A 54,172-nucleotide genomic window follows, 5' to 3' on the forward strand; every position below is an offset into this window, starting at 1 on the left:
ACGAACATTCCCGAAGGCTACGCGGCTGAGTTCACAACTCTGACCCTGATGCCAGTAACAAGATAGGGGCAATCCCAAGCGTACCGTGGAGTTGACCCGATTTCGTGGACAGATAATCCTTTGAGAAGGAGAGGTTCACGATGTCGATACGTCCCCCGCATCCCCCGGAATTCCGTAGCCGGATGATCGATCTGGTTCGCTCGGGGCGCAGCCCTAAGGATCTGGCCACCCTCCGGTCAGACGATCCGCAACTGGGTGCAGCAAGCAGATCGCGACGATGGTCTCCGCCATGATGAACTGAACTCCCAGGAATGGGACGAGCTTCGAAGATTGCGCCGCGAAAACAAGCAGCTGCGCGAAGAGCGTGAGATCTTGTCAAAAGCCGCAGCCTGGTTCGCCAAGGAGGCCGACTCGACTACGCGGAAGCGTTCAGGTTCGTGGCAGTGGTTCTGAATGTTTTCAGCCGCAGAGTTGTTGGCTTGGCCATGGCCAGCCATATATGAGAACGGACTTGGTGCTTGCGGCTCTCACCATGGCGGTGAAACGACGTAATCTTTTCGGGAGTCGTTGCCGTATATTGAATATGTATCAATATATAGAAACTATCTAAAATTGATTTTATAATGCAATGTGCGAAATTTTCTTTGCATCGTTTGAGTGCTAACTGCTCTGGCAAAACTCGTATCAGTCAAGGCAGGAGGCCAGACTGGCCGTGTTTGATTTCATCGAAGGCTGGTACAATACCCATCGACGACATTCTGCTCTCGACTACATGTCGCCGTTGGCTTACGAAAGGATGCATGCTCTCGCTTCATAAGCGTTCAAGCTGAAAAGTCTCCACAAAATCGGGAGAACTCCACTGCACCTGATTGGCACGGCCGGTCAGGGAACGTCGCGCACGTTTTTGCGCCAATGCTTTTTGATCCAGGCGTCCTTTGAGCCGCCGGGAAAGCCTTGCATAATCGATTTCAATTCCTTGGCCGTAAGCGCGTCACGGTATTGCTCGAACCGGACGTTTTCAAGGGTTTCCAACGCCTCCTTGCGACGACGCATGGCAGTGACGGCGGCTTCGGCCTCGGCCTCCTCCCTGGAGACGTATTCCGGATGCGCCCGCAACACGCCCCAGCGGGCCAGGGCGGTAAAAATATACGCGGGCACGCTCCGCACCGGCTCGCCTGTTTGCAGGTCCACAAGCTTTCCCTTCGTTTCAAGCTCCCATTCGGCCCGGTCAAGGCTTAAGGCCAGCAGATCCCGCTCGAGTGTCTTGCCAAGTTTTTCCCGCGCGGCCGAAGCCTGGCCGACCTGCTCCCGGCGCAACCCCGCAGCAAAAACCCGTGGCCACATGAGCTCCAGAAACGCCTCGTCCCAGCCTTCCAGGGCCTGGATAGAAAGATTTTCTTTCTTATCTATCTCAAGAGGCATTGAGAGTCTGGCTGACTGGCTGTGCGGCGCATTGACAGACTGGCTTTGAGATGTGCTTAAAGACAGGTCTTGTGCTGGGTTTTGAGATTGGTTTTTTGTTAGGATTAATAATTGGCTTACTGACTGGTCGCATGTCTGGTCTTGTTGGTATTGCTCGATGACCGGCTGGTTGAACACCACGCGCACGCCTTGCAAGTTACCGTCCCGGGCCTTGCGGAAGGTCAAAAAGCCCAGGGCGTCCAGGCGCCGCATAATCGTGCGTATGGAAGCTTCCCGCATATCGAGGACGGCGGCGATGTCGCGGAATTTAACGATGTAGGGTTTGGTTTGCAGAAGCAGATCCAGGACGCGGCGCTGGTTGTCGTTGAGCCGGTCAGCAACCTTGGCGCGGCCTAATGTCTGGCCTTTTGAAAGGTCTCTGTCATGGCTTACAGTGTGGCCTTGTGTATGGTCTTTAGTTTGGCTTTTTGAGGGGCTTTGTGTCTGTCTGATAGACTGGCTGGCCTTTTGATTGGCTTTTGGTGTGGCTGACAGACTGGCTGGCTGTGTATATGTGTGGCTGACAGGCGTCGTGTCCGGGGGGCTGAATGGCTGACTGGTCGACTGTGTGGCTGGCTGACTGGCTAACTCCGGTATACGGCGGGCCGAAGCCTCGGGGATTGTCGGCGATTGCGGCGCGTCCGGAGGCGAAGACGACGTTTTGCCTGTCAAAAAGGCGATGGCGTTTTCCGGAAACGCCGTCAGGGAAGGAAAGGCGTCGAAAGCCTCCTGCGGTGGAATCGTGGCAAAGGGGTCTTCGGACAGGCTAGGCTTGTTTTTCGACACGAGCGATCACCTCGCGGGCCAGGGCATGGTAGTCCAGGGCGCCGGATTTGGTGGCGTCAAACTCGAAAATGGACTTGCGGTGCGAATGCGCACGATCGATATCGATGTTGACCCGGATTTCCGTTTCAAACACCGGGATGCCCTTGGCATCGAAAAATGCCCGGATCCGGCCCTTGTTTTTTTTGTGGGTCACGGCCCGGCCGTCGAACTTGGTCAGCACCACGCCCAAAAGCAGCAGTTTCTTATTTTGCTGCTTGGCCTGAGAAAGCACCTGGACAAAGGTGGAAAAGCCGTCCAGGGCGTACTGGTCCCCCACCGGGCACGGGACGAGCACGTAGTCCGAGATGAGCAGCGCATTTCGCAGCATGGGGCCGATATTGGGCGGCGTGTCTATAAGCACGTAATCGTAGCGGCCGATATCCTTGTCGTTTTGCAACAGCCGTGAAAATCCCAGCACCGAATCGATGCCGGCATAGGAACGGACTTCCCATTCCATACAGCGAATGGAATTGGGAACGATTTCCATGTGTTCCGTTTTCGTGGCGCAGGCATTGGGGCTGAATGCCCCTTCGGGGTCCTCGAGGGCCTTGACCAGGCTCGAATTTTCACGCAACCCAAAATCCGGCAAAAGTGTGGAAGTGGTGTTGGATTGCGGGTCCCCGTCCACCACGAGCACGCTCGCGCCTTCACGGGCCAACCCTGCGGAAAGATTGATACAGGTCGTTGTTTTTCCGACCCCCCCCTTATTGTTGCCTACGGTAATAATGATAGGTTCTGCCATTTTCACCCCCCCCTAAATTTCCCTATCGGGCATATTTCCACCGAGGGAAATCCTTGTCAACGCAATCCATTACCTATTTTCTCGGGGCGCGGTTTCTCTCGTAGCGGGAAAAAGCGGACATCCGCCAGCCAGAAACTGTCCATCGAGGTATTTGGCCTGGAAGGAACGAGTTCGTGCTTTCGTGTCGGCAAGCAGAAATCGTCCGTCGCAGGAGGAAAGCGCCTTTCCCTCAATCGTTGCGAAGGAATTTTTTCAAATCCTTCATGACGAGGAAAAGCCGATACGGATCGGTCGGGCTGGAATCAAAGGCGAAATGTTCATAGAAGGCTTTGGCCTGGTCATCCTTGGCGACGACGAACAGGGCGCGGATACCGGCAATGTCCGCGGCCTGCGCCGTGCGAAGTAGGGCATCCTTGAGGAGGCCTTTTCCGATCCCGAGCCCCTGCTCGCGGCGATCGACGGCAAGCCGCGCCAAAACCATGACCGGCACGAGGTGGCGGGCAAGCCCCTTCCCGACTCTTGCCGGTACGGTTCGGTGCGCAGCACCGCCTACGGCAAGGCTGTAGTAGCCAACGACGACATCACCACGCGTGGCGACGTAGGTTTGCGCGCTGTTGGCTTGCTGGCCGGCGAGAGCGAATTTTTTCAGAAAACGGTTAAGTTCCTCGTGTCCACAATCAAAGGGCCCCGTGTCATGCGCGGTGCACAACTTTTCGACCGGAGAGAGCGGGGCCGTGATACGACTGCTCACTCGAACACACTCGTTTCGCACAACAGCGCTTCAAGGCGGGGCTTTGGTTTCGTCGGCGCATCGAGCGCCGCCTGAAAAGCCGCCCATGCCGCATCATCAAGCTGGAGAAGCCTCTGCTCGGCCAATACCGCGGCAGCTTCGGTCAAGGCGACATCAAGCATAAATTCGGTCACCGTCTTGCTCTTGGCGGCGGCGGCTTCTTGTAAAACGCGCTTCACGCTTGTTGTGGTGCGGATGTCTATCCGCTCTGATTTTGCTTCCGTTCCCAGGTTCATGGTGTTTCTTCCTTCCGTGGCGCAAATTGGAATTGTCCTATCATCCGGATATTGTCCGGACAATATAAAATTGAGGCTTGTCGGCGAGGAGTCAAGAGGACTTCCGGTGTCCAAGGCGGGTCAAACGGGCGTTGTTTCTGCCGGCTCTTCTCGTTAACTTCTCATAAAAAGTTAACGAGCTATATATCGTATGAAAGCGTATAAATTTATGGTGTTAGGCGTATTTTGAGGTCAGGCGCTTGAAAAAACCTTTCTTTCTCATTAACTCATACCCAAATAAGACATAAAAGTTAAAAAGCGGTGGGAGGGGAAAATGGCCGGAAACGGAAACAGGAATCATCCCCAGCGGGGCAGCTCCATCGCCGTGGAGCCGATCAAGAGCTTGCGGGCAATCGCCACCATCAAGAAATTGCTGGCGGATAGTCCGCGCAACTACGCGCTTTTTGTGGTCGGGATCAACACGGCGCTTCGCGGCTGCGACCTGCTGTCGCTGACGGCCGGCGAGGTGCGCGCCATCCTGGCCGATCCGGACGGCGCGGCCAAACGTGAACGCAAAACCGGGAAGAAGCGGCGGTTGACCGCCAACGGCGCGGTGCGCAAGGCGCTGCTCGGACTTTTGGCCACGCGGGACTTCGCGGACGAGGATCAGGTCTTCCAGGGCCAGCGCGGGCCGATCACCAAGCAGTACCTGTGGGCCCTGGTCAAGGGCTGGTGCGGGGCCATCAACCTGCCCGGACATTACGGCGCGCACACCTTGCGCAAGACCTGGGGCTATCACCAGCGCGTGACTTACGGCGTGGATATCCCCACGCTGATGGCGATTTTCGGCCACGCCACCCAGCGCCAAACCCTGGCATACCTGTGCATCCAACCCGAAGAAATCCGATCGGTCTACGCCAACGAGCTGTAGCTGCGGCGACAACGTCGCCAGCGGGGCGCTTCGTCTTTGAGTAGCCGGCGTGCGGTGCGGGCCATGCCGCCAGGCGCGCAGACCAGCAGCTCACGTCCGGGACTTGCGCCAGGCCGCCTTGAGCCAGGCATCCTTCGGGCCGCCGGGATAGCCGTGCATAGCCTGGGCCAGTTTCTCCGGGGAAAGCGCATCACGCCAGGTCTCGAACTGTGCCTGCTCGGCCTTGCGCCAGGCCACGGCCACGGCCCTAGCTTCCTCTTCGGCATCCCGGGCCGCCTGTTCCTCGGGCGAAACATACCCTTTTGGACGACGGTAATAGCCGGTGCGGGCCAGGGAACGGAAAACCCAGGCACATGGGTCGAGCACAGGCTGGCCCTCTTTGTCGCGCATGGCTCCCTGGGCCAGCTCCCATTCGGCATGATCAAGGCTTCCCACCACCTTGTCGACGGGTTTGCCAAGCTCGGCCAATGACGCGGTGATCTGTTCGAATTGTTCCCGGTCAAAACCTGCCCGGTGCAGATTGGGCCAAGTCATCGCGATACGCTCTGAAGAGATAGATAGATTTTCTATCTTTCTATCTTCCTTATTTATGGTCGGATCACCTGTCGGCTCAGGCGCCTTCACTGGCGCCATGGTTGGGACATCCTTCGGCTCATGCGTTGGATCAGGTGTCAGGTCAAGTGTCGGGTCATGCTGCTTAAATGCTTGGCAACGGGAGTGGACCAGAAACAGGCGCAGTCCCTGGCACACGCCGTGGCGGTAGGTCTCCTTGCGGAAAAAGCCCAGTTCGGCGAACTCGGCAAAATACCTTTTTACTGAAATTTCGGTGAGTTGAAGTGCTCTCGCCACGGAATGACGGTTGAGGATATAATCATCCCCGTCCGGTTCGTTGTCGATGATAAAATGGAGGAAGCGCCGCTTGTTCTCGGCCAGGCTTCGAATGATCTGTTTCATCCCGAGCGTATCAGCCGGAGACCTAGTAGGGACACCTCTCGGCTCAACGGTCGGATCATATTTAGGGGTTGGATCAAGAGTTGGTGCATGCGTCAGCTCATGATCCGACAGGGGTCCCAACTCCTGTCCCGACAGCGGTCGGGTCACCGGTCCCGACAGGGGTGCCGACACCTGATCCGACACTTGAGCCGGCAAATGATCCGACAGATGAACTGAAGTATGATCCGACTCATCTGGGCACGCCTGGGCCGGAGCAGCCTCCGGCTCCGGGCGCTTGGTGGGGAAAACGCTGATCTTGTCGGCCATGCGCGCGGCCTCGGCAAGACTGAGCCGGCCATCCGCCGACTTCTTGAGCGTATCGAAGATAGAGCGTCTGTGTTTGGGTTTGACGTCGGGCATGGCTTCCCCTGGGGCGCTCATTCAGGGCTTTCGAGGATAAGCCGGAGTTCGGCGGCCAATTCCCGGTAGGCTTTGGCGCCGTAGGTGGCGGAGTGACTGCCGAAGACGGTGGCCTTGGTGTATTCGGCCTGTTCGAAGACTGTGCTGCGCGGGATGTGGGTTTCAAACATCTTACCGCGGAAATTGTCCTCCAGCTCGGAAACGATGAGCCGCCCCATGGCGGTCCGGCGGTCGATGTTGTTGACCAGAAGGCGCAGGAAACGCAGATCCGGGTTGCCGTCCTCCTGGATCTTCTCGATGACGGTCAACACGCGCAACAGGCCCTCGATGCTGTAGGCGGAACCGGCGGAGATGGGCACGATGCAAAAGTCCGCGGCAAACAGGGAGGACAGGGAGAAAAAGCCAAGGTTCGGCGGCGTGTCGATGAGGATATATTGGTAGGTCTTTTTGGAGTAGTCGCGGAGTTTCGACCGCAGGATGGAATAATTGTCCGGCAGATTCTGGGACAGGTCGTACTCCAGCACCGCCGTGTCCGAGATGTTGGGCAGAATGTCCACTTTCTTGATTTTTGATTCCACGATGGCTTTTTGGGCCACCAGATCCCGGGAGGTCAGTATGTCGTAAAGGGAATTTTGAAAGGTGATGCCGTTGCCTGTCAGCAGGCTCGTGGAATTACACTGGGAATCCGTGTCCACGACCAGGGCACGGCCACCTTTGAGGGTCAGGGCATGCGCTAGGTTGCAGGTCAGCGTCGTTTTGCCGACGCCCCCTTTGTTGTTGGCGATGGTGATGATAGTACCCACGGCGTCCCCTGTGTTTATCTAAATTTCAGTTTGTTTTTTTCTTAAAAAAAACCATAAAGTCAATATGTTTCTTTTGCGTTTACAAAGAAACAAGTTGTTTTTTAAGAAAAATATTGGGTAAAATGGGCAGGGCAGGGCAGGGGGGCAAAGGCGGTCGTGACCAGCTCTGGGCCTTCGGATTATCTGAAACCTGAGATGATGACCTTGTTCGCTTTTACAACGAGCGGGGACCCATACGATTTTTGACGGTCACCGCATCATGGACATATATTGGGATGGGGACTCGGCCTCCAAGACGGCATGATAGCAACATAATTATAGCCTAACCGCTGTTGCTAACTTGGCATGGCCAGTGAGTTTTCTGGTGTTCTGTGTTGTAACAACAGAAATAGCAGGCCGAAAGGGGCGTTAACAAGACGCTTCAATGATTGAGGCTGATTGTCTGTTTCTTAAACTTTAACTGATATCCAGAGCGTCGCGTTCCATCATCTATCTATTGCAAATGTTTCCAGTAAAGCACGCTTTACTCTGTTTCCTGGGGCAACACCACAGTTTTGCTACGCTGACAATATACACTGAAGGTACAGAGATATGAATCCCACTCCCTTTTCCCTGCCTGACATGGATCGCATCCTGAACGCCCTGTCGCCGTTTACGGAAACGCAGCGTGCCGCTTTATTGCCGGAGGCTGTGGAATTTACGCCAATGGGGACGGATTTTGATGAGCCTCCTGCGCGCATCCCGGCACAAGTCCGCCTGGAACCCATGATACGCCATTTGCTCAAGGGGGACCGGGAAGGCGCGTTGGGGGCGTCAAAGGCCCTGTGCCAGCAGCATCCGGGCCGGGTATTTTATATGTTGGAGTACGGTGTTCAACTGGCCAGCATGGGCCGGGTCGAAGAAGCCTTAACGGTCTTTAATAAAATTCTGAAGATTAATCCCAAGCATTTTCAGGCTATTCGCTATATCGCCTTTTTGAAATTCATCCAGGAAAAGGGAGGGGAGGCCTTGGAGTTGTACGGCCAAGCCCTGGCGCTGCAACCGGGTGATTTATTTTCCAATCTCAATAGTGCGATGGCGCGCAGGTTGCTGGTCCCCAAAAGCCGGTTCAAACCGCAACCTATGCCGCATACAGCCATTTGTACCAGTCTGCCGCCTCACAATTTCGCCTTGTCCCAACTGGCGGTACGTTCCTGGCTCGAACGCGGGTTTATTGTGTATTCAGTCAATACCCAGGCTGAAATCGACATCTTGGCGCCTCACTTTCCAGGTGTCCGATTTTACTGCTGTGAACGCACGGCCAAGGAAAAGTTTGGCAAAGACTTTCAATATCTGGATACGGTGATGGCCTGCCTGGCCCAAAGCGGGGCGGAGGTGTGCGGCATTGTCAATGCGGATATCATCTTGCGTGGTGAGCCCGAGGATTGGGCCCAGATCGCCCACAGCGCCAGGGCGTCGTTCACTTACGGTTCGCGAGTCAACATGCGCACGCTGGAGGACCAGCACGGCTGGGTCTACGAGGCCGGGGCGGACTTTTTTTTCTTTCCGCCAGCGTTTACCGCCCAGTTGCCCACCTCTGAATACGCCTTGGGGCTCCCCTGGTGGGACTGCTTTTTACCGTGCTGGGCCATGGCCTCGGGGTGGCCGATAACCTATGTGTATTCGCCCGTGGCCATGCACCTTTATCATGATATGAAGTGGGATTTCGATCTGTATTATGACTTTGGCCTTTACACCATGCGTCGTTTTTTTGCGCCGCTGTTGGGTTCGATCGTGGCGGAAAATCCCGGCCGTAATCTGTTTTTGCGTCGCCTGATCGCTACGGTGTCATTTGCAGCGAAACGCAGCTCCCGCGGAGTTGCTCGTCCCCTGGTGTGCGCCAGTCCCACTTTCGCTCGAGCCCATGCGCCCATTGATCCTGCTCAGTGGTTACACCTGGAATACGAGACACTTGTCGTTTTTTAAGCGGCCGGTGGAGTGTTGTTTCTTGGGCTGCTTTGAGGACCTGCCGAGGGGCTTGCGCTTTTTCCGGGCCATTGAGTTGGGTCTCGGGCGCATTTTCCGCAACATGCGCTCATGTTTTCATTGTCCCGCCCTGAAGCGCCTGACGGATACCTGTCAGCAGGGAGCGCGCGCCGGTATGGTCGGGGTGACGGGCGAGAAAGGGGCGTAGCGCGGCGAGAGCCTGGGGCGTGTTTCCGGCGTTGGCTAGGGCCAACACTTCGAGCCAGGCCAAGGTGGTATCTTCCGGATACATACTCAGGAAGCCATGCGCCAGGGCTGCGGCCTCGCCTGGGCGCGCCTGTTCGAGAAGTGTGGCGACGTCTGCGCAAAGCAGGGCCGGGTTTGCTATGCGCTGGTCGTAAAAGTAGGTTTGCGTAAAGGTGTCCGCCGCCGCATCCGCCGCCACGGCTGAAGGGTGGCGCAACGGCTCGACATCCTGGACGGGCAGACGGGCGAGCCAGCCGGCGCTACCTGTGTGGGTGGCGTTTAGATCAAAGCCGATATTCGCCACCATATTGGCGTTGGGCAATATCGTCAGACCGCTGCTCCCGAACGCGGCCATGGTCCATGCATAGTCCCAGGTGTCGATTTCCCCGTTGGCGGCGCGCGTAAAGGATTCCAACCACAAGTCCCGGGTGGCTGGGTTTGTAAAAAGCCGTTCCAACACGCCCGAACGCTGAAAGCGCTGTACGGCGCGTAACGAGGGGTCGAAAAGTCTCCAGGCCCGCCGCCAGGTCGCCCATCCCCAAATGTGGTTAAAGATGGAAAAATAGTAGGAGCCTTCCCCGCGGCGGGCTCCCAGTTGGAAATTGCTGCCCGAAATTTGGATTACCCGTGCGTCCTGGCGATAATGCGCGAGCAGGGACTGGCAGAAATCAAAAAACCCCGCCACAGGCAGAACGTCGTCCTCCAGAATAATTCCTTCGTCGACCTGTTGAAAAAACCAAGTAATAGAGGAGCTGACTGCCACGCGACAACCAAGATTGCGCGCCCGCAGCAACGTTTTCACCTCGCAGTCCCAGTCAACGGCCAAAGCGATTTCTCGCGCGGTGCGACACGTTTCGGCGTCTGTCGGGACATGGGATCTTGGGCCGTCCGCCGCGACAAAAAGTTGTCGGGGACGTGCCTGGCGGATGGTTTCGAACACCCGGGCCGTGGTCTCCGGACGATTGAAAATCAGGAAGAGCACGGGGACATCCAGATGGGAACAACAATTTCCTGGTATCATGAACGAATCGTCCTGGCAGAGGAACAGGCGACCGTAAGGTACGGGAAGCTGCTACGGTGTTGGGGCATTGCGCCGGGTCCTTTGTTGCGGTCCGGACAGCAGGGATAACCCGCTGCAAAATATATGCGACCGGGCGAAATCTTTCAGCGCATTCGTACGGCAAGGGCCACACCATGGCCGAGTTCAGTAAATTCGAATCCGGTCATATCCGGGCGGGACGTGACCGCCTTGCGCCAGATCTGAAGTCTGTCAGGGCGATCCGGCGAGACGACATCTCCGAAAATGAGTACGCCTCCGATCCGAATGTGTCGCAGCGCCTCGATCAGATGGGTCGTGGCGTGTTGCGGAGCGGTATCGCCGTCTATGATGGCCATGTCAAAACTTTGGCTACGATTGCTTGAAAAATAAGCGGCTACGTCCTTCGGAGAGTTGGCCTCGGCGAGGGCATAGTTTCCTGTGTGCCCCAGGCGTGTCAGAAGGGCCTGGGTGGATTCCCGGCGTGCGGCCGTCTTCTCGGGACCACCGACATCCAGGACCGTCAGCCGAACTCCAGGGCGGCAGGCCACCACCATGGCAAGGATGTCACCTCGATCCGTTCCGATTTCCAGACAAGTTTCGATCGCCAGGACGCCGGCCAGGACGTGGCAGGCTGTGCGGATATCCGCGTAGCGCCAGTTCGCGCCAAAGCGTTTCAAGCCTCTGGATAAGAAGCCGCGCCAAAAAAGAATTTGTTCGTCTTGGTCCAGCAGTTTGAGGACTCCCAGGGTGCCGGCGTAGGCCTCTGGAGTGAAGAGATATGCGGCCAAGGTGGAGGCTCCAGCCAACGGCGGCGCATAGAGCGATTTTCCTTTGATCTGGAAGCAATTGCCGGGCGTGACATCGGCCGTGGCTGGCGGCGTGTGGTGAGCCTGTTCCAAGGTGTTTGCCACAAGGCGGACGATTTCCAGGCCGAAGCGCAGACGCCGATCATCCGTGGCGGCCAAGGCCTGTTGTTCGGTTGCCGTTCCGGCAGTGGCTGTAAATTCCGGAGCGCCTTGAAGCACTGCGGCGAGATGCTGGGGATCGCCGGTGTGGAAGGGAAGACCTCCCGGGATGGCCTGCTCCAAATGCACGGGGATATCCGAATAGATCACGGTTTTGCCCAACAGACGACAATCCTCGATAACCGTGCTCCAGCCTTCGAACCGTGAGGGTTGGACAACCGCCGCCGCGCCACGCAGCAGCTGCACCTGATCGGCACGGTCGATAAGCCCCAGAATCTTCACCTGATCGGCAAGCCCTTTTTCTTCCAATAGACGGACCAGGGATGGAAAATAGTCCGGGTTGCGATAGTCGTCCTTGGAGCCCGTGCAGACGAGTCTCCAGATGATACCCCGCTCACGCAGTAAGGCCAACGCCTCGAACAGCGTGCGGTGGTCCTTGTGTGCCCAAAACTGGTTACAGCACATCAGATAGGGGCTCTCGATACCGAAGCGAGCCGTGACGGCCTCGGGATCGCCCTCGAGCCAGCCCGGCTCGGGCGAGGTGGCAAAGCGCAGTACGTGGGTAGGGCAGGTGACCGGGAAAAAGCGATAGAAATCATCCTGGGCAGCCTGGCTGCTCAGCACCACCATATCCCGCCCCTGGGCCAGTCGTGCGAACGTGTTGTTGCGTTGGACAATTTCGGACCGGGAAAACATCTCCGGCAGGTAGCAATGCTGGAAATCGGGGATCCAGTAAGCCTTGGCTCCTGGTGTTGCCGCGTCATCCTCGATGGGGAAAGGGTAGAGCACGTCAATGTCGTCCAGGCGAACCCCCGGAGCGTACAGGCGGATATCGTCGGCCAGGGGCAGGATGGCCTGGTATTGGTCCAAGGCCGAAATTTGGTGCGGCAATACGAAGTAGACCAGACGAAGTTTTTTTGATGGCGGCAAGGCTTTTACGGCCAGGGCCAGGTTTTTGAGATAATTCGGTCCCCCCGTCCAGCCCTCATTTCCCCATTGGATGATGATGCCCAGGGTGTCTTTTGGGGTCTGCATGGAAGGAACCTCCAGGACGCAAATTGCGAGTAGATATTATTTGCAAATTTCACACCCGAAGCCGGCGCAAAGGCAGGCAGATAAGGCATGAAAATTGCTTTTTTTTTAACTACGGGCGGATTTTCCGACCGCAGGATATCTTACAAGGGACCCGCGTGGCCCGCCAAGACTATATTCTATGCCTGTAAAAACCGTACTGATCACCGGCGTCAATGGTTTCATCGGCAGCCACATGGCCAGACGGCTCGGCCGGGACTACCAGGTGGTAGGGCTCGGCGCCAGTTCCGTGGATACCCGGGGGCTTTGTCAGCATTATGTTCAGATGATGCTTCCCCATCCGGATTTCATCCAGGTTCTCGCCCAATATCAACCCGAGTGCTGCCTGCATTTCGCGGGTTCTGCCTCGGTGGGAACCTCGTTTGCGCATCCAGGAGTCGATTTTCAGTCCGGGCCGGCCGCAGTGTTCCAGATTCTCGATGCCTTGCGCCAAAACCAGGGCAACGGCAAGCCGTGTCTCTTTCTTTTCCCATCAAGCGCCGCTGTCTACGGCAACCCCACCAAGCTTCCTGTCGCGGAATCCGACCCGATTAACCCGATTTCTCCCTATGGTTACCACAAAAGCATGAGCGAAAAACTCATTGAGGAATTTCATACCATCTACGAAGTTCCTTATCTCGTCCTGCGTATCTTTTCCTGCTACGGACCAGGACTGCGGAAACAATTGCTGTGGGACTTGTGCCGCAAAATAGATTCTGGAACAGTGGAGCTTTACGGAACGGGCGAAGAAACTAGAGATTATATCCACGTAAAAGACTTGGCTGAACTTGTAGCGGTCATCTTGCGTAAAGACATTCGCAATACAGTCCTTAACGTGGGCAATGGCCGGGAGGTGAGTACCAGGACCGTGGCCGACAGCATGTTACGCGCCATGGGACGTGAAGACCTGCGCCCCGTCTTCAGAGGGCAGGGCAAAACAGGTGACCCCTTACGGTGGTGCTGTGATTGCACAAAATTACATAATCTTGCACATATAAAAAGTGAGTATGCTGATATTGACACTGGAATCGCACAGTATGCGCAATGGTATAAGAAAGAATCATCGCGTGCATAGCGTATTGAATTATCCCATCAAATATTTTTGAAATAGCTTCTAGTCTCCAGGAGTTTTTTATATGGCGGATACGGTCCTCCCCCAGTACGGTCTTACCGTGCATCCCTCGGCGCGTGTTTCTCAAAACAGCATTCTTTTGCGCGAGGCCTGCTGCGTGACTATCGGTGCGAACAGCCTCATTGAGGGCAGGCTTGTATTCGAACGCGCCGGCGGCCGGATTGCCATTGGTGAGCGTACCTTTCTCGGGAGTGCCTCAATTCTTTGCGCAAACAGCGTAACCATAGGCAGTGATGTTCTGATCGCCTTTGATGTGGTTATCGCGGACCATGATTCCCATTCCCTGCATTTTTCCGAAAGAAAAAACGATGTGCTTTTTTGGCGGCATGGCGTGAAAGACTGGTCGTATGTGCAGGGGGCGCCGATACGCGTGGATGACAAGGCTTGGATTGGTATGCGCGCGACAATCCTCAAAGGCGTGCACATTGGGGAAGGCGCGGTGGTCGCGGCCTGTTCGGTGGTCACCCGGGATGTCCCCCCTTATGCCGTGGTGGCGGGCAATCCTGCCAGAGTGGTGCGCATGCTCGATCCTGCCGGCCATACCGAAGCGCCGAATCCGCCGGCGATGACCTGGGAGCAGGCCGTGGCCTGGCTCCGGGAGCAGCCGGACCAGGCCGCCCTGACTCGGGCGTGTTATTTCGACGATCCCCTGCTCGAGGCCGTAAAGCGTTACCACGACGAAGGGGAATGGGCGGCCGTGCGGGAATTGCTGCCCACGCCGGGTGGCAAGGCCCTGGACGTCGGCGCGGGGCGGGGCATCGCTTCCTATGCTCTGGCCGCGGATGGTTGGGAAGTAACGGCCTTGGAGCCGGACCCCAGCCGACTGGTTGGGCATGGAGCCATTGAGGAGATTGCCCGGGCCACAGGTCTCCCGATTCGGGTGGTGGCCGAGCGCGGTGAGCGCCTTCCCTTTCCCGATGACAGCTTCGACGTGGTTCACGCCCGGCAAGTGCTGCACCACGCCTCGGACCTGAACGCTATGTGCCGGGAACTTGTGCGGGTGCTGAAGCCGGGCGGCGCGCTTTTGGCCACGCGGGAGCATGTGCTAAGCAAACCGGAGGACCTGCCGGCCTTTCTGGCCGTTCATCCCCTTCACCGCCTGTATGGGGGGGAAAACGCCTTCACCCTGGAGGCCTATCTTGCGGCCCTGCGTCAGGCCGGGGCGTCCATCAAGCGCGTATTGAGCCCTCTGGAATCCCCAGTCAACACATTCCCTGCCACTCCCGATCAGGTACTCGGACAGGCCGCCGCAATTCTCAAACGCCCCGCGGCCGAACTCGGGCCCAGGGATGTGGCCAGGGCGAGCCGAATGCTCCAAACACCGGGCAGGTTGTTCAGCTTTCTGTGTGGGAAGAAGCGTCCGGCTTGATACCGCCTTGGAAAGGCGGGCGGGCTGCTAAAGTACGCCCCGCCGCGCAAGCGCCCGGCGCATGACGGCCCGGTAAAACCGCTCGAGCCGTCCACTTTGCCGCGGCGCGGCGAAAGGTGTCAGGTTTCGCGGGACCTGCCTGATGCGACGGACGGTCGTCAGTAAGCCAGTCCAGAATTCCCGGGACATGAGATCCTCGCGTCGGGCGAAAATGGCGCGATTGGCTGTGGCGGCGAATTGGGCCCGGTCTTTGTACTGGGGAGATACCATGATCGCCACATCCTGTTCCAAGGCGTCGCATATCCTGTTGCCCATGCCATGCAGAATTGTCGCGGTAGTTTCTCCTGTTTTGGCAGTATGATATACTGGTAATTCAATAAAGATGGCATCGAGAAGCACGTCAATTTTTGCGAGAAATCGTAAAAAGTGACGATGCGGCATGGTATGATGGAGCTGAAAACAGTCGAATTTTGCGAGCTTGTCTTTCAATTGTTCAACGGCAGGATTATTTTTTTCTTTTTCATAATAGGTCGGGACAATATGGACCATGATATTCGCGCCATCCATAACGGTTGCCATCTGTAATAGACATTCTCCAAACATGTAATCCATGGTGCCAGTGACCAGACAGTGCGTTTTCCCGTCGTAGTCACTGAGCTTGCTCGCCTGGATGGACGTTTCCACACAAACTTCAGGAAAAAAAAGAGCCGTTGTTTTTGGGCGAAGCATTCCGTTTTTATTGGCATACTTGAGGATTTTCGAGCGCATACACAAACCATCGACATTGCGAAACCAGGCCTTTTCGGCCGCGAGCTGCGGCTTGAAGCCGTGCCTTATGATAATTTCCGGATTGAAGATGACATTGATTAAATCATAGGCGTCCCCGACGACGGGAAAAGGCAGCGCACAGGTCAAGGCAAGGGTGGTCTCGTTGACATGCATATGGGTCGGGAGGTGAACGATGTCTGCGTCGAAGGCCACGACCTTTTCGATGATGGCGTTAAGGTCATGGGAACAGTCGCGGTAAAAGGACAACTCGTCGTAGAGAGACGGGGCAAGCGTCGTGTAGGGCACTGGCGCTTCCTTGAAGATTCCCTGAACCACCATGCCTCCCTGCTTGGCGCAGGCCATATGGCGGGTGACGCGCGGACTCACGTAATCCGTGATGAAGCTGACGCGAAGGGGGCGTTCCCCGGGGGCCCGGGGAGCGCGTACGAGCGGGGGCACGGGGATATATTTACCCTCCAGCGCCCGGGCATAGGCAAGATAGGCCTCCCGGCGGGTTCGAGAGGCGTCGCAAAAGGCCAGACATCGAGCCAGGTGGGGGATGTCGGGCGTCTTGGCGAGCCATTGGGCGAAGATTTCCCACAAGATGGCGAGTTGTTGCGCGGGAAGCCCTTGTTGTGGCGAGGCCTTGGGTGCGTAAGGTGAAAGCTCCGCCATGGTCTGCGACAGCTTGGCCATATCCGGTTGCGATGCGAAAAAGTTGTTTACGGCCGCGATGATCGTTTCCATTGAACCCGATGCGGCTGCTTGCAGCAGCTGTAACAGCGGAGAGTTCAAGTTCAATCCTTTCTCGATGAGTATGTGGGATATCCAAATGGCAGTCGTCCGCAGCTATATGCAATGATAATATCGAGTTGTTTATTTACTTTTTATGAAATCCGGCAACAATAATGTAGTGGCACATGGCATAAAATCCCGTGTGCAGCACTTCATCGTTCATGCCAAACACAATGACATTATGAAAATACTGATGCAATAAATCATAAAGTCGTTCGGCGGAAAAAAGGTTGACATGCCCCAGAGCACTGGCAGGAGAGGCATAGGGAGAAGCTGTAATGTTTGGCGTGCCAACGATACACATCCCTGTGCTATCCATGTTGTCGACAATGGTTTCCATATAGGCGTGTTCGTGCCTTTTTTCGATATGTTCGATCACGTCCATGGATATAACGGCGTCAAATACGCCGAAATTTTTCCCTATAAAGTCAGCGCACTGAAATGTGGGCGCGAAAGGCGACCGCTGGAAAGCCTGTGCCTGGGCAATGGCTTTGGCATCGAAATCCACTCCGAGGACCGAAGCGGCATGCTGCGCGAGGAGGAGCGTGCCCAGACCTTCGCTGCATCCCAGTTCCAATACCCTGGCGGATCTGTCGATGGGGAGAAGGCGCGCGGCGGACTTGTAGCGCGACAGAGAAAAAAGGAGGTGCTTGGGATCCTTGAGCAGGCTCTGACTGATGTAGGGCCCCAGTTGGACGGCTGGGATATCCAGAGCTATTTCCCGAACGGCTTGCCAACGCTTGTGGGAGTCATCCATGGAGCGATCCTTTCACGCCAGTGTTAGCGGTATTCTTGCAGGGCACAGGCATAGCTTTCGGGTGTGCCAATGTCCCTATGGTAGACATCATTATGAAATGTGGCGATGCGCCCCAAGCAGTACGGCAAGAGATCGAGACTTATCTCCGGCAGGGAGCCGGGGCGTGTGTCGAACATGTCGAAGATCACCGGTTCCATGGCAAAAACCGCCCCGTTTGCCTTGTTTCCTGGGGGGTGCGCACATTTTTCGAAAAACGTGGTCACCACACCGCGTTGATCCAGCTCCACGATGCCGCACTGGCTGGGCTGGTCGGTCTCGAAAGTCATCATGGTCAGCACGCATTCCGGGGGACGCCGTTTGTGGGCGCGCAAAAAGGCTGCCACGTCGAACCGGCTCAGGTTGTCGGCATGGGCCACAAAAAAAGTGCCCCCGTCCAATTGCCGCCGGTGGGCAAGGAGTGTGCCCCCGGTGCCAAGCAGGGCGGGTTCCGGGCTCAAGTGGACAGCATCGCGCCATGGCGAGGCGGTGAGATACTCTTTCACAGCCTGCGCATGGTGATGGATATTGACATAAATGGGCTCAAGCCCGGCATGAATGAGCATTTCCAGCCAAATATCCAATAAAGGGCGGCCGTGAATGGGGACCAAACATTTGGGGATGGTGTTGGTTATAGGGCGCAGGCGTGTTCCGAGTCCGGCCGCCAGAAGGATGGCCGGGATGGACCCGCTTGCGGCCTGGGTTGGTTTCATGCGTGCTGGCTCCTTGGGGAACGACTGCGGAATATGGCGGCGCGGGAGGCTTTACGCCGACTGCCGGACGCCTGAAGCGATTCCGGATCTGCTACACCAAGTTGCTAGCAAAAAATGTTCCATAAATCCGTGCTCTGTTCGACCAAAACGGCTGACGGCACGTAATGGATTTCTCTTCAGGCCGCATTCGACCCTTTCTTTTCAGGTTTGGCAAAGCCCTTGAGGTGGTCCCGATTGGTTGGACAGGTTGGCGGCGTGGTCAGGTTCGTGCTCATGCCGTCTTGGAGGCCGCGTGGCCTTCCTAGGGTGTCTATGGGACGACGACCGTCAAAAGCCGTATGCGGCCGCTGCCCTTTTTTCGAAATCCCGCAGGTGCATACTATTTGGCGATTTCTCGTCCATGCCAGCCACTCCTTCTGACCTGTTTTCGCATGTTGTATTCGTGGCTTCAGTTTTCAGGGATCAGTGTAGATACATGCGCAAGTAGTTTGTTGAAATCTTCGTCTGGACGCCGAGGAAACCGCGTCCAGGATACCGTTCTTCAAGCATTTTCCAGAAAGAAGCCTGCTCGGTAAGGCTGGCGTATTTTTGCTCCCATGTGCCATCTATCAGGGAAAGCATCTCCATAGCGGCGTCTTTGAGTTCCTGAGGCGAGTTATCTACCCATTCCATGGTACTGTACCATTTAACTGCATCTGGATTAGAATTATAGAGCCTATCGTCGACATGATCCAGTATATAATCCAGATCCTTGTATCTCCGACTGTTTTTTCTTCGCAAGTGCTTAAAAAGCACGAGTGTATTCGAATACACCGGCGGTCTATAATGAAAAATATGATTCGTAAAGAGCATGGGCCGGCGATATATCGAGGCCATAGCGCCTATGCCGCCAACATTGGCAAATAGGAAGAAACAACGGGCCGGCAGCCAGAGATCCATCAATTCAGAACGATATTTCGTGCTATAATCAATAATTCGTTTTGATGCCCACTTAAGTGGTTTTGCGACATGAAACCCGGTTCGAATGACGTAGTACCCCAATTCAGCCAAAAATAAGCAAGCCTCTTCATAGGAGTCGATATCGGCATACCTCTCCTCCCCACACCCAGGAGGAAATGTAGGATTACCCGCATATTTAATTTGGTCGTAAGCAGAATCGCGAACGAGAAGGCAAACAAAAGGGGCGCCGTGCGGCACGCCCATTCGTTCTAGCTCCTCCCGAGCTTGACGTTCCTCGGTCAGAGTAAATACAAGCGACGGAGGAGCATTAAACAGGCCAGGATCACGCGTGATATCGTAGGACGCCAAACTTTCTATCATAAGCGGAGAACCGACCACCTTATGAGCCAATCGTTCTCCATCACGAGAGAAATCAATATGACGCGCCCACATGGTGGTGAGTTGGCTGTTTAGACGGGTCATACTGGGAGGGATGCCAATAATATCCAAGCTGATGGGTTCTTGCCCTTGCTGCAGCGAGAAAAAGTACATCGACGGATTCATAATTGCATGGCCGATAGCGGCAGGACAAAGGCTTCCGAAACGAACGGGGGCCAATGGTTGCAGGGCCAAAGCGGCCAAAATGGCTTCTTGACATCCCGTCTCGGTGAGTTCGCCTTCCTGGCGTGGCAAGCCGGAGAGGTAGGCTTTGTACCAAATCCAAAGGCAGCGGCGCACGGTGGTTTTTTCCCAGATACGTTGTGCTAGGCAATGGGGACACAGCCATTCCCCGGAGCCAGAGTGAAGTTCTTGGGATTTTTCCGGACCAAACAGACACTGATTGTGGCAGCACGGGCAACGGTCTTCAAGGAGAACCTGTGGGGGGACGTCTGGTTGGAAAAGTAGGCCTCGGACCGAAGGTTCGGTAGGATAGCTGATGTCCACGCCTTTTTTAGCAAGGAATCTGATCCAGCGGTAGTCGTCATTGGCAGGGGGGAGATTGTCCCAGGCCGTGGGCTGACCTAAGCGTACCGATACGGCCTGGAGAAGGGGACGCTGGCCCGCCTGATCCAGGAGGTTATGATCAAGGCGGGAGAATAGGGATTTAGCCTGCTCCGTGGCCCCCAGAACAAGCAAAGTGCGTATCAAAAACAGCAGGTCGGTCTGGGAACAGCCTCCCACAAGGGAGGATGCCACGATGCCTAAAGATTTCTCTCGGGGCAGGGTGAAAAGCTCTCGGGTTAGCTGTATATCAGGAGGCGAAATGGCAGTCATGGATCCAGATCCTTTTTGATTCGTCTGAATTTAGGTGCCCGCGCACACCCTCTCTAGATATTTTCCGTAACATACCAATTTTGTTCAAATAGTTAGCACACAGCACAGGTGTAGGCGTTCAGGGCGAAAATGAGCGCCCTTTTCAGGCCGAATATTATAGCTATGGTCGAATCGAAACGCTAGCTTGGAACTTGCCCTTTCCCATGTCTATCGGTGCCTCCACAGACATCGTGCTCAACGACAGGGGCACTGAACCAGACAATGAAGGGTCTGTTTGCAAATTTTGCGACGCAATGACCTTCACTCTGGAGTTTTAATCATGGATTAAGAAACCTCCGTCCTTCTGAACATCGTGGCTCCCATGGGTATCGTGGATGCGCGCGGCCCTTACTTCCGACAGTCCTCACATGGCCCAGCGGAAGCGAAGCGGTAGAGTCCACGGATGTGGTGTAAATTCTGGAGTCGTCCAGGCCGGGGGGGGTACCTCCAGCCTGGGCGAGGTGGCCATATGTGGCCGGGGCTATCGAGGTCGAACTCGGGTGGGCGACACGGAAATTGTGACACCAAGTCGTCCAAAGAAAAACGATACGCCTTCCCAACGCCGCAAGGCTCGGCTGCGTTTCCGCAGACGCGCCGGAATCGAACCCGTGATCGGGCATGTCAAACAGGATCACCGCATGGCGAGGAATTTCCTGACAGGAGTGCTCGGTGACGCCAACCTGCTCATGGCCGCCGCAGCTTTCAACTTCAGGAAGTGGATGCGCAAGATGGCGCATTGTTTTGTCCTCATCCTGTTGTGGCTACGTGGCGAGACAAGAGATGATCTCCCCACACAACCCGTCGGATAGCGCCGAAAACACGTTTTTCAGGATCGACTCTATTACCTTTTCAACAACAAACTGCACCTTCAAAGCAAGTTGAATCGATGCTGCTTATGGATTCAGGCTATGGTTTAACCAGAAGTCCTTGGCCGGTCGGCAGGGGCAGAATTTGAACGCCATGACGATCGGCAAAGTTATTCCACGCATTGCGTTGCTCTCCTGTCCACCAAGCGTAGTTGTAGTCATCCAAAACGATCATGGCGCCCGAAACAAGTCGCGGCCAGAGATATTCACCTGCCGCAATTTCTGTAGAGGCCACGTTCATATCGATTGACGCATATGCAATGCGGTCGGATTGGATTTGATCAAGAGTTTCTGGAACACGTCCCCGTATAAGTAAAGCATTTTTGAATTGGCTAAAATTCTTTTTAGCAAGTTCATAGCACTCAGGATGATGTGTTTTGTTATACTCGCGCGTAGCTTCACGAACGTCATCGGAGACGTCCTGCAGTGGTATGCCATCATATGTGTCAAGGAGATAGAATTTTTTATTGGTATTTGAAAAATCCGTATATTCCATGACCGCCCGAGAAAAAACACCTGTATTAACTCCACATTCTACAAAATCTCCATCAAGATGCATTGCGTGAGTTGCGGCCCATAAGAGTACTTTTACGCGCCACTCGCAACGCATTTCTCCGAACTTATGACCGGTTGCATGTCCTGCCTCATATGCAGCTTTGAACCGAGGTTCCTCCATCCAGTCCGTGCCATGTTCCGTGATTAAACTGTCTTGGCAATACGTAATATGCTTACTATCTATTACGATGTGGCTTAAAAAAGGACGTGTCGCTTCTTCTACAAATTTTCTAACTGTCTTCCATTCCATGTTTGCTCCCTTCTGTTGCTTTTGAGGTTGTCTGGGGCGCTTTGCCAGCATTTCTGAGTTTACTGCAAAAAAACACCTACAGCAGGCTTTATTGCGCCCCAGGTCTTCTATTGTAGGGGTAAACCCAATAAGCGAGTCCTCGCCGTAGACAATGACCCGCAGGGGAATTTTTCGGAGAACTTTCGAGACACCTGCAACCCGGCCTTCTGTTAAAGACGCAACGCTTTGTCGGGTCTCATGGCGTGCCCCAATTGCTCCATAAAAACCACTATGCCATTCCGCTTGGCTGGAGTCCCCTGCTGTTTGGGAGAGTGGCATTTCCTGACCGTATTCTTCGTCGCGATTCGCTTGTTGCATCCCGTTGCGATAATTTCCGATCAGACAGTTCGAAGTCCGCTAGACCTGGGGAAATTCCCTAGCCAGGCAAGGTGAGTGTTTCCGGATAAACATAGCGTACCGTCGGCGTCGATGCCTGGACGCGGTCGTGGATGGCCGCGGCAATTTCCCGTTTGAAGGCCACGAAAATGGTCGCCCCTTGCGGGATGCGGTCTGGCGACACGATCTCAATGCCATAAAGCCGCATTCCGTTCATGGCAGGGTTGTCGTCCACGAAAAAATCGACCTTGTCCGGAGCCAGCGAGCCAAGCCAACCCCCCATGCCGGACACACCATACAGACCGAATGGAGGATGCCCGGCGAGTTCACCAACCACAAGATCACGCTGGGTTTTCAGCCAGGCCAGAATTGCCTTGCCACGGGCCAGGTTGGCGGTATCCGGCACGATGTCCGTTTTCGGGTTGCCGGCGGCAAGCACCATGGCCAGTTCCCGGCCGGAAACGGCCTGCAACGGCGCGTCGGGAACCAAGCCGGCCAGGGCTACGGCCGTTTCTAGCGTCCGGGTCGTATAGAGTGAAACATGATCACCTATCACGAATTCGGAATACAGCTCCAGATAAGACGGGACCCGTACGATGATCCTGCCGCCGGGGCGTAACAGCCCGCGTAGAGCCCGCAGCACCGCCACCGGCTCGATCAGATGTTCCAGTACATGGTTAAGCGTGATCAAGTCGAAACGCTGGTCTACGGCATCTATGCCATCTGTAAAAATGCCGTTTACTCCTGCGATGGCGGAAAGCTCGTCCACTTTGTCGGTGGTGATATCGTAGCCGTAAAGCGCCCATTTTTGGAAGACACCGTGGAAGTCGCGCAGAAAGAAACCGTGTCCACAGCCAAAATCCAGCATGGTCCCGTGTTCAGGGAGGTGCAATGAATTCCGGATACTTGTGGCGACCGCAGCTCCACGGGACATGACCGTGCCATTGCAGACGTCGATTTGTCCTCCCGGGAGAACGTAGCCGTTGGAGTATATACCAAGAACATTTTCCCGAAACGTTTCGTCGATATTTTTTTGCAGGTGGCCACAGGTATGACAATATAAGGCGCTACTCGGTACATCGAGTATTCGCAAATCGGAACTTATACAGCCCAAATTGACGGAATCAATTTTTTCCAACGCCCCTTGCCCACAAACAAGACATATATCTTGTGCGTCCATGCTGTCGTTCCTCTTTGCTTTTTCCGTTAGAATGTCGCGTCAACGACCGCGATGGCTGCGGCAATATCCTGGTCCAACATCTGCTGGGCTTTTGCTAACTGGCGCGCTCTGGTTTGGCGGACGTCCATCCCCGTATCCACGAAACGACGCCGCAACATGTCGCCCCGGACGAACTCGTTGCACAAAATACAACACCACTTCAGTCCGAGAAGCGGCAGATAGGCCCGTACCCGGGCCGCGAAATTCCCCGCGTCGCTAAAGATAGCCTTGAATTCCTTGACCACGATGCGCTTTTGGTCCGGGGAAAGGGGGAGGCCGCAATGCAACAGCGCATCGCTTAAAAGTTTTGCCGGGTCGTCCCAACCGAAATACTCGAAATCCAAAAATTGCAAGGGACCGGAGGCGGGGGCAAGGGTGTTGTGCAGGCCGAAATCCGAGGGGCTCAACGTCCAAAATCTTTGGGGCAACTGGTGACCGAGGGTGCCCAGTCGTTCAACGGCCATCGTTTTCCACTGTTCCAGGGCCGGCGCCAGTCGTCCTTCGACAAACGCGATGACCTCGGCCGCCAAGGGCGTTTGCGGATCGCAGGCACAAAGCCGCGCAAAGCGTTCCCGCACCTGTTTGACGATCTCTTCAGCGCATAGGCAGGCTTCCGAGGCGAACCCGATGCCGTCCGCCGGGGTCACTGCTCCGCGTAGGTCCCAAAGTCGTTTTGCAAACGCACCCATGGCCCGGGCGTGCTCCGGATCCCCCGGAAGCGGCGCTTGGCCAGGCAGAAAACTGTAAACGGCCATCCCCGCTGCCCGGTCATAGGCGATGGCTTCCGGCACTTGGACCATGGCGTGGGCGCGCAGAAAGCGCAATGCGCCGAATTCGGTGCCCAAGCGATCGCGGTGGTCATTGGGGTGGCAAAAGTACTGCTTGCCCACCCAGTTTTGGCCGTTGCCCCGCAGCAGCCAGACACGGCTGTTCCGTCCCCCTTTCAAGGGTTCAAGCGCGACAAGGGGATGCCGGCAAAGGTTGGAAAATGTCTTCTGGAGCGAATCATTCATGAAAGACAGATCCGTGCAGTTTCTCCGTGCCCGCCACAAGCTGGCAGGGATCGGGTTTTGAGCGAGCGACTCACCATCGCGACTCGATTGCTGGGAAAACACTACAACTGCGCCACTGTCTCCAGGGCATGGGCGACAATATCGTGTATGCCGAGATATTTATAGAGCCCCATGCGCCCGACGCGGATGATGTGCTCGGGGAGTGCGTCAAAATATTTTTGCGCCAACTCCAAAGCCTGCTTTGTGAAATATGGATAGAGACGATTTTTTCGAGACGGAAACTCCAGGCCAAGCAATGTATTTGGCGACACATGCCCGGTGAGTTTTTTATATTCAGTAATACGGGTATATGGTTCATCGTTCGCATAGTGGAGAAAATTTACGTGTTCTGGTAGAAGCTGTTCAATAGGAAGAACGAGATTCATGAAATCACGTCCCATATAAGGCAATGGGCCGTAGCATTGTCCTAGAAGATCATCTGCCGATATACTGCTGACAAGAAAGTCCGCATGCAGCCATTGTCCGTCCACGAGGACAGCGGGTTTTTCGATGTCATAGGCCTCAGCGGTGGTGTTGAGACGCACGGTGACGTTGGGGGCAGCGGCTGCACCGGCGAAGAAATCATCCCAGCCAGTGTTTTTTTTCGGGTAGGCAAGCTCGAAGTCCACGTAATCGCGGGACCCGGTTTTAATCCTGGGCCGGGTGAGCATGTGAAACGGGCCGTCTATGGCGGTGTTGGATTCCACCTGCCACATCTTGCGTGAATAGTCCTTGACGAATTTTCCGTAGAGCGTCGGGCCGACGGTGGTCAACCAGCTTTCTTCAAGGTTGGCCGGAGGGGGCGGCGGGACCGGCACAGCGGCCAACTCCCGGGTAATTCTATCGTGATCCGGCATTGTCTTGATGTCGTCAGCATGGGGGGGGAACGTATAGAAAGCATCATCGCGGGCCACGTAGGTACGCAGCTGGTGCCGGAAATAGCGTAGCGGAGTGAACTCTTCCAACAAGTCTGTCACTCCGGCGGGAAAACCGCTTAATGGGCGGGGACCGTAGGTGTAGGGATGTCCGCCTTCAAAAAACGTCTTGCACCCGCCGCCGAGCCAGCCAAGACGCTCGATAAGGGTCACGTCAAACCCTTTGCGCCCGAGTTGCAGCGCCCAGGCGCAGCCAGCGAATCCTCCACCGATGATGATCGCAGATTTCATATGACGCGTGTCCTTTCAAAATTCCGTGGACGGCAGAGGGATGCGTTTTCCGCGATTCCGGCCGAAAATCAAACGAATTCCAGATGGTCCCGATCCACACTGAGATAATCGTGGATGGCGAGATTCTTGGCGTTGGCGGTGCAGTGGTGCTGGCAATCCCGGCTTGGATTTATGCGGAAAAAGGCTTTTTTATCCTTGAACCAGAATTCCTTAAGTGACTGTTCCCGCAGGCTGCCAAGAAGGCCGTTTTCCAAGTTGTAGGCTTTGTCCTGGCAGGAGTAGACGCCGAGATCCGCGGCGACCACGGCGAGGATCTGCTGGTAAGGGCACCACGTGTACTTTTTTTGAAACAGGGTGTCGTGATTGGGGTAGTCGTTGAAGATCTCAAAATCCGGTCCGGCGAGCCTCGCCGTCGCCTCATGGATGGCGTCCACAGTGGCCTGGCAGAACGGCGCATGATAGGCGCGGTTTTCCTCGGCCTGGTTGGAGACCACGCAGGCGGTCACCTTGACGCTGCGCACGCCACGATCCCGGAGCTGTTCCAGAATTTCAGGGACATGGCTGTGGTTGATGGCGTTTATGATGAAGCTCACGCCCAACCTGCAGAAGCCGTTGTACCGGACGAAATGCTCCAGGTTTCCCATAATCTTGGTGAATTCACCGCTTTTGACGCCGCGAAGCTCGGTGTAGCTGTCGTCACTCCAGCCATCCATGGACACACGCAGCCAATGTCCGTTGGCCGCGAAAAATTCCGCAATTTCGCCGGTAAGAAGGGCGCCGTTGGACAGGGAAGCGAATTTGACGCCGTTTTCATGGAGTCGTTTTACGGTTTCCAGCAGGTAAGGATAACAAAAGGGTTCGCCGCCGCCGCTGAAAGTGACGGCCTTGACACCCATATCGATAATATCCGTGACGATTTCTCGCATTTTATCATGAGGAATGCTGTCTCGGATGCGCATGTCCTTGCCGAGCTGCAGGGAATCCATGCGGTAGGCGCAGTAGCGGCAGTTGTGGTTGCAGAAGTTTGTTGGCTTGATGCGCAGGTGAATCGGTGCCTGGATGGGCTGTTGCGCGGGCGTGCTGTCGATCTTGTCTTTAAAATGGAATATTTTCATGCTTGAATAGAGCTGACCCATAACGGACCTCCTCTCAATGAATGCGTTTTGGCGTTGACCGGGCCAAAGAGGCATGGGGGCAGGGGCGCCGATCTTCCAAGAGAACCGGGGGTAACTTGTCAGAGTGGCCAATACGTGCCGCCATGGCCCTGGCTTGGAGACGTTGGCTGGCCTGAAGCGGGGTGAAAACTTCTTGGCATAGTGCCTGCGATGCGCTGGCGGACATGAGGCCTTCTTATAAACGGGTTCCGGCTAGAGGGCGGGACGCGCCCCAGCCACCGCCGCGATAATTTCTTCCTGCGTCAGCGGGATATTGCCGATGCGTCCCACCTGAATGGCGGCGGCAAGAGAACCGAGAAAAGCTCCTTTCCAGATGTCGCTGCCACTGCGCAGGGCCAAGGCTGTGGCGGCCAGGAAGGAATCTCCGGCTCCGGCGGGGTCCTTGGGTGCGGTACACATGGCAGGGATGCTATCCGTCAGGAAACTGCCGCCCACCACGCCCGAGTGCAATAATACGCCCGCGGAACCAAGGGTCATGGCTATATGGTCGGCTTGGGCCTTGCGCCGGAGTTTTTCGGCCATGACCACCAAGCCCGATTCGAAGTCATTGGTGGCCAAGCGGGCCTCGCGTTCCGTTGGAGTAAGCATGGTCGCGCCACGAAAGCGAGATACGTCGCCGACCTGGGAGGAAGATTGGCTGTCCGCGACATAGCTGATGCCGCGCTGCATGGTATGCGCCAATAATCTGTCAACGAACTGTTGGGGGAGGCAGCCGTAATTGAAGTCCGAAAACACGACGAGGTCGATAGCCCCAATGATGTCCATGAACTCGAGGCTAAGAGAGCGGATCAACTCGCGCCGGATAGCATGCTGCCGGAGATGGCTGATACGCAGCAGATTTTTGCCCAGGCATTGTATGCGCTGTTTGTGTGTCGTCGGCCGGGAATCATCCACGCAGATATGAGGCCTGACGCCATAGTCGCGCAATTTTTCGCGAACAAAGGTACCGTTGGCGTCATTCCCCGTGACAGTCAGAAAATTCACTTTGGCGCCCAGACCGGCCAAATGCGCCGCGACGATGCCCGCCCCACCCAGAAACTTGTGGGACTGGTCGGGCCTGACCACCAAAGTTGGATCTTCCTGGGACATCCCAAGCGGGTCGCACATGACATATTCGTCCACGATGACATCGCCGATCACGCACACGCGCAATGATCGAAACGCCTGCATGAGCGGTTGGATTTCCGAAAGATCAAATTTATGACGTTCAAGGAAATCCGGCGGGTAATAAAGCGGTTGGCTCAGTAAAGGCGTCTCGGCCAAAAGGTCGGAAGCGCTTACGCCGGTGTTGCCGGAGGAAAAAAGCAGTGTTCCGCCGTATTCTTGCAGGATTGAGGCCTCGATGTTGTCCTCGTCCTCGAATTCCTTTCCTTTGACAACGATGTCGGGCTTAAGCTCCCGTAAAAAAACTTCCAGGCTGTCTTCAAGCACGAAACAATAGTCCACGAAACGAAGGGCTTGCATCACGGATAATCGTTGCTCTTCCGTGAATCCAGCGTCCGTGGCCCGCAGGTTTTTATACAACCCGACGACAAGAATATCCGCCAGATCGGCGGCAAAGCTGAGGAGGCGCAGGTGCCCGGGATGCATGATGTTGAAATACCCGGACACGAAACAGACTTTTTTATCCTTCCGGGAGGCTGCAACCTCTGCGACGATCTGTCGTCCGTCAATGTTTGTTTTCATGGCGGGGCTCATTTGTATTTTTTATGCGGGCATTCCATCGCTTTTTTCCCCCGAGTGGGGGCTCTTCAAAGGCTGGAGGCAATATTTTCGCAAAATCGAATCCATTTTTTTCAAGGCGCGCGGCGATTGCCGCGGCGATGCCGGCGGGAAAGGCCAGCACCACGGCGGCGGCGGTCGGCGTATCCTGCGGGGCCAGAATGGGCAGCCCGAGGTGCCGTTGCCCCTGGCGTTGAGGATCTTCGTCCACAAAAAAGGCCACCTCGCCCGGCATCACTCCCGCCAGCCAAGTCCCGGCAATGGCGGTGCCAAAGATGCCAAGGGGCCGGCCGGCGGCGGCTTGGCGTACGGTTTCAGGAAATTTTTTCAGCCAGCGCACCATTCGTTCGCAGTCTTGGGCGGCTCTCGCGGCCAAAGGATCGGGGCCGGCGGCGAGAGGCGTCTCGGCCGGCTGGGCATACCAACCGATTTCTTTTTCCAGCCAGCCGTTGCTGGAGGCCGTCAGGCGCAACCCCGCGCGCACTCCGGCCTGGGCCACGGTTTCCGGGGTGAAGTGGGCGCAATGGTCCATGATGACCAGATCAAAGGGATTGCGCTGGAAGGAAGTCGTCTGGACGAAGATCCCGCCTCCGGGCGAGAGCAGCCCTTGCATCTGGCGCAGCATAGCCACAGGCTCGAAAAGGTGCTCGATGACGTAGTTCAAGGTCAGGCAGTCGAACCGATCCGCAATGGCATCCAGGCTGCCGCTGTAAAAGCGAACGCCGGGCAGGTGCGCTTCCAGCGCGGCCCTGCTGGCCTCGGAGCGTTCGAAGCCACAGACTTCCCATTCCGGACGTACCTGCTTGAAGGAATGCAAAAAATCGCCGTTGCCGCAGCCAATATCCAGCAAGCGCCCCCGTTGTGGCAATGAAACGGCCTGGGCTAACTGTTCGGCCAGGATCAGGGATCGCGGCTTCGCGGCCCCGGTGTTGGAAAACATCAGGTGGGTCTGGACGGTCTCCAGGGGATAGACTTTGTAGTTGGCGTAGATGGCGGCCACCGCGGTGTTCCAGGCGTCGTCGCGCACCTTTTGGATCATGCCGCAGACGGGGCAAACGGCGAAAGCGGCTTGTTGCGCCAAGGGAAAGGCATCCGAACTTACGCAAGCAAGGCGGAGGTCCGGGGCGATGGGCGTCAGGAGCTGCGTGCCACAAAGCAGGCAGCCACCTGCGGGAGTGTCAGCGGTGGTCACAGCGTATTGTTCCTAGGGCCTCCTGTGGAGTGGGAAGACGCAGGCCGCAGAAGGCTTCGGTCGCTGCGCTGTCCAGGGCTACGTATCGTGGCCGATGTTCGGGTACGATGCCCGCCCGGGCCGCCGTGTCCGGCTCCACCAGGGCCATGTCGCATCCGGCGCGCGCGGCCAGCCACCGGGCCGCGTCCACATAGGAACATTGTTCGGCGGGACACAGGTGCCAAACCCCCGCCACGCCTTTCGCCGCCAGCCTGAGCGTGACATCCAGGAGGGCCGCAAGCGGTAACGGCGCGAGAAAGAGGTCCTCAAAGGCCCGCACGAGCTCTCCCCGGCGCCATTGCTCCAGCCAGCGGACAAAAAGCGGCATGTCCGGGAGAAGGACCTTGCCAAGCCGGAGGATAAGCGCCCCGGGAATCTGATCCTGGACAAGCCGTTCCACATCGCGTTTTTGCCGCCCGTATTCCGACAGAGGACAAGTGGGGGTTTGAGGGGTCGGCAGGACCGCGGTGCCGTCAAAGACCATGTTGGTGGAAAAAAGGATAGGACGATAGCCTGAGGCCGCCAGTGTCCGGACCAGGATCATGGTTTGGTCCACGTTGATGCGGCGGGAGGCTTCGGGGTTGGTCCGGCAAAATTCCAGAGAGGTCGCGCCGGCACAGACAAACGCGACCGCGTCCGGTCCCCCCTGTTCGCGTGGCTGCCACGCGAAGGTCTCCGCGGCCAGATCGAGGAAATCCTCCCCCTCTTGAAGGGGCCGCTCGCGTCGGGTCGTGACGCGACAGGGAACCTCGCACGCCCGCAACGCTGCGCCAATCGCCCGCCCGATCTGGCTGTCGCCGCCAATAATATATGCCCGGTCAAGCGTCATGACATGTCCCGCCACCTGTGTCCGGTGGCGCCTACGCGCTGCGCGAGGCGCTAAAAAATCTTTTGATCATCATCCCAAATGGAGCAGTTGCGGCACATGGGCACGGCGTCCCGGCGGCCGATGGCGTGTTTTTCCCGTATCGCGGCGTAGGCCTCGCCGTGCCAGATCTCTTCGATGGTGTTTTCGCCCACATTGCCAAGCAGATGGTTGGGGCGGTAGTCCAGGCAGCAAATACCGACGTCGCCATTGGTGCTGATGTTAAACGTGCTCCAGAGAATGGGGCAGGGCGCGCTGGTCTGGCTGGAAGATTCCACCGCCTCAGGCATTTGATTGCCCCAGTTGTGCATTTTTTTAGCGTAGACGCTGTCGTTTGGACCCACATGACGCCGCCAGTAGGCCAACCAGGTATCGATGTCTTCCTTGGTCAGGAGCGGGTGGGCCTCGGTGCGCACACGGACCGTACATGTGGGACGAATGGCGTCGCGCAGGCGCAGGAAGTTGTGGATATTGGCCACCACCACCGCATGCTTGAGTCCCACACGGATGGCCTCATATTTGGCCGCGTCCATACTGTTGAGGGTGATGTCGAGATCGTCAAGACCGGCTTCGAGGATGCGGCGGGCCGCGGTCTCGTCCAGCAGAGAGCCGTTGGTGCTAAAGATCACCCGGGGCACGCCAAGCTCCTTGAGCCGTTGGATGCGCTCCGGTAATTTTTTGTCCAACAACGGTTCACCGTTTATAAAAATCGCCACCTGGGTGATTTCCTGGCTGTGATGCCCAAGTTCCATGGCGATTTTTTCGAAAAGGGCGTCGCTTAAAAACGGCGTCGTTTTTTCGATGCCTTTGTTGGGACAGTGCACGCACTTGGCGTTGCAAAGCCGTGTTGTCTCCAGCATGAAGTACGGCGGGAAGGAAGGAAGAACGATTCCTGACATAGCCCAGCCGCTCCTTTTATTCAAAATAAATAAACGAGTAGTCGCCGGTATAGCCCGTCAGCTGCATCCACCACTCCCATTCGTGCGGCGCGAAAAAGCACTCTCCGGTCAGCACCCAGCACATGAGATTCACTTTTTCCTGCTCATTGCGGTAGGACTCGACCACCAGGTATTTGTCCTTGCGGCTAACGCGCTCCATTTCCTTTAACGCCTTATACAGATCGGGACAGAAGAGGTTGTGCAAGGTGTTAAGGGAAATCACGAGATCGAAGCTGTTATCCTCAAACGGCAGGCTGTTGGCGTCGGCCACCTGGAGGCAATCCCGGATTTCTTCCTTGGCCGTGTCCAAGGCGTACTGAGATATATCGATTCCGGCCACGTCCAGTCCGGGCACGGCCTGGGTCAGCTCATAGAGCAAAAACGCCTTGCCGCAGCCGACGTCGAGCACCCGGCTCCCCGCCTTGAGCCCGTAGTAAGCAGCAATATTTTCCGCCACGGATCGCCAGCGGCCGTCATAGCGGTAGCCGCCATAGCCAAAACGCCGATCGCCGTCCCAAAAGTCCTTGTCAAACCGCTTGGCCACGGTAATGGACTCCGCTTTGGGATATTCAGTCATGCGCTTCAGGTAATCACGCTTGGTGCTGGTATGCAAATCGGTCAGAAAATCTTTGTAGGGCATGGAAAACTCCTTGCGTCACCCGATAAAATTTACGTGCTGGGGATTGGATTTTAGGCAATAGTTGATGAAGGCGTTTTTTTCCTTGAACCAACAGGATGACGGGCACATGCGTCTTGGGGAATGACGGGAGAAAAGACGCTGTTTCTCCGGGCTGTTCCACAACTGGGCAAAGGTTTTGTCCTGAATGGTGCCGACTTTTCCAGCCGCGCTGTAGGCATTGGTGCAGCACATGTAGACATTTTGATCCACGGCCACGTGGCAGGACAGCTCTTTGAAGGGACAAAATTCGTCGAGCAAGGCTTCCTGAATCATGTTGGCCCTGGTCTCGATGGAATTGAAGACCAAAAAGTCTTCGGTTTCGAAATCCGTCTTCCCCTGTTTGGCCTGGGCATGGCCTTGGCGGCAGAGTTCCCGATAGCTCGGGTCGTCCACGTCAGCGACCAGCGATGAATAGCGAATGTTGTTGACGCCAAGCTGGCGGTAGAAACGGCACCCCTCGTAGACACTGTCGACGTTTTCCTGGAGGACCAACCAGGCAACCCCTACGATGGCGGGACCCTTGCGGGCCACCAACTCCTGGATGCCGGCGACGATCTCTCCAAATACGTGTTCGCCACAGGAATGTATCTTTGCGTGTGCAGCGGCGTTGGCGGCATCCATGCTGACCCGCACCCAGGCAATGTCGGAGAGAATGTCGCTATGGCGACGCAACATGCTGCCGTTGGTGATCAGTCCGATCTCCAGGCCGTATTCCTTTGCCGTGGTGATGATGGTGCGAAAATCCTGATGCAAGGTCGGCTCACCGGGACCGGCGAGCTGGAGGGCCTTGACACCCAGATCGCGGGCGCTGGCCAGCGTCTCGAGAATTTTGGCCGTAGGGACGGTCACGTTGAGAGGCGCGGTATGGAAGCCATGTGCCTGGCTGCGAAAGCAGCAATAGATGCAGTTCTGGTTGCAATGGGACGTCAGTTCCAGGTGCATCTGCAATGGGGGCGGCTGCCGGCCCTGGCGTAACATGTCCAGGCGGTCCTGGTGGTGGACGATCTTATAGGGACTGTATTCGTCAGAGATCATGACAGTTCTCCTTGCAAAAAAAGAGCCATATCCCACCACGAAGAAAATCGACGCCAATCATCCCCCGCGACCTCACCAAGCAGAATGCGCACCACGCCTTGCGGGAAGCCCGGATGCGTAAATATGCGGGGAAGGTCGTCAATAAAGTGGCTGCAACCCAGCGCCGCGATGCGGGCCACCTTGTCGGCGGCCGACGTTTCCAGAAACACCGCCTCGCGCGAAAGTACCGCCGGATCAAAAAATCCGTTGACTTCAAGCCAACGCAGCGCTGCCGCATGCAAATCATATTGGGGGCCGCGATGCGGGTGCCTGGTGCGGTGGCTGACCACGTGTACGGAGACGCCCTGGGCCGTAAGTGCCGCCAGGCAGTCCTTCGCCCCGGGAAAGGGTTTGGCCTGTGCCATGCCGGGACCATAGACCTCACCCTGTAACCGGGTCCAATCCTCTTCCCGGTCGGCTGCCAGGAGAGCCTCACGCACCGCGCGCTTGTCCGGAGGGGTTTGCGGCGAAATAAGTCCTGAAGCGACCGCCGCCGCGTAAAATACCCCGTCATAGCAGCACAGGGTGTTGTCCAGGTCGACGCCCAGGATCACAAAGGTTCTCCCATAATCGTCAGTAAATGCGTGGCCATTCCCGCCGCGTCCAGGCCTAGGCGCTGCCGGTACCATTGTTGTCCACCGGCGGCGCACAAGAAAGTATCCGGTGTGCCAAAGCGCGCCAGTCGCGGCATTCGTCCCCCCCGGGACGCGAAAAATGCCGCCACGGCCTCGAAGGCTCCACCAAAGGGACCATGCTCCTCCACCACGGCCACAAGCGGGACGGTCTCGGCCAGTCGGGCCAGAAATGCCGTATCCAGGGGCTTGACCGTGGGCATGCTGGCCACGCCCGCATGGATTCCTTTTTGCTCAAGCAGTTCCGCCGCCCGCAGGACTTCAGGCAAAAGCGACCCCACCGCCAGCAGGTACACATCATCGCCTTGGCGGAGTGGCAAACAGCGTCCCAAAGCGAAATCCGGCAGGGTTTGATGCACGCAGGGTTCCCCTTTTTTCCCGACACGCAGATACACGGGGCCGTCATGGGCCAACGCCGCGCGAAGAGCCAGCCGGGTTTCCACCGGATCCCCGGCGCAGACCACCGTCATCCCCGGCAAGGAGCGCATCCAGGCGACATCTTCCAGGGCATGGTGTGTGGGGCCGAGGTTGGCATAGGAAAGGCCGCCGCCCGTGCCCACGATGACAACGGGCAGATGTTGATAGCAGATGTCCACCCGGATCTGTTCAAGGCAGCGGGCGGTATTGAAGGCGGCGATGGTATAGGTGACGGGACGCAGGCCACAAAGCGCCATGCCCGCCGCCACACCGGTCATGTTGGCTTCGGCTATGCCGCAATTATAGAAGCGATCGGGGAAGTTTGCCTTGAACGTGTCGAACATCCGGTTCCCGATGTCTCCAGACAAGAGTGTCACGCGGGAGTCCTGCCGGGCTAGCGCCAGCATCTCGTCGGCAAAGGCGTTTCTCATTGTCCCAAAAGCTCCTTGCCCGCCAAGGCCGTTTCCTCGGGCGTGGGGATACGATAGTGCCAGTTGTTATCGTCTTCCATAAACGACACGCCCTTGCCTTTGACCGTACGAGCGATCAGGACCAGGGGCCTGTCTGGATGTGTCGGCCCCCGCCGCAACAGTTCCCGTAGATGCCAGACATCGTGCCCGTCCACATCCAGAGCTTCCCAGCCGAAAGCCCGGAATTTTTCCGCCAATGGCTCGGCGGCAAGAATTTCGGCGGTGCGCCCTGTCCCCTGCCAACCATTGCCGTCCACAATCGCCACGAGGTTGCCGCACTGCCGGGCGACGGCCAGCATGACCGCTTCCCACACGGTGCCCTCATTGCATTCGCCATCGCCGAGCACCACGCATACACGATATGGCGTTCCCAACTGCCGTGAGGCCAGCGCCATGCCAACTCCCATGGGCAAGGCATGTCCCAAGGAGCCCGAGGCCGCCACGGTTCCGGGCAGACAGGCAGGGCCGGGATGCTCTTGAAGGGGGCCTCCCGGCGCGAGATGGGATTCCAGATCGCGGTAGGCGCAATACCCGCGCCGGGCCAAAGTGGCGTACAACGCCACCGCCGCATGCCCCTTGCCGAGCAACAATCGGTCACTGCCTAGGGTGCATGACTCGGGCGAAAGCGCCAACCCCCCGAAATACGCGGCGACCAGAATATCCACGCAGGACAGTGAGGAGCCCACGTGCGCGATTCTGGCTTTTCCGGAGAGCGCCACGATATCGTAACGGACATGGCTGGCAATGCGTTGCAGAGCATGCGGCGTCACCTTGTCCTCGTCAAAGATACAATCGTCACCCATAATTGTTTCCTGCTTCGTGGCGCGGCCTGCGCGCCAGTCGCATTATGATGGTTTGCCAACAAGTTTACTACTATAAGTCAACAAATGCGAGGATCGATGCAACCTTACGAAGTGCTGCCAGGGAACATCCTGTTCGTGTCTTGCCAATCCCTGACGACTTGAGACAATTGGGCTCTCGTTTAGCCAAATTGTGGCCGTTGTACCCATGGCGACTATCCTGGCGTAGCATCATCCGATTTTGACTGAAAGGACATATTTCTTTTATATAATCCGTCAGGCTCGATCTGAGAACATGCGCCATGGATAAGTTAGACGTTTTTATTGCCTTATACGGATAATACCGCCTTGGCTGTGTGGAAAATCCGTCATTGCAAACTGGCTTCAGCGACGCCGGTGCGCAGGCGTTCCAAAAATGCTTCGGCCAAGGCTGTGTCGCCGAAAAATTCCGCGATCCCGATGCAACGTAACTGTGTTTCCATCAAATAATTCACACTTTGTTGTTTCCAGCCGATTTCCCGCAGCACCCGATTAGAAACGCGTTCCGTGATGTCCTGGAAGTTTTCGGCCAAGGCGGCAACGGCTGAATCCCGGGGAATGAAATATTGCACCAAGGGAATGGTCTGGTGCGTCACCGGAGAGACAAACGGCGTCGTCTTAACGGGATAGCCGGAAAGGTCATGTGCTGGAGACCCCGGCAAAACGTACACCAGCGGGGAGATGCTGATGGAGCAACCCAACTCCACGACAGTGAGGATGGTGCGGACGTTGTCGAGGATGTCCTCGGGTGTGGCGTCGGGCACGCACAGGATGATGAAAACGTGAGGCCGGAGGCCGCCGGCGAGAAGGGCTTTAATTACCTTCAGCGCTTTGTGCTTGTCGTATCCGGGCTTATTCATAATGGGGGTTCGGAGCAACCGCTCGGAAAACGATTCCACACCAAGGCTGAGCCCCGTGAAACCGGCTTGGCGCAACCGGGCAATGAGATCTATGTCCACCACGCCGCCACCACTGAGAAAGTCGATCACCCGCGCTTGGCAATGAAAGGTGACGTCGGGGTGCAGATCGCCACGGGCCTTGGCCGCGAGGATCTCCTCGCAAAATTCCCGGCTGCGCTTGCGCCAGGCCAAGAATTCGTCGTCGCTGAAAAGGAAAATTTTAGCGCCGTATTTCTGGTGGTGCCAAACGACCAGTTCGGCCACTTGGCGACCGCTTAAGTACATCCCGTTGTGCTGTTCTCCCTGGGCGGCTCGTAAAAATCTGTGTGAGCTGCAATAGCCGCAATGGCTCGGGCAGCGTGTCGCGGTATAGAGCCGTACCATCTCGGGGATGAAGCTGTTGTTGAAGGAGAGCGCTTCTGCCCGTGTGCTGTTGTCGGACCAGTAGCGCGTGTAGGGGATGTCGGATTTGAGAACCTGGTCGTAGAAAAGATCCTGGATATCTTGATGCTCCACGCGGCGGGCCTTTTGCAGCTGGATTCCCGCAGCGCCGGCGTAGGCGATGCCGGCGATCCCGGCAAACGCCTTGAAACCCTCCCGTCGGTATCCATCCAGAGCCCTGGCGATCTCCAGCATGACGTATTCGCCCAGTCCAAGCGCCACCAAATCGAAACCGGCGGCCAACACCTGTGCGTGGTTGTGGGTAGCTTCCTGCCCACCGGCCACGAACAGAACATCCTTGCCACAGCAGTCGCGAAACCGCTTGAGCACATTGATATCCTGTTCGAAACTGATGTGGGCTGTGCCAAATCCTATGATGTCGTACTCGCCTGCGGTGGCACGGCATAAAAATGTATCTATGTCATCCAGGGAGGAGTCGTAGATATCGCAGGGGATGGCAAATCCGCTCAAATAGTTTTTGATTCTGTACAAGCCAAGAGGCGGGGTGACGATAGGGGAATTATACGTCAAACCTGATGTAAGGAGCAATATGCGCATGATGGCTTATACTCACTTTCTGGAGCTTTCGATTCCAACGCGTTTAGGCTTGGTAAAGGAATTTATTTCCGGGTTATTCCTTGGGATAGGCCGCCACATACATATCAAGCCAACAATGTAAGAGCGCCTGATGCCCGGCCTCGGCCTGACCGTACGAATCCGCTGGAATCCAGAAATTCAAATCCCCCAGCTTTCTGGACAGGTTTTCCTCGCTCATGCCGGATACCGTCACGATGACGAGATCAAGGTTCTTGGCTGCGTTGATGGCGCTTATCACATTGGGAGAATTCCCGGAGCTGCTTACTGTCACCAGCATATCTCCAGAGTTGGCGAAGCGCATGAGAGGGACAGAGAAACATTCCGTGTAATTGATATCATTACTGATGGCCGTCATCAACGCGATATCGTTGAAGGCCATGGCCCGGCACGCGCAATTTTTGCTGAAATCAGCCGCCATATGGGAAGCCATGGCCGCGCTGGCTCCGTTGCCCACAAAATAGATGGTTTTTCCCGTGAGTCGAATATCATAGCACATGGCGCACCAACGCCGAAACCCCTCGTCCTGATCCAATGTCCTGTCCTTTGCCGTGACGACGAGGGCATTTAGGGTTCGGTAGAGCCGTTCGACGTATGCGCCGTAGGTTGCCAAAAAAGACGTTTTGTCCGCCTGCATAGGATGATTCCTCCAAGAGCACGCCTGGCCGGCAACGTGCTCTTCTGGTTTTTTGCAAGAAATATGCAGAAGCAAACAGCCCTGTTCCCGAAAGAGCCGACGCCGTGGTCCGCTTCCTGGCGAAGTTTTTTGGAAGTCAAAAAAATGACTACTCCAATCACCAAAAGGCGTTCGCGCCAGCCCCCGGACAAGAGAACACGGCCGTCGCTGCGCCCATGCTTCTTGCGTTGAGCCGAAGGCGAATAAACCAGCCCCATAGGGAAGGAAGTGAGGTACCTGTACCTTACCTGTCCTGCCTTCGCGCACACTGTCATTGTTCAAGCCTTTTTTGTCAGTAATGTTATCGGACCGCATTGGCTGGTATTAGATCGTTTACGCTTATTTCTGATTATATATACTGGTATAGGTTGACATTGGCTGCCAATAACTCGTAGAAACAGTTTTCAAATGACCAGGAGCGACGCATGGCTAAACCGGGCCGAATTGAGAGATGCATGGGGCGTGTCGAATTTAGGGCCGCTGAGGAAGAAATATTGCATATGCACAGGATGGGATATGCAAACAAACACATCTACGCCAAATTGGCAGAAGAGGGAAAGCTGAGCTTGGCGTATTCCACGTTCAATGGCCATCTTCGAAAGCTATTACAAGCCAAAAGTCCAACGCATCCTGACAAAAAACCGACTCTCATAGTTGATAAAGAAGCATCGATGGTTTTTACTATACCTTCTAACGGAAATATTTGATTCGTTAAATTTTAGAAAGAGATCCTTCTTGTCCCGCATCGCGGAGGATTGTAAGCGTGAGTCCGCCCAGGCTGTTGGCCGTTTCGGCCCTATGGCCACGCCATCCCTGGCCATTGAAAGCCTCAATAACTTGGTGAAGAATATCGTGATGAAAAAAAGATCTTTTAAACGGATTTCTCTCTTTAAGGGCGTTCACGCTGCCAGTCGCCGGCAAGAAAGCAATAATGAGACGACTCGTGCTTAAAGGCCTTCTCCCCATGATCTGTATCGCCCTGTCAAATCGTTCGTTGTCTAGCCCAAACAGACAAGACCAAAACCGGGCAGTTTTGCTTTTTCGTTGGCTTTTCCCGGTTATTTTTTTGCTGGGAAGCGTTGGAGCCAACGCGGCCACGGTTGGCCGTACGCTGACATTCCCGCTGGCAGACGATGTCGTCCAGCGCGGCCCGTCAGAAACGGCGGATGTGCATTTCAGTCTGTCTCCCGGCAATAATCCGGTGCGCGTGCAGCTGATCCCGGCAGACAAGGCCTTCGCCCCGAATAACATCCGCGAAATTTCCGTGCCGGCAGGAACGATACGAGGCGTCTTCCCCGCCGTACCAGGTGGATTCTACAGCCTGTGCCTCAAAGGCCGGCCAAATACCTGCCGGCATGTGGGCGTGGGCGAAATTTTCCTGGTCGCCGGACAATCCAACGCCGTTAGCGTCGCCGATCCCGGAAAGCCTGTCGTTTCCGAGACCGGACGCGTGGCGGTCAGCGTCCATCATGGAAATGATCCCGAGCATGCCAACGAACCGCCGGGAACTGAGACGCTGCATTTCGTCACCAAGGACCATCCGACCATGGTCGGCGTTTGCTGGGTTCGTCTAGGGGATCTGCTCGTGCAAAAATACAAGGTTCCCATCGGATTCGTATTGGTGGCGAGAAGCGCCACCAATACCGAGTGTTGGAATCCCGCCGGTGGTATCTGCTGGGGACCAGCGGCCAAAGCTTTGGCCGCACGCCGTTTTCGGGCTGTGCTGTGGCACCAGGGCGAATCCGACGTCATGGCTGGTTTCCCCATGGAAAAAAGTCTTGCCAACATGCGCGCCATGATCACGGCCAGCCGCGAAATCCAGCCAAACATTCCCTGGATAGTTGCTCGTAACTCCTTGAAAAACGCCACCCCATACGCCGAACAGGCTGTGCGCCGGGCTCAGGAAACACTGATCGCCTCGGGTACGGTTCGGCCCGGGCCCGATACCGATGTGCTGCGCGATCATCCTGGGTGGGTGGGGGTGGCCGACTTCGGCCCCGATGCCAGAAAACGCTGCGGCGAGCTCTGGTTTGCGCCGGTTGACGCCTTGCTCTCCGAGAATGTCACTCACATGAAGCGGCACGCGCCATGACTGAACGCCTGCGCGATTACATGGACGCCTCCGGTCCGGGAGCCCTTGGCGCCTACCTGCGCACCAGGGCCAGAAATCCCTGGCGCTATGTCCTGGAACAGTTCCCCCAATGGTTGACCGGTTTTTTACCGGGACTGCCCGGCATAGCCGTGCGCCATGTGCTCTATCAGTCGCTTTTCGCCGCTGGCTCCGGTGCGCCAGTCATTGAAGCCGGGGCGGAATTTTTTCATATGGACGCCATTGTCCTTGGCCCTTCGGTGTACATCGACCGCGGGGCGCGACTGCACGCCTCGGCCGCCGTCATCACCATCGCAGGCGGCTGCCGAATCATGCGTGGCGCCTACGTGTGCTCTTACGTCTCCAATGCCGTGCCCGACGAAGGCATCACTCTTGGACCTCGCTGCTGGGTGGGAATCAACGCCGTCCTGGCCTCGGGACGCGGCGGCCTCACGCTTGGCGAAAATGTGCTTGTCGGCCCAGGCGCGATTCTTGTTACAGGCGACCACGATTTTCGCAGGCATGATCTGGCTACTTTGGACCAGGAATATGCCGGCCGGCCCATCACGGTTGGCGACAATGTCTGGATTGGCGCCGGGGCCACGGTTCTTGGCGGTGTGAGCATCGGCGACCGGGCGGTGGTCGCCGCCGGTGCCGTGGTCAACCGCGACGTCGCTCCGGGGGCGGTTGTCGGCGGCGTACCGGCCAGGCCGCTGTCGTGACGGCCTGTCACAACCCTTGCCATAACGCGCAATGACGACCAGACTCCGAAACGACGTTCGGCGACCGGGTAAAAATGGAATACACCACATGAAAGTACTGCTGCTCAACGTTCCTGATGCCCACGTGGGCAAAACCACCGACGATTGGGATCTGGAGGCCACGGATATCGGCGTGTTCCCTCCTATGGGTATTTTATACCTGGCCGGCGTGCTGCGGGCCGGCGGCCGGCACGATATCGGCCTCGTGGACTGTATTCTCGACCGCCTCACTCCTGACGCGGCGGCCAGGCGCGCCGCGGATTTCGATCCGGACGTGGTGGGACTGACCGTCTACACGCCGACTCTTTATGACGCGCTCATTCTCACCCGGCGTCTCCGCGAACTTGCGCCCCGGGCGAAAATCGTCTGGGGCGGTCCCCATACCTCCCTTTTCCCCGACGAATCCATGGCCCAGCCTGAGGTCGACTTTCTCGTGACCGGCGAGGCGGAGGAATCGTTTCCGGCCTTTCTCGACGCCCTGGAAGAAGGTCGCTCCTTCGAGGATATTCCCGGAATATACTGGCGCGAGGCCGGGGCGGTCCGCCGCTCGGGCGACCCGGGCTACGTGAAGGACATCGAATCCATTCCGTTTCCGGCCTACGACCTCCTGCCCTACAAACGCTATTTCAGCGCCATCGGCACCGGGCTTCCCGTGGGCACCATCTGCTCCTCGCGGGGCTGTCCGTTCCACTGCACGTTTTGCTGCAAGCCCTACTCCACCTACCGCTCACGCTCGGTGGACAACATCCTCGACGAGATGGCGGTCTATTACGAGCGGGGCATCCGGGAGTTCTTCTTTTTTGACGATCTGTTCAACGCCTCGGCCAAACGTGTGGCCGCTATTTCCCAGGGTATTCTCGACCGAGGTTTCCGGGTCGTCTGGGCATTTCGCGGGCGGGTGGACGCCGTCACCGAAGACATGCTGCGGTTGGCCAAAAAATCCGGCTGCCGGCAGGCTCTTTTCGGCGTTGAGGACGCCACCGACGAGGGGCTCAAGCGCATCAACAAAAAAATTACCGTGGAGCAAGTGCGACGGGCCATAAAGCTCTGCCGCAAGGTCGGCATCCTCACCAGCACCAACTGGATTATTGGCTTTCCCCACCACAAGACCCAGGAAGACATTCTGCACCTGATTGACACGGCTGTGTCCATCGACTCGGATTTCGCGCAGTTTAACATCATGATCGCTTACTACGGCACGGCCATCTTTCAGGAGGGCGTGGATAAGGGGCTTTTCCCGGCTGATATCTGGCGGGCCCATGCCGCCAATCCAGTGCCGAATTTCGTCGAGCCGATTTGGGAGGAACATCTTTCCCGGGCTGAACTGTCGAAACTCCTCAAGCTGTGCTACCGTCGTTTCTACTTTCGACCGCTGCCCATCCTGCGCAAGTTCCTGCGGGTCCGCCGGGCGAGTGAACTGGCCCTTTTCGCCAAGGGTGCGCTAACGCTGCTTGGCATCAAGGGCTACCATCGTAAGCGTCACAAGGAAGGAGAAAGCCAATTTGCCGAACCGGCCAAGCCGCAGGAGCAATGATCGATCCGGAGGCCGAGTGGACGTCCATGTTGAGCATACTACTGGCATCCGCTGGCGCTGTCCAACCTGTGCCCGCGAGCTGACTTGTCGGGATTATGCCGGGCCCTGGGGGGGGGCGTCACCTCGATCCCGTGAGTGAGAAGTGCCTTTAGCCCGCCCGGCCTTGTCTTCGGCCAATCGGCTAGGTATTGACGATTTCTCTTTTTCATGTCGGGAATCTCTGACCAAGGCCAAGAGCATGTGCGGCATCTGCGGGGTCTTCGCCCCGGACCGGATCGGACCGGAACATCGGCGGCTCATTGAGACCCAAAATGACATCATGCGCCATCGCGGCCCGGACGCGACCGGCATTTTCGCCGACGCCCATTGTGCGCTCGGCCACCGACGGTTAGCCATTATCGATCTGTCCGCCGATGGGCGTCAGCCATTCGCCTCGCCGGATGGCCGCTATCAGATGGTTTTTAATGGTGAGATATTCAATTATATCGAGCTGCGTGACGAACTGGCCAACAGGGGCCGTGTCTTCACCACCAAGACCGATACCGAAGTGCTGCTGGCTGCTTACGAGACCTGGGGGCCGCAGTGCCTATCCCGGCTCAACGGCATGTTTGCCCTGGCCATCTACGACACGCGGGCCAAGACGCTATTTTTGGCCCGGGACCGTTTTGGCATAAAGCCCCTGTATTACACCCGGCTTGCCGGAAGGCTCTATTTCGCCTCGGAGATTAAGGCCCTTCTGACCGTGCCCGGGCTGTCCCGGGCCGTGCGCCGGCAAAGCCTGTTCGACTACCTGGCCTTTAATCGCACCGACATCCACGACGAGACGTTTTTCGAGCACGTCTCCCGCCTGCCCAAGGGCTGTCGCGCAATCTGCGATGCCTTGGGCGGGCTTTCCATCGAGACCTGGTGGTCGCCGCTGCCGTTTCTCGACACCGCTGTCGCCGCTTCGCCCGAGGAGACCCGGCGCGAAGTGGAGGCGCTTTTCATCGATGCGGCCCGGCTGCGCCTGCGAAGCGACGTGCCTGTAGGGTCAAGCCTGAGCGGCGGCCTGGATTCGTCCATCCTGGTCGGCGTGCTCCACGACCGACTCACCCCGCCGAGCCCTTACCACTGTTTCACCGCCGTCTATCCCGGCGACCCGGTGGACGAGACTCGCTACGTGGACGCCCTGGCCGGGCGCTATCCCTTTCTCGGCCACCGGGTCGCGCCGACCGCTGCCGAAACCTTAGCCGATCTGCCCGATTTCGTGCGGGCCAACGACGAACCGACCACCGGCCCGTCTTTCTACGCCCAGTACAGGGTAATGCGGCTGGCCCGGGAAGCCGGCGTGGTGGTGGTGCTCGACGGCCAGGGGGCGGACGAAATTTTTGCCGGTTATCAGTATTTCCACGGTTTTTACATGTATGGCCTGTTGCGCCGGGGACGATTATCCCGGCTCGCGGCCGAGCTATGGGGCGTGGCAACCCGGCGACAGCACCCAAGCGCCGTACAGACGCTTGCCTATCAGATGTTGCCAGAGGCCGTGCGCACGACTCTTTTGCGACGCACCGTGCCGCACCTGCGCCGAGACTTCTTCGAGGCGCATATCGGCCAAAGCCGCATCCAGCGTGAGTTTTTCCGGGCCAAGGGGCTCAATCACAGCCTGGCTCTGCATTTCCTCTACAAACTCGAACACCTGCTGCGCATGGAGGACCGCAACTCCATGGCCTTTTCCCTGGAAGCCCGGGTACCCTACCTGGACTACCGGCTGGTGGAACGGCTGCTGGCTACGCCAGAAGAGGCGAAAATCCGAGGCGGCGAAACCAAGGTGCTGCAAAAGCAGGCCCTGGGCCGTTACACCGTGCCCGAGATCCTGGCCCGCACCGACAAGCTCGGCTTCGCCACCCCCGAAGCGCGCTGGATGAGCGCGCCAGGCTGGCGGGAGCGCATTACGGTCAGCATGGATACCCTTTCCCGGGCTTTCCCAGACGTCTTCGCCTTTCTCCCGGGCTGCCATCCAGCTCCCCAGGAAGCCTGGAAGTTTTGCCAACTGGCCACCTGGCTGGAACTGTTCGGTTGAGGGGCTTTTTGCCGGCTGGCGCGCTGGCGCAATTTCCGCTAAGGCTCTTGCCGCCATGAACGTTCTTGTCGATATCGGCCATCCGGCCCACGTGCACTTTTTTCGCCACGCCGTGGCGGAGCTTCGCGACCGGGGCCATGACGTACGTCTGGCCGCCCGGGAGTTGCCTGTGGCCCTGGAGCTTTTGCGGGCTTACGGCCTGTCTTGCCGGGTCGTCGGAGCCAAGCGCCGCGGGGCGCTCGGTCTGGCCCTGGAGCTGGCCTGCCACGGCGCGGGCCTGCTCGCCATGACCCTGAGCTGGCGGCCGGATGTGGCCACGGCCATCGGCGGCACGCTCATGGTGGGGCCAGCCCGCTTGCGCCGCTGCCGGGTGGTGGTTTGGGACGACACGGACACGGCGGTCATGGAAAATCGCATTACCCATCCGCTCGCCCACCGGATCATGACCCCGGATGTTTACCCGATGGCCCTCGGGCCCAGGCAGACCCGCTACCACGGCCTGCATGAACTGGCCTACCTGCATCCCAAGCGCTTCCGCCCCAATCCGGCCACGCTGACCCGTTACGGCCTGTCACCAGACACACCCTACGCCGTGGTTCGTCTGGGCGCCTTCGAGGCCGGTCATGACCTCGCCGTGCGCCGGCACCCTCCCGAGGCCCTGGCCGCTGTCATCAGGGAACTGGCGGAGCGCGGCGAGGTCGTGCTCGTACCCGAGGGAGATGTTCCCGCAGTCCTGACCGGCTACGTCAAACGGCCCCGTCCCGAGGACTTCCATGATCTGCTCGCCTTTGCCACTTTTTGTCTGACCGAAGGCGCGACCACAGCCAGTGAAGCGGCTATCCTCGGCACTCCGGCCCTGTATGTAAATCCGATTGTAACCTGTTATATCCGCGACATGGCCGATCGGGGCCTGCTGACCGTGGCCGTACCGGGCCAGGACTTATTCGCCGCTTTTGCCGCCGCATCCGCCCGCTCCGTGCCCGAAGCCCGCCGCAAGGCCACAGACATCTTTGACGCCTACGAGGATGTATCCGCTCTGATCGTGGACGTCCTTGAGGGGAGGCGCTAAGAGCTCCATGGTTATGCCATTGCCCCCGGTGCCAAGGCTCCTTAAGGCCTTGCGTTCGCTTTTACGCTTCGCCGCCGCCCATTGTCCGGTGCATGGGGTGCGCGTGGCGTTGCTGCGCCGTTCGGGTATCCACATCGGTCCCCGGGCCTACGTCAATCTGGGATTCGTCGCCGTGGACGGGTTTCGTCCGGGATTGGTCAGTATCGGCGAAGAGGCCTCTCTCGCCCCGGGGGTGGCCCTGGTGGGGGAGGCCAGCCCCAACAATTCTTTTCTCGGACGCCGCTATGACGTCATCCGGCGCGCTCCGGTCGTTATCAGCGACGGCGCCTGGCTCGGGGTCAACGCGGTGGTCTTGCCCGGTGTCACCGTCGGCCGGGGGGCGATTGTCGGCGCCGGGGCCGTGGTTACCCGCGATGTGCCGGACTTCGCCATCGCCGCCGGCGTGCCGGCCCGGGTCATCGGCGACGTCCGGGATCGCCCCAAGCGAGGCAACGATGTCCGGTAAACCGGCCCTTGCCGTCACCGTGGATATGGACGAGTGGTACCACTGCCGTTGGGCGACCGGCTCCCCCCGGTCACGCTGGCGGACCACGGAAGCGTTTTTTCGCGACCGCTACGGTGCCGATTGTCCGGCAGGGGAAATTCGCGAGCCCATGGCCCGGGTCCTGGCGCTTTTCACCCGGCATGGCGTGCGCGCCACCTTCTTCATCCTGGGCGAGATGGCCCAGGCCTATCCCGATCTGGTCCGGGATGTGGTGGCCGCCGGGCATGAAGTCGCCTGCCACGGCATGCACCATGTGGATCTTGGCGAACGTCAGGCCTTCACCGACGACCTGCGCCGGGCCAAGGGCATCCTGGAGGACGTCTCCGGCCAGGCGGTAACCGGCTTTCGTGCCCCGAACCTCATCTTGCGCCCCTGGGTGCTCGATATCCTGCACGACCTCGGCTTCGCGTACGATTCCTCGGTATGCCCCTCGCGGGCCCTTTTCGGGAAATACGAGGGGCTTTCCGAGGCCCCGCAAACGCCCTATCGCCCGGCGGCTGGCGATCCGGCTCGGCGTGGCGGCCATCCGGTCGTCGAAATTCCCATCCCTGCCTTTCCGGTTTTGAAGCTTCCGGCCGCCACCGGCATCATGACCCGGGTAGCCGGAAGCTGGTGGTGTCGGATCGGGCTTGGCCGGGCGCTCCGCAAGGGCGCGGCCTGCTATTATTTCCATCCCTACGAAATCGCTCCGGCCCCGAAGTTCCCGGGCAAGCCCCTCAAGGTCCGCCTGTTTTTACGTCGTACGGGTCCCTGGCTGGAACGGACCCTGGATCGGCTGCTGCGAGACCTAAATGTGCGTTTGCTCACGGCCGGGGAACTGGCCGCCGAAACCGCGGAGAAATACCCGTGCGCGTAAGCGAAGAGGCGTACGGCGGCCGGGAGGCCTGGGACGCCTATGTCGCCAGCCGTCCGGAGAGCCTTTTCTACCATCGGCAGGTCTGGCGGCTGGCCGTGGAAAACGCCTACGGCGAACGTGCCTTCTACTTGGCGGCCCGAAATGAGGATGGAGTGTTGGCCGGGGTACTGCCCCTTTTTCTGGTCGGCCCGTGCAAGAGCCGCCGCCGACTCCTCTCCCTGCCCCATGCCCCGGCGGCCGGTCTCCTGGCCGATACCCCGGAGATCGCCCGGGCGCTCGAGGCCGGTGCCCTCGAACTGGCCGGTCGGCTGTGCGGCGGGCGCATGCACTGGCGCGACCAGCCTGCGCCGCAGCCCGATTCGCAGTGGCCGGGGCTGGCCACCTATCGCCTGCCGCTGCCCGAAACCGCCGAAGCCTTGTGGCGCGGATTCCGCTCGGAAATCCGGAACAGAACGCGGAAAGCGCAAAAAAACGGGGTGACCGTGCGCGAAGGCCGGGAGCTGTTGCCGAACTTCTACCGCATTTACGAGCGACACATGCGCGAACTCGGCACCCCGCCCCACCCACCGATCTTTTTTTCGACCCTGGCCGACGCAGAACCAAAGCGGCTGACAGTCAGCCTGGCCATGCTCGGGGAGGAACCCATCGCCGGCATGATTCGGGTTCGCCACGGCGATGTGGCCACGGCTGTGTGGGTCAGTTCCCTGGCACGTTACAATGCCGCCAGTCCGGTCAATCTTTTGTACTGGGAAGCCATGAGTGATGCCATCGCCACGGGCGCGCGCCTGTTCGATTTCGGCCGGGGACGACCGGGGGCCGGCCCGACAGTTTTCAAAATCCGCTACGGCGCCATCCCCCATCCCCTGACACGCCATGTCTGGCCGTTTATACCGGCCGACCCCGTTGCTGAAGCGGCGATTTCTCCGTTTATGGAAACCGTCTCCCGGCTGTGGCGGCATCTGCCTCTGCCCGTTGCCACGTCCCTTGGCCGGCGCGCCAGGAGATATCTGCCGTGACGTCCCGGGTTCCCTGGCGGGAAAACACCTTGTTGGCCGCCCTGGTCCTGGTTGGCGGCGTGCTGCTCGCCGTTTTTTCCGAACGCATCTTCGCCGGCGGCGGCCTCGGCTACGACGGCTGTTCCTACGGGGCCATCATCACCCGTTATGCCGATGTGCGCTCCGGAGCCCTGGCCCTCAATTCGGGCCTCTATTTTCGCGTGGTGCCGGCACTGGTCATCCGGGCCGTCATGATGGCCCTGGGCATCCCGCTGACGGTACCCCATGTGATTACCGCGTTCCAAATCATAAACGTCGCTCTCTTGGCCCTTGGAGCCTGGCTCTTCGGCAACTGCTGCGACCGGATCGGGCTTTCACGTGACGGGAAAATCCTGGGGTTCATCGGTATCTTCATCAACTACGTTGTGCTCAAATACTCCTCCTATTATCCGGTGCTGCTCGACACCACCTCGCTGGTCCTGGGCATCGTCCTGGCTTGGCTGTACTTATCGCGTCGGACGTGGTGGCTGCTGCCAGCGGGCATCGGGGCATTTTTTATCGGCCCCAATGTCGGGCTCCAGGCTTTCTTGCTGTTTCTGCTTCCAGCCAGAAAGGAGGCGCAAACGCCGCCGCGACTTCCCCGCCCGGTGGCAGCCACTTTGAGTCTGGCCATGGTGGTCGGTTGTTGGTGGCTCCTCGCCACGGGCGCTCCCCACAATATGGAGGCGATGGCCATCGCCCTGGCCGCCATCGGCGGAGCAACCTATTGTCTGAGCCGGGCAGCCGGATTTTCCCCCGCCGATCTGCTGCGACCTGGCATGCTCATTCGCCTGGGGCTGGTGGCCGGGCTGGTCCTCGCACTGACCGTGCTGCCCCGGCTTTTTCCGACCTTGGCCGCTTTCGACTGGGTGGCCCTCTTTTTCCAATATGCCCGAACGGTGTTGCAAAACAGCGTGGTGCGCCCCGGCGAATTTGTGGTCGCCCATACCTTGTATTTTGGCCCCATCATGCTGGCCGTCGTTTGTCTTTTCGGTCCTGTTTGCCGGGCGGCGCGACGGCTTGGCGGCGGTTGGCTTCTGGTTGTGGCCTTCGGGACTTTACAGGGCCTCAACCCCCTGTCGCGCCAGATGGTTGGCATCCTCCCATTCCTGGTGCTGCCGGTGTGCCTGGTCCTGGATTCCCGGCCGCTTCCCCGGCTTTTTTTATGGGGCATGGCCGCCGCCTCGCTTGCGGGCTCCAAAGTATGGCAACACATCAATGCCGGTGCCGACTTCAACCTGCCGATGGAAAAGCAGCCCGCCGTCTGGAGCCGCTATCTGGAAAGCACGGGGTATTGGATGCGCGAAGCAGATTATCGGGTGCAAGGCGTGGTGGTGTTGGCCGCCTTGATCCTCATGGCCGCGACGTTGTGGCGGATGCGCTTCACGCGGCGAACCTGATGTTATGCGGCTCATACATGCATATTCTGCTTGACGACGACAACGTGCCCCGTCAAACCGGTCTTGAAATCAGTTACGCCGTTGTCGGAATCATGGAACCCAGTCACAAAACAAAAAAAAGAACGCGGCTTTGCGGCTCCCTTGCGGCAGTAACGCCAGAGACTGGATATCAGGACCTGGCGAGCGGTGCATTGCCTCTTTTCATCCCCGGACAGTATCGTTTTCCCGGTCGGGAAAATCCCATTCTTTCCCAGCGTAGCGACAGGTGTGTCCAACGGTCGCGTTGCGTGAGGGCCTGGCAGTGCCTTGGTATCCCGGAACAAAGGACGCGGCATCTCGTCAGGCTTGACCGCGCCAAACCTTCACCGTGTCCCCTCTGGGGCGCGCTTCGGACCATCGTATGAATATTCCGTTTATCGACCTCAAGACCCAGTTCACCCGTCTCGAGCCAGAAATTCGCAAACGCCTCGACGCCGTCCTCGAGCACGGCCGCTTCATCATGGGGCCGGAAGTCGCCGAGCTGGAAAAAGCGTTGGCCGCCTTTGTCGGGACCAAACACGCCGTGTCCTGCGCCTCGGGCACCGAGGCCCTGCTCATGCCGCTTATGGCCTGGGGAATCGGGCCGGGCGACGCCGTTTTTACCACGCCGTTCACCTTTATCGCCACAGCCGAGGTCATCGCCCTGCTCGGCGCCACACCCGTCTTCGTCGATATCGACCCGGCCACCTACAACCTCGATCCGGCCAAGCTGGCCCTGGCCGCGGCTGCGGTCAAAGCGCAGGACCCGACCATATATCCCCTGCCCCAAGCCGCCCTGGATAATAAACTCACCCCGCGGGCCGTCATCCCCGTGGATCTCTTCGGCCTGCCCTGCGATGCCGACGCCCTGGCCACTATCGCGGCCGAAAACGACCTGCTTATCCTGGAAGACGCGGCCCAAGGGTTTGGCGGCGTGTACAAGGGTCGCAAGGCCGGCAGTCTGGGCACGGCCGGCGCCACCAGCTTTTTCCCGGCCAAGCCGCTGGGCTGCTTCGGCGACGGCGGCGCCGTGTTCACCGATGACGACACTCTGGCCGGTCTGCTCGAATCCATCCGGGTACACGGCAAAGGATCGGCCAAATACGACAACGTGCGCGTGGGCTTAAACGCCCGCCTGGATACCATGCAGGCCGCCGTGCTCCTGGCCAAGCTGCCGGCCTTCCCGGCCGAGCTCGATGCCCGCGACGCCGTGGCCGCCCGCTATGCCGAGAATCTTTCCGGCCTGCCCGACCTCACGCTGCCGACCATTCCCAATGGCTGCCGCAGCGCCTGGGCCCAATACACCTTGGCGTCCCCACGCCGCGACGCCATCATAGCCGCCCTGCGCGAGGAAGGCATCCCGAGTATGATCTATTATCCCAAGTCATTGCACGAGCAGACCGCTTTTGTCGGCCTGGGCTACGCACCGCAGGATTTTCCGGCCAGCCCGGCCGCCAGCGCCAACGTTTTCAGCCTGCCCATGCATCCCTATCTCGACGCCGCCACCCAGGATCGCATCTGCGCCGCCCTGGCCAAGGCTGTGCGCTAGCCAAGGAGACAGCCATGTCGGAGTTTACCGAAAAGCCCGCCAATCCGTTGGGTGTGGCCGTCATCGGCGCTGGCTACTGGGGCAAGAACCTCGTACGCAATTTCCATAATCTCGGGGCGCTACGCGGCATCTGCGACGCTGCGGCCGAACGCCGCGACAGCTTTGCGGCCGCCTGCCCCGAAGTGCCGCTTTTTGCCGACGAGGCAAGCGTCCTGGCCGACCCGGCCGTGGCTGGCGTAGCCATCGCCACTCCGGCCGAAACCCACTACGCCGTGGCCAAGGCGGCCCTTCTCGCCGGCAAGCACGTATTGGTGGAAAAGCCCATGACCCTGGCCGAATCCGAGGCCCGGGAACTGATCTCGTTGGCTGGACAAAAGGGGCTGACGCTGATGGTCGGCCACCTGCTTCAGTACCATCCCCATTTCCTGGCGCTCAAGGAAATGGCCGCCAGCGGCGAACTCGGGCGCATCGACTACATTTATTCCAACCGGCTTAATCTGGGTAAAATTCGGCGCGAGGAAAACATCCTCTGGTCGTTCGCTCCCCATGACATTTCCATGATTCTGACCCTTGCCGGTGGCGAGCCGCAAGCCGTCCAAACCATCGGCGGCTACTACCTGCACCATGCCATCGCCGACGTGACCACCACGCACATGGAATTCGCCTCAGGGCTCAAGGCGCATATCTTCGTGTCCTGGTTGCATCCGTTCAAGGAACAAAAACTGGTCGTCGTGGGCGAGCGCAAGATGGCCGTGTTCGACGACACGTTGCCCTGGGATGAGAAATTGCAACTTTACCCCCATGCTATCCGCTGGGAAAACCAGATGCCGGTGCCGGTCAAAGCCGAAGCCCAGAAGGTGGAGATCGCGCAAGGCGAACCGCTACGGTTGGAATGCCAGCATTTCCTCGAGTGCATGGCCTCGGGGCGCGCACCCCGCACCGACGGGGCCGAAGGGCTGCGGGTGCTGCGGGTGCTCAACGCCAGCCAGAAGTCCCTGGAATCCGGCGCGACGCGGGTTATGCTCACGGCGGAAACGCCCCCCCTCGCGCCCGAATACTTCGTCCACCCCACAGCCGTCATCGACTCTGGGGCCACGGTTGGAGCCGGCTGCAAAATCTGGCATTTTAGCCATGTGCTCAAGGGTTCGCAGGTCGGCAGGAAATGCAACATCGGCCAGAATGTCGTCATCGGGCCGGATGTCACCGTGGGTTCAGGCTGCAAGATCCAAAACAATGTTTCCGTCTACCAGGGCGTCACCCTGGAAGACGACGTCTTTTGCGGTCCGTCCATGGTCTTCACCAACATCTTCAACCCCCGGGCCCACATCTCGCGGATGCACGAAGTGCGGCAGACTTTGGTCAAAAAAGGTGTCACCATGGGCGCCAATTGCACCATCGTCTGCGGCCATGTCGTCGGGCGTTACGCCTTTGTGGGCGCCGGTTCCGTCGTCACCCGCGACGTCCCGGACCATGCCCTCGTGGTCGGCAATCCGGCCCGGCGTATCGGTTGGATGTGCGCTTGCGGTGAAAAGTTGGATGCGGACCTGCGCTGCCCGGTTTGCCATACGAAGTATGTCGAGGAAGAATCGGGCCTGCGCCCGGCGTAGTAGGCCTAATGCCCTGGTAGCTGCGATAAGTGCCAACTTTTAACATGACATGATGTGGTTCCTTGATATCCTCTTTGAATCTATCTAAATCAGCGAGGATCATGTCATGAAGAAAAATTGGGATGCCGAGGAGTTAGCTACAGTCTGGGGTTTAAATCATGACGAATTGAAATTGCTTAAAACGAAGCCACCAAGAAATCATCTCGGTTTTACAGCTCAACTCAAATTCTACCGATTTAGCGGTCGGTTTCTTCAAAACAGCTTTGGGATTTCTGAAGTTCCTCTCCAGTACCTCGCAGAACAGCTTAATGTTTCCGTTTCTGATCTCCATGCTTATGATTTGTAAGCGCTCAATAAGGCGCATCTTGTCAGGGCAATCGGAAGGCGGCAGAAGTTCAGGTAGGGATAATCAGGCTTTTGGGAGCGATGTACGGTGGCAGGAGGGCCTTGCGCTGGGCGTCGGAAGTTGCCGTCGGTAAGTGCTCGAAGAGGTGACGCAGATAACGGTACGGCTCCAGGTCGTTGGCCTTGGCGGTCTCGATGAGGGAGCACAGGGTGGCCGAGGCGTCGGCCCCGCGTGGGTGGCCTGAGAAAAGCCAGTTCTTGCGCCCCACGGCAAAGGGACGGATGGCGTTTTCGGCCAGGTTGTTGTTCGGGCGCAGCCGGCCGTCTTCCAGATAGACGACCAGCCGGTCCCACTGCTTGAGGGCATAGCTGATGGCCCTGCCGAGCAGACTCTTGGGCGGGGTGGTGGCGATGCGGGCATCGAGCAGAGCCTTGAGCTTGTCCAGGATGGGCCTGGATTTTTCGGCTCGCAAAGCCTTGATCTGCTCTGGATCGAGCCTCTGCTTTTCGGCTTGGTGCTCCACGCTGTAAAGCTTGCCGATCAGGTCCAGGACGGCATGGGCCGTGCCGCCTTTGGCCTTCTTGCCGGCAGACTTCTCAACTTCGACGAACTTGCGCCGGACATGGGCCAGGCAGCCGAGATGGCACAGGCCTTCCCGTTCGCCCAGGGCCTCGTAGCCGCTGTAGCCGTCGGTCTGCAGATAGCCTTTGAAGTCGCCAAGGATGTCTGTGGCCACGCTGCCGGCCCGGGTCGGATGATAGCGAAAGAGGACGACCGGTGTTCCCGGCGTTCCGCCCCGGGCGACCCACATGTACGACTTGGTGGTGTTGGCCCGATCTGGTTCATGCATCACCTGGACCGTGGTTTCGTCCATGTTGACGATGGGACCGGAGCGAATTTCTTCGATGATCATGGCGATGAGCGGCTCGCAGGCCTTGGCCA

Annotated in this window: 49 protein-coding genes and 1 pseudogene (1 of these 50 only partly in view); 21 read left to right on the forward strand and 29 right to left on the reverse strand. The window is 58.0% G+C overall.

The window, feature by feature from the left end:
* Together DESFRDRAFT_RS11890 and DESFRDRAFT_RS23285 are read left to right on the forward strand one after the other, a co-directional pair.
* On the forward strand, positions 1–66 hold the final stretch of the coding sequence (locus DESFRDRAFT_RS11890; RefSeq protein ID WP_144005026.1) for a hypothetical protein. It extends 1,905 nt beyond the left edge of the window; only the last 66 of its 1,971 coding nucleotides appear in the window; its start codon lies off the left edge, out of view; the stop codon is at positions 64–66.
* A 556-nt stretch (positions 67–622) separates the two neighbouring features.
* Positions 623–817: pseudogene (locus DESFRDRAFT_RS23285) on the forward strand (IS3 family transposase); the annotation flags it as partial.
* Positions 818–882: 65 nt separating this feature from the next.
* On the opposite strand, the gene DESFRDRAFT_RS11900 reads toward DESFRDRAFT_RS23285, so the two are convergent.
* From DESFRDRAFT_RS11900 to DESFRDRAFT_RS11915, 4 genes are all read right to left on the reverse strand, one after another.
* On the reverse strand, positions 883–2,247 hold the full coding sequence (locus DESFRDRAFT_RS11900) for a hypothetical protein (RefSeq protein WP_005994212.1): 1,365 nt from the start codon (positions 2,245–2,247) through the stop codon (positions 883–885).
* Entirely contained in the window at positions 2,228–3,028 is an 801-nt protein-coding gene (locus DESFRDRAFT_RS11905) for a ParA family protein (protein ID WP_005994214.1), read from the reverse strand. The genes DESFRDRAFT_RS11900 and DESFRDRAFT_RS11905 overlap by 20 nt, the downstream gene beginning before the upstream one ends.
* A gap of 229 nt (positions 3,029–3,257) precedes the next feature.
* The gene (locus tag DESFRDRAFT_RS11910) at positions 3,258–3,779 is read right to left on the reverse strand and encodes a GNAT family N-acetyltransferase (protein ID WP_005994216.1); all 522 of its coding nucleotides are present in this window, start codon (positions 3,777–3,779) and stop codon (positions 3,258–3,260) included.
* The gene (locus DESFRDRAFT_RS11915) at positions 3,776–4,054 is read right to left on the reverse strand and encodes a type II toxin-antitoxin system TacA family antitoxin (protein WP_005994217.1); all 279 of its coding nucleotides are present in this window, start codon (positions 4,052–4,054) and stop codon (positions 3,776–3,778) included. Before DESFRDRAFT_RS11915 ends, DESFRDRAFT_RS11910 begins: the two co-directional genes overlap by 4 nt.
* A gap of 313 nt (positions 4,055–4,367) precedes the next feature.
* Here DESFRDRAFT_RS11915 and DESFRDRAFT_RS11920 point away from each other — a divergent pair, with 313 nt between their 5' ends.
* Positions 4,368–4,964, forward strand: coding sequence for a tyrosine-type recombinase/integrase (locus DESFRDRAFT_RS11920; protein WP_005994219.1), 597 nt, complete (start codon positions 4,368–4,370; stop codon positions 4,962–4,964).
* A gap of 90 nt (positions 4,965–5,054) precedes the next feature.
* Here the strand turns inward: DESFRDRAFT_RS11920 and DESFRDRAFT_RS11925 are convergent, their stop codons facing one another.
* Together DESFRDRAFT_RS11925 and DESFRDRAFT_RS11930 are read right to left on the reverse strand one after the other, a co-directional pair.
* Positions 5,055–6,317 carry a protein-tyrosine phosphatase family protein gene (locus tag DESFRDRAFT_RS11925; protein WP_005994221.1) on the reverse strand — a complete coding sequence of 421 codons (1,263 nt, stop codon included), beginning with the start codon at positions 6,315–6,317 and terminating at the stop codon, positions 5,055–5,057.
* A 17-nt stretch (positions 6,318–6,334) separates the two neighbouring features.
* Complete coding sequence (locus DESFRDRAFT_RS11930) at positions 6,335–7,120, reverse strand: ParA family protein (protein ID WP_005994224.1); 786 nt, start codon at positions 7,118–7,120, stop codon at positions 6,335–6,337.
* A 591-nt stretch (positions 7,121–7,711) separates the two neighbouring features.
* Between DESFRDRAFT_RS11930 and DESFRDRAFT_RS11935 the strand changes: the two genes are divergently transcribed.
* The gene (locus tag DESFRDRAFT_RS11935; RefSeq protein WP_005994226.1) at positions 7,712–9,085 is read left to right on the forward strand and encodes a tetratricopeptide repeat protein; all 1,374 of its coding nucleotides are present in this window, start codon (positions 7,712–7,714) and stop codon (positions 9,083–9,085) included.
* Between the two features lie 109 nt (positions 9,086–9,194).
* Here DESFRDRAFT_RS11935 and DESFRDRAFT_RS11940 read toward each other — a convergent pair whose 3' ends face one another.
* Both DESFRDRAFT_RS11940 and DESFRDRAFT_RS11945 read right to left on the reverse strand, forming a co-directional pair.
* Entirely contained in the window at positions 9,195–10,313 is a 1,119-nt protein-coding gene (locus DESFRDRAFT_RS11940; RefSeq protein ID WP_052303476.1) for a tetratricopeptide repeat protein, read from the reverse strand.
* Positions 10,314–10,495: 182 nt separating this feature from the next.
* On the reverse strand, positions 10,496–12,370 hold the full coding sequence (locus tag DESFRDRAFT_RS11945) for a glycosyltransferase (protein ID WP_005994229.1): 1,875 nt from the start codon (positions 12,368–12,370) through the stop codon (positions 10,496–10,498).
* A gap of 178 nt (positions 12,371–12,548) precedes the next feature.
* On the opposite strand from DESFRDRAFT_RS11945, the gene DESFRDRAFT_RS11950 reads away from it, so the two are divergent.
* A complete protein-coding gene (locus DESFRDRAFT_RS11950; protein WP_005994230.1) occupies positions 12,549–13,481 on the forward strand; it encodes an NAD-dependent epimerase/dehydratase family protein in 933 nt (310 codons plus the stop codon).
* Between the two features lie 61 nt (positions 13,482–13,542).
* On the forward strand, positions 13,543–14,907 hold the full coding sequence (locus tag DESFRDRAFT_RS23135; protein WP_005994231.1) for a methyltransferase domain-containing protein: 1,365 nt from the start codon (positions 13,543–13,545) through the stop codon (positions 14,905–14,907).
* A gap of 27 nt (positions 14,908–14,934) precedes the next feature.
* Here DESFRDRAFT_RS23135 and DESFRDRAFT_RS11960 read toward each other — a convergent pair whose 3' ends face one another.
* The 4 genes from DESFRDRAFT_RS11960 to DESFRDRAFT_RS21420 all read right to left on the reverse strand — a co-directional run bounded on the left by DESFRDRAFT_RS11960 (position 14,935) and on the right by DESFRDRAFT_RS21420 (position 20,190).
* Positions 14,935–16,470: a hypothetical protein gene (locus DESFRDRAFT_RS11960; protein ID WP_043794703.1), complete on the reverse strand. Its 1,536-nt coding sequence runs from the start codon at positions 16,468–16,470 to the stop codon at positions 14,935–14,937.
* Between the two features lie 85 nt (positions 16,471–16,555).
* On the reverse strand, positions 16,556–17,227 hold the full coding sequence (locus tag DESFRDRAFT_RS11965) for a class I SAM-dependent methyltransferase (RefSeq protein ID WP_005994233.1): 672 nt from the start codon (positions 17,225–17,227) through the stop codon (positions 16,556–16,558).
* 23 nt (positions 17,228–17,250) lie between these two features.
* Positions 17,251–17,976, reverse strand: a complete 726-nt coding sequence (locus DESFRDRAFT_RS11970; RefSeq protein WP_005994234.1) for a nucleotidyltransferase family protein — start codon at positions 17,974–17,976, stop codon at positions 17,251–17,253.
* A 462-nt stretch (positions 17,977–18,438) separates the two neighbouring features.
* Positions 18,439–20,190, reverse strand: a complete 1,752-nt coding sequence (locus DESFRDRAFT_RS21420) for a TIGR04372 family glycosyltransferase (RefSeq protein ID WP_005994235.1) — start codon at positions 20,188–20,190, stop codon at positions 18,439–18,441.
* A 539-nt stretch (positions 20,191–20,729) separates the two neighbouring features.
* On the opposite strand from DESFRDRAFT_RS21420, the gene DESFRDRAFT_RS23290 reads away from it, so the two are divergent.
* Positions 20,730–21,038 (forward strand): hypothetical protein, encoded by a 309-nt coding sequence (locus DESFRDRAFT_RS23290; protein ID WP_144005027.1) that lies wholly within the window; start codon positions 20,730–20,732, stop codon positions 21,036–21,038.
* Between the two features lie 97 nt (positions 21,039–21,135).
* Here DESFRDRAFT_RS23290 and DESFRDRAFT_RS21425 read toward each other — a convergent pair whose 3' ends face one another.
* The 16 genes from DESFRDRAFT_RS21425 to DESFRDRAFT_RS22555 all read right to left on the reverse strand — a co-directional run bounded on the left by DESFRDRAFT_RS21425 (position 21,136) and on the right by DESFRDRAFT_RS22555 (position 38,325).
* The gene (locus DESFRDRAFT_RS21425; protein ID WP_081458477.1) at positions 21,136–22,257 is read right to left on the reverse strand and encodes a TylF/MycF/NovP-related O-methyltransferase; all 1,122 of its coding nucleotides are present in this window, start codon (positions 22,255–22,257) and stop codon (positions 21,136–21,138) included.
* A 58-nt stretch (positions 22,258–22,315) separates the two neighbouring features.
* The gene (locus tag DESFRDRAFT_RS11975) at positions 22,316–23,455 is read right to left on the reverse strand and encodes a class I SAM-dependent methyltransferase (RefSeq protein WP_005994239.1); all 1,140 of its coding nucleotides are present in this window, start codon (positions 23,453–23,455) and stop codon (positions 22,316–22,318) included.
* A 26-nt stretch (positions 23,456–23,481) separates the two neighbouring features.
* Complete coding sequence (locus tag DESFRDRAFT_RS11980; RefSeq protein WP_005994241.1) at positions 23,482–24,507, reverse strand: aminoglycoside phosphotransferase family protein; 1,026 nt, start codon at positions 24,505–24,507, stop codon at positions 23,482–23,484.
* Positions 24,508–24,608: 101 nt separating this feature from the next.
* The gene (locus DESFRDRAFT_RS11985) at positions 24,609–25,712 is read right to left on the reverse strand and encodes an FAD-dependent oxidoreductase (protein WP_005994242.1); all 1,104 of its coding nucleotides are present in this window, start codon (positions 25,710–25,712) and stop codon (positions 24,609–24,611) included.
* 68 nt (positions 25,713–25,780) lie between these two features.
* Positions 25,781–26,848 (reverse strand): radical SAM/SPASM domain-containing protein, encoded by a 1,068-nt coding sequence (locus DESFRDRAFT_RS11990; protein WP_005994243.1) that lies wholly within the window; start codon positions 26,846–26,848, stop codon positions 25,781–25,783.
* A 231-nt stretch (positions 26,849–27,079) separates the two neighbouring features.
* Complete coding sequence (locus DESFRDRAFT_RS11995) at positions 27,080–28,573, reverse strand: PfkB family carbohydrate kinase (RefSeq protein WP_005994244.1); 1,494 nt, start codon at positions 28,571–28,573, stop codon at positions 27,080–27,082.
* Complete coding sequence (locus tag DESFRDRAFT_RS12000; RefSeq protein WP_043794709.1) at positions 28,557–29,690, reverse strand: class I SAM-dependent methyltransferase; 1,134 nt, start codon at positions 29,688–29,690, stop codon at positions 28,557–28,559. The genes DESFRDRAFT_RS11995 and DESFRDRAFT_RS12000 overlap by 17 nt, the downstream gene beginning before the upstream one ends.
* Before the next feature lie 97 nt (positions 29,691–29,787).
* Positions 29,788–30,669, reverse strand: a complete 882-nt coding sequence (locus DESFRDRAFT_RS12005) for an SDR family oxidoreductase (protein ID WP_005994246.1) — start codon at positions 30,667–30,669, stop codon at positions 29,788–29,790.
* Positions 30,670–30,719: 50 nt separating this feature from the next.
* The gene (locus DESFRDRAFT_RS12010; protein ID WP_005994247.1) at positions 30,720–31,604 is read right to left on the reverse strand and encodes a radical SAM/SPASM domain-containing protein; all 885 of its coding nucleotides are present in this window, start codon (positions 31,602–31,604) and stop codon (positions 30,720–30,722) included.
* Positions 31,605–31,620: 16 nt separating this feature from the next.
* Positions 31,621–32,283, reverse strand: coding sequence for a class I SAM-dependent methyltransferase (locus tag DESFRDRAFT_RS12015; protein ID WP_005994248.1), 663 nt, complete (start codon positions 32,281–32,283; stop codon positions 31,621–31,623).
* A gap of 15 nt (positions 32,284–32,298) precedes the next feature.
* Positions 32,299–33,357, reverse strand: a complete 1,059-nt coding sequence (locus DESFRDRAFT_RS12020; RefSeq protein WP_005994249.1) for a radical SAM protein — start codon at positions 33,355–33,357, stop codon at positions 32,299–32,301.
* Positions 33,354–33,950: an HAD family hydrolase gene (locus tag DESFRDRAFT_RS12025; protein WP_005994251.1), complete on the reverse strand. Its 597-nt coding sequence runs from the start codon at positions 33,948–33,950 to the stop codon at positions 33,354–33,356. The genes DESFRDRAFT_RS12020 and DESFRDRAFT_RS12025 overlap by 4 nt, the downstream gene beginning before the upstream one ends.
* Positions 33,947–34,876, reverse strand: coding sequence for a transketolase family protein (locus DESFRDRAFT_RS12030; protein WP_005994253.1), 930 nt, complete (start codon positions 34,874–34,876; stop codon positions 33,947–33,949). Before DESFRDRAFT_RS12030 ends, DESFRDRAFT_RS12025 begins: the two co-directional genes overlap by 4 nt.
* The gene (locus DESFRDRAFT_RS12035) at positions 34,873–35,718 is read right to left on the reverse strand and encodes a transketolase (protein ID WP_005994255.1); all 846 of its coding nucleotides are present in this window, start codon (positions 35,716–35,718) and stop codon (positions 34,873–34,875) included. The genes DESFRDRAFT_RS12030 and DESFRDRAFT_RS12035 overlap by 4 nt, the downstream gene beginning before the upstream one ends.
* Positions 35,719–36,083: 365 nt before the next feature.
* On the reverse strand, positions 36,084–37,652 hold the full coding sequence (locus tag DESFRDRAFT_RS12040) for a B12-binding domain-containing radical SAM protein (RefSeq protein ID WP_005994256.1): 1,569 nt from the start codon (positions 37,650–37,652) through the stop codon (positions 36,084–36,086).
* Between the two features lie 73 nt (positions 37,653–37,725).
* Complete coding sequence (locus DESFRDRAFT_RS22555) at positions 37,726–38,325, reverse strand: SIS domain-containing protein (protein ID WP_005994259.1); 600 nt, start codon at positions 38,323–38,325, stop codon at positions 37,726–37,728.
* Positions 38,326–38,789: 464 nt separating this feature from the next.
* Here DESFRDRAFT_RS22555 and DESFRDRAFT_RS21435 point away from each other — a divergent pair, with 464 nt between their 5' ends.
* From DESFRDRAFT_RS21435 to DESFRDRAFT_RS21445, 14 genes are all read left to right on the forward strand, one after another.
* Entirely contained in the window at positions 38,790–39,071 is a 282-nt protein-coding gene (locus tag DESFRDRAFT_RS21435) for a TraK family protein (RefSeq protein ID WP_158306974.1), read from the forward strand.
* 28 nt (positions 39,072–39,099) lie between these two features.
* Entirely contained in the window at positions 39,100–39,315 is a 216-nt protein-coding gene (locus DESFRDRAFT_RS22560) for a hypothetical protein (RefSeq protein WP_158306975.1), read from the forward strand.
* 13 nt (positions 39,316–39,328) lie between these two features.
* A complete protein-coding gene (locus DESFRDRAFT_RS21440) occupies positions 39,329–40,456 on the forward strand; it encodes a sialate O-acetylesterase (RefSeq protein ID WP_005994261.1) in 1,128 nt (375 codons plus the stop codon).
* A complete protein-coding gene (locus DESFRDRAFT_RS23140; RefSeq protein WP_005994263.1) occupies positions 40,453–41,175 on the forward strand; it encodes an acyltransferase in 723 nt (240 codons plus the stop codon). The genes DESFRDRAFT_RS21440 and DESFRDRAFT_RS23140 overlap by 4 nt, the downstream gene beginning before the upstream one ends.
* An 88-nt stretch (positions 41,176–41,263) precedes the next feature.
* Positions 41,264–42,748, forward strand: a complete 1,485-nt coding sequence (locus DESFRDRAFT_RS12065) for a B12-binding domain-containing radical SAM protein (RefSeq protein WP_005994265.1) — start codon at positions 41,264–41,266, stop codon at positions 42,746–42,748.
* Positions 42,749–42,986: 238 nt separating this feature from the next.
* Entirely contained in the window at positions 42,987–44,807 is a 1,821-nt protein-coding gene (gene asnB, locus DESFRDRAFT_RS12070; protein WP_005994268.1) for an asparagine synthase (glutamine-hydrolyzing), read from the forward strand.
* A gap of 55 nt (positions 44,808–44,862) precedes the next feature.
* Positions 44,863–45,876, forward strand: a complete 1,014-nt coding sequence (locus DESFRDRAFT_RS12075) for a DUF354 domain-containing protein (protein WP_005994270.1) — start codon at positions 44,863–44,865, stop codon at positions 45,874–45,876.
* Between the two features lie 13 nt (positions 45,877–45,889).
* Positions 45,890–46,381, forward strand: coding sequence for an acyltransferase (locus tag DESFRDRAFT_RS23145; protein ID WP_005994272.1), 492 nt, complete (start codon positions 45,890–45,892; stop codon positions 46,379–46,381).
* Entirely contained in the window at positions 46,371–47,276 is a 906-nt protein-coding gene (locus DESFRDRAFT_RS12085) for a polysaccharide deacetylase family protein (protein WP_005994274.1), read from the forward strand. The genes DESFRDRAFT_RS23145 and DESFRDRAFT_RS12085 overlap by 11 nt, the downstream gene beginning before the upstream one ends.
* Positions 47,267–48,292, forward strand: coding sequence for a GNAT family N-acetyltransferase (locus DESFRDRAFT_RS12090; protein ID WP_005994276.1), 1,026 nt, complete (start codon positions 47,267–47,269; stop codon positions 48,290–48,292). The genes DESFRDRAFT_RS12085 and DESFRDRAFT_RS12090 overlap by 10 nt, the downstream gene beginning before the upstream one ends.
* On the forward strand, positions 48,289–49,710 hold the full coding sequence (locus DESFRDRAFT_RS12095; protein WP_005994278.1) for a hypothetical protein: 1,422 nt from the start codon (positions 48,289–48,291) through the stop codon (positions 49,708–49,710). Before DESFRDRAFT_RS12090 ends, DESFRDRAFT_RS12095 begins: the two co-directional genes overlap by 4 nt.
* A gap of 400 nt (positions 49,711–50,110) precedes the next feature.
* Entirely contained in the window at positions 50,111–51,277 is a 1,167-nt protein-coding gene (locus DESFRDRAFT_RS12100; RefSeq protein WP_005994280.1) for a DegT/DnrJ/EryC1/StrS family aminotransferase, read from the forward strand.
* A gap of 14 nt (positions 51,278–51,291) precedes the next feature.
* Complete coding sequence (locus DESFRDRAFT_RS23150; RefSeq protein WP_005994282.1) at positions 51,292–52,884, forward strand: Gfo/Idh/MocA family oxidoreductase; 1,593 nt, start codon at positions 51,292–51,294, stop codon at positions 52,882–52,884.
* A 106-nt stretch (positions 52,885–52,990) separates the two neighbouring features.
* On the forward strand, positions 52,991–53,230 hold the full coding sequence (locus tag DESFRDRAFT_RS21445; protein WP_081458483.1) for a DUF4158 domain-containing protein: 240 nt from the start codon (positions 52,991–52,993) through the stop codon (positions 53,228–53,230).
* A 49-nt stretch (positions 53,231–53,279) separates the two neighbouring features.
* Here DESFRDRAFT_RS21445 and tnpC read toward each other — a convergent pair.
* On the reverse strand, positions 53,280–54,172 hold an 893-nt coding region (gene tnpC / locus DESFRDRAFT_RS12115), incomplete at its 5' end, for an IS66 family transposase (protein WP_005994284.1).

It is taken from the genome of Solidesulfovibrio fructosivorans JJ] (assembly GCF_000179555.1).
Lineage (GTDB): Bacteria > Desulfobacterota > Desulfovibrionia > Desulfovibrionales > Desulfovibrionaceae > Solidesulfovibrio > Solidesulfovibrio fructosivorans.

What these genes read in the sequence shown, in the direction of transcription:
- DESFRDRAFT_RS11905 (WP_005994214.1), bottom strand. Translation starts at nt 3,028, where the DNA reads ATGGCAGAACCTATCATTATTACCGTAGGCAACAATAAGGGGGGGGTC.
- DESFRDRAFT_RS11915 (WP_005994217.1), bottom strand. Translation starts at nt 4,054, where the DNA reads ATGAACCTGGGAACGGAAGCAAAATCAGAGCGGATAGACATCCGCACC.
- DESFRDRAFT_RS11920 (WP_005994219.1), top strand. Translation starts at nt 4,368, where the DNA reads ATGGCCGGAAACGGAAACAGGAATCATCCCCAGCGGGGCAGCTCCATC.
- DESFRDRAFT_RS11925 (WP_005994221.1), bottom strand. Translation starts at nt 6,317, where the DNA reads ATGCCCGACGTCAAACCCAAACACAGACGCTCTATCTTCGATACGCTC.
- DESFRDRAFT_RS11935 (WP_005994226.1), top strand. Translation starts at nt 7,712, where the DNA reads ATGAATCCCACTCCCTTTTCCCTGCCTGACATGGATCGCATCCTGAAC.
- DESFRDRAFT_RS11945 (WP_005994229.1), bottom strand. Translation starts at nt 12,370, where the DNA reads ATGCAGACCCCAAAAGACACCCTGGGCATCATCATCCAATGGGGAAAT.
- DESFRDRAFT_RS11950 (WP_005994230.1), top strand. Translation starts at nt 12,549, where the DNA reads ATGCCTGTAAAAACCGTACTGATCACCGGCGTCAATGGTTTCATCGGC.
- DESFRDRAFT_RS23135 (WP_005994231.1), top strand. Translation starts at nt 13,543, where the DNA reads ATGGCGGATACGGTCCTCCCCCAGTACGGTCTTACCGTGCATCCCTCG.
- DESFRDRAFT_RS11965 (WP_005994233.1), bottom strand. Translation starts at nt 17,227, where the DNA reads ATGGATGACTCCCACAAGCGTTGGCAAGCCGTTCGGGAAATAGCTCTG.
- DESFRDRAFT_RS11970 (WP_005994234.1), bottom strand. Translation starts at nt 17,976, where the DNA reads ATGAAACCAACCCAGGCCGCAAGCGGGTCCATCCCGGCCATCCTTCTG.
- DESFRDRAFT_RS21420 (WP_005994235.1), bottom strand. Translation starts at nt 20,190, where the DNA reads ATGACTGCCATTTCGCCTCCTGATATACAGCTAACCCGAGAGCTTTTC.
- DESFRDRAFT_RS21425 (WP_081458477.1), bottom strand. Translation starts at nt 22,257, where the DNA reads ATGCAACAAGCGAATCGCGACGAAGAATACGGTCAGGAAATGCCACTC.
- DESFRDRAFT_RS11975 (WP_005994239.1), bottom strand. Translation starts at nt 23,455, where the DNA reads ATGGACGCACAAGATATATGTCTTGTTTGTGGGCAAGGGGCGTTGGAA.
- DESFRDRAFT_RS11980 (WP_005994241.1), bottom strand. Translation starts at nt 24,507, where the DNA reads ATGAATGATTCGCTCCAGAAGACATTTTCCAACCTTTGCCGGCATCCC.
- DESFRDRAFT_RS11985 (WP_005994242.1), bottom strand. Translation starts at nt 25,712, where the DNA reads ATGAAATCTGCGATCATCATCGGTGGAGGATTCGCTGGCTGCGCCTGG.
- DESFRDRAFT_RS11990 (WP_005994243.1), bottom strand. Translation starts at nt 26,848, where the DNA reads ATGGGTCAGCTCTATTCAAGCATGAAAATATTCCATTTTAAAGACAAG.
- DESFRDRAFT_RS11995 (WP_005994244.1), bottom strand. Translation starts at nt 28,573, where the DNA reads ATGAAAACAAACATTGACGGACGACAGATCGTCGCAGAGGTTGCAGCC.
- DESFRDRAFT_RS12005 (WP_005994246.1), bottom strand. Translation starts at nt 30,669, where the DNA reads ATGACGCTTGACCGGGCATATATTATTGGCGGCGACAGCCAGATCGGG.
- DESFRDRAFT_RS12010 (WP_005994247.1), bottom strand. Translation starts at nt 31,604, where the DNA reads ATGTCAGGAATCGTTCTTCCTTCCTTCCCGCCGTACTTCATGCTGGAG.
- DESFRDRAFT_RS12015 (WP_005994248.1), bottom strand. Translation starts at nt 32,283, where the DNA reads ATGCCCTACAAAGATTTTCTGACCGATTTGCATACCAGCACCAAGCGT.
- DESFRDRAFT_RS12020 (WP_005994249.1), bottom strand. Translation starts at nt 33,357, where the DNA reads ATGATCTCTGACGAATACAGTCCCTATAAGATCGTCCACCACCAGGAC.
- DESFRDRAFT_RS12030 (WP_005994253.1), bottom strand. Translation starts at nt 34,876, where the DNA reads ATGAGAAACGCCTTTGCCGACGAGATGCTGGCGCTAGCCCGGCAGGAC.
- DESFRDRAFT_RS12035 (WP_005994255.1), bottom strand. Translation starts at nt 35,718, where the DNA reads ATGGGTGACGATTGTATCTTTGACGAGGACAAGGTGACGCCGCATGCT.
- DESFRDRAFT_RS12040 (WP_005994256.1), bottom strand. Translation starts at nt 37,652, where the DNA reads ATGCGCATATTGCTCCTTACATCAGGTTTGACGTATAATTCCCCTATC.
- DESFRDRAFT_RS22555 (WP_005994259.1), bottom strand. Translation starts at nt 38,325, where the DNA reads ATGCAGGCGGACAAAACGTCTTTTTTGGCAACCTACGGCGCATACGTC.
- DESFRDRAFT_RS21435 (WP_158306974.1), top strand. Translation starts at nt 38,790, where the DNA reads ATGGCTAAACCGGGCCGAATTGAGAGATGCATGGGGCGTGTCGAATTT.
- DESFRDRAFT_RS21440 (WP_005994261.1), top strand. Translation starts at nt 39,329, where the DNA reads ATGATCTGTATCGCCCTGTCAAATCGTTCGTTGTCTAGCCCAAACAGA.
- DESFRDRAFT_RS23140 (WP_005994263.1), top strand. Translation starts at nt 40,453, where the DNA reads ATGACTGAACGCCTGCGCGATTACATGGACGCCTCCGGTCCGGGAGCC.
- DESFRDRAFT_RS12065 (WP_005994265.1), top strand. Translation starts at nt 41,264, where the DNA reads ATGAAAGTACTGCTGCTCAACGTTCCTGATGCCCACGTGGGCAAAACC.
- asnB (WP_005994268.1), top strand. Translation starts at nt 42,987, where the DNA reads ATGTGCGGCATCTGCGGGGTCTTCGCCCCGGACCGGATCGGACCGGAA.
- DESFRDRAFT_RS12075 (WP_005994270.1), top strand. Translation starts at nt 44,863, where the DNA reads ATGAACGTTCTTGTCGATATCGGCCATCCGGCCCACGTGCACTTTTTT.
- DESFRDRAFT_RS23145 (WP_005994272.1), top strand. Translation starts at nt 45,890, where the DNA reads ATGCCATTGCCCCCGGTGCCAAGGCTCCTTAAGGCCTTGCGTTCGCTT.
- DESFRDRAFT_RS12085 (WP_005994274.1), top strand. Translation starts at nt 46,371, where the DNA reads ATGTCCGGTAAACCGGCCCTTGCCGTCACCGTGGATATGGACGAGTGG.
- DESFRDRAFT_RS12100 (WP_005994280.1), top strand. Translation starts at nt 50,111, where the DNA reads ATGAATATTCCGTTTATCGACCTCAAGACCCAGTTCACCCGTCTCGAG.
- DESFRDRAFT_RS23150 (WP_005994282.1), top strand. Translation starts at nt 51,292, where the DNA reads ATGTCGGAGTTTACCGAAAAGCCCGCCAATCCGTTGGGTGTGGCCGTC.
- DESFRDRAFT_RS21445 (WP_081458483.1), top strand. Translation starts at nt 52,991, where the DNA reads ATGAAGAAAAATTGGGATGCCGAGGAGTTAGCTACAGTCTGGGGTTTA.